Origin of the sequence: Hoylesella enoeca JCM 12259 (assembly GCF_000613405.1) — a bacterium.
Classification (GTDB): domain Bacteria; phylum Bacteroidota; class Bacteroidia; order Bacteroidales; family Bacteroidaceae; genus Prevotella; species Prevotella enoeca.
In genome coordinates, this window is sequence record NZ_BAIX01000010.1 from 1 (window position 1) to 57,671 (window position 57,671).

Genomic DNA, 57,671 nt, shown 5'->3' on the forward strand with positions numbered 1-57,671 from the left:
TTGGTGTTCTTTTGCATCGTGCTGCTGCTGTTTATATTTGCTTGTTTAATCATATTCTCGTTTGATCCTTTTGATCAGTCTCTCTTGTTCAGACCCCCATCCCCCTAACTTAGGGGGCGGAAGGAGGCGAAGGAGGCGACAGGAACTGTCAAAACTGGGGGCAAAGGTAAGTAATAATTTCTAAATGTGCAAGAGATGGATGAAAATAATTCTTTAATGAGCGATTAATCTGACTCTACACACAAGGAGTATTCTGCATGATGGGAAAGGAAAATAAATGGTTTTCTTTGTCGTTCATTCAGATTTCATTATCTTTGCATCTTGTAATCCATCAGCGGCAATGCAACGGAATATAGCATGCTGCTCGAATTGAAACTCAAAATAACATAATAGACATCGTGGCAGAAACAAAGTACATTTTCGTGACTGGCGGCGTGGTCTCCTCACTCGGAAAGGGAATCATTTCGTCGTCTATCGGTAAACTCTTGCAGGCAAGAGGCTACAACATTACGATTCAGAAATTCGATCCTTACATCAATATTGATCCGGGAACACTCAATCCTTATGAGCACGGAGAATGTTATGTCACCGTTGACGGTATGGAAACAGACCTTGACTTGGGGCATTACGAGCGCTTTACCGACATCCAGACCACCAAAGCTAACTCGCTTACGACGGGCCGTATCTATAAAGCCGTTATCGATAAAGAACGACGCGGCGACTATTTAGGAAAAACCATTCAGGTGGTTCCGCATATCACGGATGAGATTAAACGTAATGTTAAGCTCTTAGGAAAGAAGAATCATTATGATTTTGTTATCACCGAGATAGGCGGAACGGTAGGAGACATTGAGTCAACACCGTTTTTAGAAGCCATCAGACAGCTGAAATGGGAACTGGGTAAGGATGCTATCTGTGTGCATCTCACGTATGTGCCTTATCTGAAAGCGGCTCAGGAGCTGAAAACTAAGCCTACCCAGCACAGTGTGAAAGAGCTGCAAAGCATCGGAATACAGCCGGACATCTTGGTGTTGCGCACGGAGAAGCATCTCAATGATGGTATATTGAAGAAAGTTGCAGCGTTCTGTAATGTTGATTTCGATTGTGTTATTCAGAGCGAAGACCTACCCAGTATCTATGAAGTGCCCGTCAATATGCAGAATCAAGGGCTTGATGTGGCTATATTGAAGAAGATTGGTGAGCCCATCGACGCAAAACCAGGTCTTGGTCCGTGGAAAAACTTCTTGGAACGAAGAGCTAAAGCCACCGAGGAAGTGCGTATCGGGCTCGTGGGTAAATATGACTTGCAGGATGCCTATAAGAGTATCCGAGAGAGTCTTTCACAGGCGGGCACTTATAACGACCATAAAACGGTGTTGGTTTTTGTCAATTCAGAGAAGATTACGCGCGAAAATGTGGCCGAAAAGTTAGAGGGTTTAGACGGTGTTGTGATCTGTCCGGGGTTCGGGCAGCGCGGTATCGAAGGGAAAGTCATTGCTGCCCACTATACTCGTACGCACAATATTCCCACATTCGGCATTTGTTTGGGTATGCAGATGATGGTAGTCGAGTTTGCACGTAACGTCTTGGGCTATGATGATGCCAACAGTCGTGAAATAGATGAGACGACCGAACATAATGTCATCGATATTATGGAAGAACAGAAAAACATAACGAATATGGGCGGTACGATGCGTTTGGGTGCTTATGAGTGTATTTTGAAGCAAGGTTCACGCGTATTCGATATGTATAAGGAAAGTATTATTCAGGAGCGCCATCGTCACCGTTATGAGTTCAATAACGAATTTCAACAAGAGTATGAAAGAGCCGGAATGAAGTGTGTGGGTCGTAACCCCGAGAGCAATCTTGTGGAGATTGTAGAGATTCCCGGATTGAAATGGTATGTCGGGACACAGTTTCACCCGGAATACCAGAGTACTGTTTTGAAGCCCCATCCATTGTTTGTGGATTTCGTTAAAACAGCAATAGAAAACAAGAAAAAGTAAAATGGATAAGAATAATATCATTGGATTTGTATTGATAGCTGTGGTATTGATCGGTTTCAGTTGGTGGACTAAACCTTCGGCAGAACAGCAAGCGGCAGCTTTCAAGCAGGATTCCATTGCACAGGCAGTAAAACAACAACAGAAGGCAGCCGTAGAGAAGCGGGCGAAAACAGAACAGCAGTTGCCGAAAGACACTTCATCCCTGTTTTATACATCGCTGCAAGGCAAGGCAGCGAATGTCGTTCTGAAAAATAGTAAGGTAGAACTGACGCTGAATACCAAGGGAGCGACCGTAGAAAAAGCTGTTATTAAAGGATTCAAAGACAAGAACGGGAATCCAGACGTTACACTTTTTGACAGCAAAGATCAAAGTTTGAATTATACATTCGTGGCCAAAGAGGCTAATATCTCGACCCAAGACTTGTATTTTCAGCCCTCGTCCGTTACAGATTCGACCGTGGTTTTCACGGCACAGACTGCTGACAGGAAGGGCATCATATTGGCTTACACCTTGGGCAAGGACTATATGCTGCATTTAAAGATGTCCGTTCAAGGTATGGCCGGTCTCTTTTCGCCTGACAATACGACGTTAAATGTGGATTGGCAAGATAAATGTCGCCAGCAGGAAAAGGGGTTTACGTTTGAGAATCGGTATGCTTCGCTCACTTATCACGAGACAGAAGGTGGGACGGATTATCTGAACGAAAGTTCTGAAAAGATAGATGAGGAAGTCAAAGAAAAGATCGATTGGGTGGCATTTAAAAATCAGTTCTTCTCAGCTGTAATGATTTCGAGAACTGATTTCAGCCAGAATGCACTGATGACAAGTATTCCCCTGGAAAAAGGTTCGGGTTACTTGAAACAATACAGGGCTAAGATGAAGACGCTTTTCGACCCTTCCGGCAAGAGGCCTTCTGAATTTGATTTCTATTACGGACCTAATGACTTCCGGCTGTTACAGCGAGTTGAGAAAGAGTCTCACTTCGGTAAGGATTTAGAGATGCAGCGACTCGTTTATTTAGGTTGGCCGCTTTTCCGTATCATTAATCGCTGGTTTACCCTCTATGTCTTTGACTGGCTCACCGGTTTGAACATCAATATGGGGATTGTTTTGATTTTGATTACTCTGCTTCTCAAAGCAATCACCTATCCGCTTGTGAAAAAAAGCTATATGAGTTCGGCCAAGATGCGTGTGCTGAAACCTAAATTGGATGCGGCAACAGCTCAATATAACAAGCCTGAAGACCAAATGCAGAAACAGCAGGCGATGATGGCTGAGTACTCGAAATACGGTGTAAGTCCGTTATCGGGTTGTCTGCCGATGCTTATCCAGATGCCGATTTGGATCGCAATGTTCAACTTCGTACCCAATGCCATTCAACTCCGAGGAGAGAGTTTCTTGTGGATCAGTGATCTCTCTACTTATGATCCCATTATTGAATGGAATAAAAATATCTGGCTGATAGGTGATCACTTGTCACTTACGTGTATCTTGTTCTGTGCGGCTAACGTGCTTTATTCGATGATGACGATGCGGCAACAGCGGGATCAGATGGTGGGACAGCAGGCCGAACAAATGAAGATGATGCAGTGGATGATGTATTTAATGCCCGTGATGTTCTTCTTTATGTTCAATGATTACAGTTCAGGACTCAACTTCTATTATTTTGTCTCGTTGTTCTTCTCGGCAGCCATTATGTGGGCTTTACGTAAGACGACGGACGACCGGAAATTGCTCGGCATTCTCGAAGCACGTTATCAGGAGAATAAAAATAATCCGAAAAAGCTCGGCGGATTGGCTGCACGGCTTCAAGCAATGCAGGAACAGCAGATGGAATTGCAGAAGAAGCGCCAAGATTTGGAACGAAAACGGAAAAACTAAATAAATCTTATGAACAGAGCAATCGTACTGGTGGTAGCTGCATTGATGATGGGCATATCACAAATGAAGGCACAGACAATGATCGGTAAGAACAACATTACGCTGAAAAGCGATCTGATGACGCCTGAAGCCTTATGGGCAATGGGACGTGTAAGCAATCCGGCAGCATCGCCCGACGGTAAACGCATTGTTTATCAGGTGGGTTATTACAGCGTAAAACAGAACAAAGGACATCAGGTTTTGTATATAATCGATGCCAACGGTAAGAATCAGAAGTTGCTGACAACTTCTGATAAAAGCGAGACTGATGCCTCCTGGATGGAGAACGGGAAGCGTATCGCATTCCTGACAGGTGGTCAACTGTGGTCGATGAATCCCGATGGAACCGATCGCAGACAATTGACTAAGTCGGCAACAGAGATCGAAGGTTATAAGTTTTCACCCGACGGGAAGTACGTTATTCTGATAAAGTCTATCCCTTATACCGGAACAATCAAAGCCAATCCTGATGATTTGCCATTAGCTACGGGGATGTTGATCACGGATATGAACTATCGTCACTGGGACCATTACGTTCAGTCTATTGCTCATCCTTACTTGGCCGATGTTACGACCGATGGTATCGGTGAGGGAATTGATATCTTAGGCGGTGAGCCTTATGAATGTCCGATGGCCCCGTTTGGCGGTGTTGAGCAATTGGCTTGGAGTCCGGACTCGAAGATGATCGCCTATACCAGTCGTAAAAAAGAGGGGTTGCAATATGCTATCTCAACCGATGCAGATATCTATCTATATAATATAGATACGCGCAAAACGAAGAATCTCTGTAAGCCTGATGGTTATAAGGAGCCTGCTATCAATGCAACGAAAACAATGAAAGCACAGGCTGTGAATCATCAGAGCAGTGATATGAATGTGGGTTATGATGTTAATCCCAAGTTTTCTGCTGATGGTAAGTATGTGGCTTGGCAAAGTATGGCACGCAATGGGTATGAGTCTGATCGCAATCGACTGTGTATTTACACATTGGCCAACGGTAATAAGAAGTATGTAACAGAAAGTTTTGACTCGAATGTAGATGATTATTGCTGGGCTCCGGATGCTAAAACGCTTTATTTTATCGGTGTTTGGCACGCTTGTATCAATGTTTATCAAACCAATTTGAACGGTCAGGTAAAGCAGTTGACTGATGGATGGAACGATTATGGAAGTGTTCAAATGTTAGGAAATACGAATCGTTTGCTCACGACTCGGCACAGTATTTCGCATCCCGATGATCTTTTCCTGGTAACACCGACTAAAAAGGAGAAGCAATCGACCGTTATGCAGATCACAGATGAAAATAAACATATTTTTGATCAGTTGGCTATCGGCAAAGTAGAACAGCGTTGGGTCAAAACTACTGATGGTAAACAAGAACTGGTGTGGATCATTTTGCCGCCTCATTTCGATGCCAATAAAAAATATCCTACCTTGCTTTTTTGTGAGGGCGGACCGCAAAGTCCCGTCAGTCAGTTTTGGAGTTATCGCTGGAATTTCCAGATAATGGCAGCCAATGGATATGTTATCGTTGCACCGAATCGGCGCGGTTTACCGGGGTTCGGCGCAGAATGGCTTGAAGAAATATCGGGAGATTGGTCCGGTCAGTGTATGAAGGATTATCTTTCTGCTATCGATGATGCTACCAATAATTTGCCATTTGTGGATAAAGAACGGTTAGGTTGTGTCGGAGCATCTTTTGGTGGCTTCTCTGTTTATTATTTGGCAGGTCATCACGACAAACGTTTCAAGGCGTTTATTGCCCACGATGGTGCTTTCAATCTCGAATCGATGTACACCGATACAGAAGAGGTGTGGTTCTCCAATTGGGAATACGATGATGCGTTTTGGAATAAAGATATGAGTGTCAATGCTAAGAAGACATACGAAAATAGCCCTCATAAGTTTGTGGATAAGTGGGATACACCCATTCTTTGCATTCACGGTGAGAAAGATTATCGTATCAATGCCAACCAAGGTATGGGTGCTTTCAATGCTGCACGGATGCGAGGAATTCCGGCAGAACTGCTTCTCTTCCCGGATGAAAACCACTGGGTCTTGAAGCCGCAGAATGGAATCTTGTGGCAACGCACATTCTTTGGTTGGCTCGATCAGTGGCTCAAGAATTAAAACTAACCGATTCAGAAACTTATAAACTTAAAAACGAATAAACTCAAATGGTAGAAACATTTCAAACAAAACTCAGCGACTCAAAGTTATGGCGCTGGACTGCGTTAATCTTACTCGCTTCGGCGATGTTCTTTGCCTACATTTTCGTAGACATTCTTTCTCCGTTACAGGAATTCTTGCAGACACAACGTGGGTGGGATCCTGTTGCTTACGGTCATTATGCAGGTTCCGAACCTTTCCTCAATGTGTTTGTCTTCTTCCTGATTTTCGCCGGAATCATTCTCGATAAGATGGGCGTGCGCTTCACGGCAGTTCTTTCAGGAGCGGTGATGGTTCTCGGTGCGGGAATTAACTACTATGCCGTGAGCGACTTCTTTGTAGGAAGCAGCCTCGAAACATTCTTTACCAACACATTGAATTTGCCTCAAGCGTGGTGGAATGTTACTCCATTCTATGCCGGAATGCCGGCATCAGCCAAGTTGTCTGCCATCGGATTTATGATCTTCGGATGTGGAGCAGAGATGGCGGGCATCACTGTTTCGCGCGGTATTGTGAAATGGTTCAAAGGCAAAGAGATGGCTTTGGCTATGGGAATCGAGATGGCCATTGCCCGTGTCGGTGTTGCTGTTGTCGTCGTTGCATCTCCGGCGCTTGCTGCTATCAAACCGATCAGCGTGTCGCGCCCCGTTGCTTTCGAGCTGGTGTTGCTCTGTATCGGTCTGATTTGCTTCATCGTTTACGGTTTTATGGATAAGAAACTCGATGCACAAGGTGTTGAAGAAGAAAAAGATGATCCGTTCAAAGTAAGCGATATCGGTAAAATCCTTTCATTAAAAGTGTTTTGGCTCGTGGCCCTGCTATGTGTTTTGTATTATTCGGCGATATTCCCTTTCCAGAAATACGCCATCAATATGTTGCAATGCAACCTGCATTTCTCTGCGGCTGATGCTGGACTAGTGTTCTTTGTCTTCCCGCTTGGTGCTGCCGCTGTAACGCCGTTCCTCGGCAACTATCTCGATCATAAAGGTAAAGGAGCTTCCATGCTTATTCTGGGAGCAATCCTGATGATTATATGTCACCTCGTATTTGCTTTCGTTGTACCAGCAACACAGAGCGTCATGATCACCCTGACAGCTGTTATTGTGCTCGGAATCTCATTCTCGCTTGTGCCCGCAGCCCTTTGGCCTTCGGTTCCTAAGCTTATCGATGAAAAGCTCATCGGTTCGGCTTATGCCTTGATTTTCTGGATTCAAAACATCGGGCTATATGCTTTCCCGATGATTATCGGTTCGGTGTTAAGTGCATCCAATCCTGGCATAACCGATCCGTTACAATATAACTACACTGTTCCGATGTGCGTCTTTGCCTCCTTAGGCGTCATGGCTTTGCTCCTTGGCTTCGCGCTTAAAGCTTTGGACAAGAAGAAAGGTTATGGGCTTGAAGCACCCAATATAACAGCCGATTAAAAATCATCAAGCCGCTTCGGCGAATGCCAACAGCGTGGGCTGTGTTTCAATAGGCGAAAGAATTTTGAAGCACGGCCCACTTTTTCTTATACAATCTATACAGAAGTTTTTTCAGAAAACCAACACCCCCAGTCCTCAACTGTCAAAAAGAGACCTCCTACGATCCAAAAGCCGAAGACGAACTTTTCTGCCGATCCTGCATGGGGCGAAGTGATTTGGTAATCATAATCGTAGCCGATATAAGAAGTGCGATTTGGTAACGCATCAGTCATATAGTTAAACTGGATGTGGGAGCGCTCCCTAGTTTACGATTTTTTGCGTCCCAAGTTTGGGAAACGCTCCTTTCACCCGTTTTTTGTGTTCCCAAAGTTGGGAAACGTTGTTTTTATGGTTTTTGCGGCTTCCCAAAATTGGGAAACGCCATTTTCTTCATTTTCTGAGTATCCCAAAGTTGGGAAATGTTGTTTTTTTCATTTTTTAGCTTTCATCATCTGCTGAAATGCAGGAATTGTCTTTTTTTGCTCGTCATCACCTGCTGAAACGTCGTTTTTGCAGTTTTGAGACTTTCAGCACCCGCTGAAACGCAGAAATCGTCTTTTTTTGCTCGTCATCACCTGCTGAAACATTGTTTTTCCCGTTTTGAAGCTTTCAGCAGCTGTTGGAGAGAGCCGTCTCGTTATGGCCAGATGAAAATCATCTGAGAGCTCCTGTTCCATATTTTCGTCAAGATGAATACGCAATAATGAAGAACGTGACTCCATCTTGCTTGACGATAGAGAAGAATCGCTGGGTAAGACGAATTCGGCTAACTGAATCAGCTTAAATTATAGGTGTGGATGCTCGTTCCCTGTGCAGACGGCAGGTAATTGATGCCCCACCAGCACATTTGCAGTAAGATAAAGGAGACGAGAAGCATCCAGAGGGCGGGACGATAGCTGTGCCGCTGTCCTAACCGATAGTGGATATAAGCCAGATAGGCGAACCAAGTAACGGCTGCCCATGTCTCTTTCGGGTCCCACGCCCAATAGTGTCCCCATGCTTCTTTAGCCCAAAGTGCCCCGAAAAGCATGCCTATAGTCATGAATGAAAGACCGACATACACTAAATTATCGCATATTTCCATCTCGTGTTCGCCCATGGAACGTTTGGCAAAAAACAAGAGATAACCCGACATGACAGCAGCTGCGCCCAACATGGCGTAGGCAAACATATAGATGATGACATGAGGGGCAAACCACGGACTTTGAAGGGCGGGCATGAGAGTCTTGCTGTGTATCTCGGGCTTGAGAAGGTTGATACAAATGAAAACAAGTGCTAATACGGTGCTGAACGTGAGAATCCATTTGTAACGCCAGCGGCTGTAGACAATCAATCCGGCAAGAGGAAGGAAGAAAGAGTACCACAAACGGGTCTCGCCCATGGTGCGAAGCGGAGGACGTTCGAGTGCTATCCACATGCCGATGATGAAAGCGAAAAAGACCAAAAGACCGGCTATGGTACCTCCATAGGCAGCTGTTGTGCGGCCTTTCCATGCCGCTAATGCCCCGATAGCCCAGCACAGAACTGCCGGAAGGGCAAAAAAGATGAAGTCATTCCATGTCATTTCTCTGTTCCTCTCTTCTTTTGAGCAATGATAAACATGCACAACGCACCCGCCAACATCATATAAATGCCCGTATATACCAAAGGCAGCCACGGGTCAGAGACCAATTCGAGCACGCTGGTATCGCTCCAGCACCCCATCTGGCGGTTGTAATCGAGCTGATAAATCTTCCATCCCTCAAGTTCAAAAGGTTGGTTCACAAGGATGTCGGTCATGATGCGTTTGCCGCTTTTGGTGAGTATTTCCACGCGGGAGATAAAGCGTTCGGGTTCTCGCTCCGGCATAACGAGCGTTACTTTGTCGTCGAGTTTCAGCTCTTGATAGGGAAACAGATAGCTGCCACATGTGACCCATCCTTGCCGGAGGAGGGTTTGAGCATGCCCCTTGCTGTCTGTCTGGCGTTTGGTGGCTCTTACAAGAAGGGCGCAAGAGGCACCGGACGAAGGCCAAGAAACGTAGTTAGTCGTGTCGCGGGTCATGACCGGCGCAGCCCATTTGATGCGTTTCAATATGCGGAAATGCCACTTTAAGATGTCGCCCCCTTTGAAAGTGCTGTCTACAAGCAAAGTGTAGGGCTTTCGTTCGGGTATTTCGCGACCGGTCTTCGTGTTGATGAGCATGAGTTTCGGGGGGTATTCGTCGATGCGGAAGCGTTTGAGTTGTATAGCCAACGCCAACTCATGGACTTTTCCTTGGTCATCAACGGCACGCCATTCGGGTGTTTCCATGTTGATGTTGAGCTTGAGACGCTGCATGTCGGCACTGCCTAAAGTGGCAGAAACCATGACGATGAATAGGCCGAGGTGGTTCAGATAAAAAGGAATATCACGCCACGTAAACCGAAAAAGACGGTCTACGATGAGTTCACCCAGCTGGATGACCAACCAGAAATAGACCAAAACAAACGGCCATGAGCTGAGCATATCGGTAAAGCCAAGTACATCGACGGGGGCATGACCTGTGGGAACTTGACGCGTAATGCCCATGATGGCAGTCAGAAAGACAGCCCAGCAGAGGGCGGGAACGGCCGCAGCATAAGTGGAAAGGAAACGGAAGGCGTAGACTTTGCTGCGTAGCGCATAGACGACACCTATTATGAGAAGGAGAAAAACGAGTGCAAGGAGGTTGAGCGGAAAAGCAAATAATTTCCATTGAACAGGTCCTACGCTCCATTGCAGCATAAGGCCTGTGAGTACAAGTCCTAAGCCGATAGCGAAGCCCTCTTTGAGCTTCCATGGTTGCATCCACATCATATTGATTGGCTTTCTTACAAACAGATGCGGGAACAGTGTGTATGCTGTCCCCACATGCCGGTATTTCTTACTGAATTATAACGTGATAAAACGGCCTTTCTTTTTGGCTTCCTGTATCCACTTGGGAACTATCGTTTGAAGGAATTTCTTTTTGTCGGCCATCTTCTGCTTGCCATCAATGCCTAAGTAAGCCCATGCTTTCTCCTTGGTGGAGATGTCGGGCATCGGTACATCTCCATAGAATCCGTGATGTGCCAGCACTTTAGAGAGGCGAAGGCGTGCTTGATGCGCATAGTCGAGGCTGTGGCCAAGAATGCGCATCACCTCTTGCGGAGCATGGAAAGAGGCACCGTGGCTGGCTACAGCAAAGTCCCAACGCCACTGACTCTTGCGCAATAGCGAAAGGATGGGTTTCATCTCTGTTTCCGAGGCTCCCTTATCCCATGCGAATTTAGCTTCTATATGGGCGGTGGACAGTTCTTTCTCTACCCGATTACGTATCTCGTTGCACTTCCGTTGACGTTCGTAGACGTTCTGTCGGAGTGTCTCGGCATCTTCTCGGTGGCAGGTCTGACATGTGCGGTCGATATGGGCAAGCGGGCTCATGATATGATGGTCGGAGTATTTCACTCCTCCTTCAGAGATATAAGGCATGTGACAATCGGCACAGGAAACGCCCCTCTGACCATGAATACCCATCTTTGAAAGTTCATAACCCGGGTGTTGTGCTTTCAGAATGGGTGCCTTGCTCAGCTGATGAATATAGTCATAATAGCCTGTCTTGTCGTAATATGCCTCGATATTCTCAACCGTTAATCCACTGTCTTGTGGGAAAGTGAGATATTTTCCATCGCCTTTGAAGTAATATTCCGTGTGGCATTGTGCACAGACCAATGAGCGCATTTCCTGATGAGAGGCTTTGCTTACGTCTAAGCCCCTGCGTTTCCAGGCTTCATACAGTGCAGGACGTGACGGTCGCAGCTCCATTGTGCGGGCATCGTGGCAGTCGGAGCAGCCGATGGTATTCATGACTTCAGGTCCCCATTGGCTCCATTTTGCTTTGTAGAAGTTGGCTACACCTTTCTCTTTCATCAGTCTCGGCACATCGGGACCTTTGCAAGTCCAGCATGTTCCGGGCTGTGGCTCGTCGCCAGGGGTTACGCCCGGTGCTCCGGTACGCAGGATTTCGCGCATATCTTCTATGGCATGGTGGTGTCCGCGCGGAGACTTGTAATCCAAAGCGAAGGAATATCCACCCCAGAGAATGACCATTTCAGGGCGTTGTGCCAGAACGTCTTTATGCTGCGAGCCGTTGAACTCACTCTCGAAAGTGGTGTCTTCAGTTGCTTTCCATGTCTCGTATTCGCGTGGAAAGTCGCCTGCAAACTTCTCGTTCTGTGCAACAATGTCTTCTTTAAACATGTTTTTCCTGTTGTTGAAGATGCTTACTACCTCTGCGCGACGTTCCAAAAGGGAGGACGCTACGAGACCTAACAGGAATACGACGACCATCGAACCTCCGAACAACAGCCATCCTTGCCAACGTTTTAAATGCTTTTCCATCTTTATTTCCGGTATTTTCTTGTTCTTTATTTATGATTCATCATGTTTTGAAGCCACTGGGGCGTGGGTGATTCGGGTAGGGGAGTCTGCGAAGCGGCATCGGGTGTGGACGATAGAGAGTTCATCTTTTTATGGGGAACATCTCTGTGGCAGTCCCAGCAGGCCTTGCCTTCTCCGCGTTGCGCCATCATGTAATCGATGCGACCTGTTCTTACAAACTCGGTGTTCAGTTGCTGATGACATCTTATACAGTTATCCATGATGACTTCGGCACTTGCCTCTTCTGCGCGGATCGTTTGTCTTTCAGCGTGAGTAACGAACTTTGCCACGTGGTTCATACCGTCTTTTCCTTTGAAGAAATACTTCATGAAGATGTTTTGGTGGGGAACATGACAGTCATTACATGTGGCGTTGCGAGCATGGGAAGAATGTGCCCATGTATTATAATAAGGTGTCATGATATGACAATTGACACATGCCGAGGGATCGTCGGCAAGATATGTGTGCATGCGAAGCAAGTAAGCGGCGAGACCGCCCAAACCTACAACAACACCGGCCATCACTAATAGCGCTATTTTTTGCTTGTAAGTGAGGGCATCTTTGATAGATATAATTTGACGAATTTTCATCGGCTTTTGTGTTGGATGGTGTAAAGGTAGTTATAAAAAATGAAATGTCGTGTAAAAACTTCTCACTTTTTGCATTTACGGGTTGCATTTCCCTTTCGAAGTAGAGTTTTAACCGAAAGAATAGAATTAATCAAAAGCAGTGAAGAGACAAATTATGGGTGTATTGAGATAGAGTTTTTCCATGCGTATGAAGTTCATGGAGCATTCTGTAAATGTCTGTATGGCATGATTATATGAATCCACTATGGTGTCTATCTCCCTGTCTCCGAAATGCGTCCCATCATTTTCTGCGGGGCGCAGAACTATTCAACGCGGCGACTACTGTGGCCTGTTTGTCGCCCGTTATTGTGTCTCGATTTCTGAAGGTTGGAATGGTCGAATGTGCGATTATTTGTCTTTTTTCCAACATTTTTGCTCGAATAAAGTTTGGGGATCAAGTCTGCACGACCGATACGGCGGAGTTCTCGTTCGATATTTCGGCGTTCTTCTGCCTTATACCAAAAGAAAAATTGGCGCTGAGCCAGCTTTTCACGTGGTGTCTTGGCACTGAAAATAGGTTCGAGAGTGTAAGGATCATAACCTGTGTACCACGCTTCGGTACTGACTGTCATCGGTGTTGGTGTAAAGTCTTGTACCTGTTCGAGATGAAAGTCAAGTTTTTTAGTGATGATAGCAAGCTCTGCCATGTCTTCTTCTTTGCACGCGGGATGACTGCTAATGAAGTAAGGGATGAGTTGTTGACGTAGGTTTTCTTCGGCGTTAATCTTGTCAAAGAGTTGCTTGAAAGCGTAAAACTGTTTGAAAGAAGGTTTTCGCATCAAGCGGAGTACAGTGTCACTGGTATGTTCGGGGGCTACTTTGAGCCGACCACTCACGTGATTTCTGATCAATTCACGCGTATATCGGCGGGCCGATTCGTTAGCTTTTTCGTCTTTACTTTTGTGCAACAGCAGATCATAACGTACGCCGCTGCCGATAAAACTCTTCTTAATACCAGGCAATGCATCTACGGTTTTGTAGATGTCTAACAGCTTGGTGTGATCGGTGTCGAGGTTAGGACAAATCTCGGGATGAATGCACGAGGGACGTTTACAGTGCTCGCAAGCCTTGTGATTGCGACCTTTCATTCCATACATATTAGCGGATGGACCGCCAAGGTCAGACAAATAACCTTTGAAACCAGGCATCATCGTCACCTTTCTCACTTCGTTTACAATGCTCTCTTTGCTTCTGCAAACCACGAATTTGCCTTGATGTGCACTGATGGTACAGAATGCACAACCACCGAAACATCCTTGATGGATATTCACGGAAAACTTAATCATCTCGTAAGCAGGTATTGTCTTACCTCGATATTTGGGATGGGGGAGTCTTGTATAAGGCAAATCAAAATATGCATCGAGCTCGTTTGACGTGAGAGTGGGGTAGGGTGGATTGACAACAGCATAAACATCGCCTACCTTTTGCAAGAGTCTCTGAGCGTGAATCTTGTTCGATTCTTCTTCAATATGCTTGAAGTTCTCTGCCTCGAAACGCTTATTCTGCAAACAATCTTCGTGACTATGGAGCACAATGTCGGCTTCGGTAATTCCGTTGGGAATGTCTTTTTCACGAGCCAAATACACGGTTTGCGGGATGTCGTGAATCTCGTTGATTGATCGACCAGCAGCAATATCTTCGCAGAGTTGTAGTATCGACTTGGCGCCCATACCGTAAAGGATAAGATCGGCACCGGCATCGCAAAGGATGCATCGGCGCAATTTGTCTTGCCAATAATCGTAATGTGTGAGACGTCGCATCGAAGCTTCGATGCCACCGAGCACTACGGGAACGTCGGGAAACAGTTGTTTCAGAATACGGCTATACACGATTGTGGGATATTCCGGTCTGCAATCGTGTCGTCCGTTAGGGCTGTATGCATCCTCACTCCGTAATCTTTTGTTGGCCGTATATTTGTTGACCATCGAGTCCATACAGCCGGGCGAGATGCCGAAAAACAGTCGTGGGCGTCCCAGCTTCTTGAAATCTCGAAAGTCGCCGTGCCAATCGGGTTGCGGAACAATGGCCACGCGATAGCCCGCAGCTTCTAAACAGCGCCCAATAACTGCTGCTCCGAATGAGGGATGATCTACGTAGGCGTCGCCCGAGAACAAGATAATGTCTAACTGATCCCATCCTCTCAGCTCACATTCCTTCTTGGTTGTAGGCAAAAAATCGGTGAGTTTGACCGTGTCTTGTTTATTCTCCAACAGTCTTTTGCTTAGATTTCCAATCAATATAGAGTAAAACGAGTTGGTGAAGACCGAATGCTTTCATATTGCTGTTGTATATCACGTCAAGACAAAGGTCAAGAAGTGCCTTGTCTCTACCCTCATCCGACTCTAACAGCGATCGCAGATTAAACTTCAATTTGTCTAAAACGCTTCGTCGATAATACCGTTACTGTCGATGAGATTACGCAATAAGGCATATTTCTCGATACTTTCCAAATGTTCATCAGTCACTTCTATATTCCTTGTTCCGGATGTGTTGGCTTGAATTTTATAAATCATAATCGTATGAAATATTATTTTAGTAAATAAGTCAAGATACCTTTCATTATGTTGTTTCGCACTTTCGGCGATCGGATACACTCGAACGGGAAGGCCATTGTAAAGCATTTATAGTCTGAACCATCGTAAGCGACACCTGCACTCTGCTCGTTCTGGTAGCGCAAAGCGCAATAGGCGGGTGTCAATGGCTCTAAAATGTCGGGTGCAATGGCAGCATAATGCTTGTCATTGAGTGCCTGATAGATTTCAAACTCTTGTTCCATACCTTTTATATAAGGTAATGTGTCGAGCCGATTCGTACCCGAAAACTTTACTTTCAACACTTCTGCAAGAAAGCGTTCACCGTTCGTATTTGTCTGATCAGAGCCCAGATAAGCTCCACTCACCAGCAGTCGGCCGTGCTTCTGCGTGTAGGCACGCAGTATTTTTTGCATTTTGGGTGTGAAAGTTTTATAGAACCGCAATGCGCTTGGTGTGAATTTCTCTAATCCCAAGATCAGATCTACACAGGGATAGGTGCCAATCTGCACTTTACCTGATTCGATGGCTCGGCTCGAACAACTTACGACATTGTAGCGGGCAACACTCGCAATGGCCTCCGTATGTGTAGCAACGTAATCGAAAGTATTGCCCATCACGAATCGGCCGGCCATTTCGTCGCCACCGAATCCTAATCCGCCGGGCCCCTCAATACCCATACACGACTTGTCAAAGCATTGCTGTGCACCGGCCCAACCGGCTGTAAGACCCTCTGAAACGCCTGCATCTCGGTTAAGATCGAAACCTTGTTCGAACTCCGTATTGATAACGGTGGGACCTGAAAGACGATGAAATCCATTGACGACAAGGATTGTTTTTGCCGTATTCGACCGATAAACGGCAGACAAAACCTCTGTCGGGAAACTCTCGCCGCCGCGATTGACGGCCGTAACTTTAAATCGATAGTGTACACCGGGCTCCAATTCGAGTGTTAGCGACGGCCTTTTCGTTCGCCGACCGTTGTTAAAACCACCTGTTCCAGTGGCCATATAAACATTATAGGAAGTGGGGCTGGCTGTCGGTTCCAACGAGTCTTGTACGGCTGTCCAGCTCAATTTGATTTTGTTTTTGCCGACAAACGCGATGGCGAAGTCGGTCGGTGCCAGCGGTTCAACGGTGTAAGATTGACCGTGTTGGGTTGTGATAAACCGCAGAATGGTTTTATATATGGAGCGGGCTAATGTGAAACGGAAGTTCGGATCTTGCCCGCGCAGCATATCGGGAAAGTTCTGGTGCGACATTGTTTCTAATATGGCGGAAGGTATTTCAGGGTTGCGTGTCTCCGAATAGTTGCGGTCGAGCAAATCTCTTCGGGCCCAATCATGATAAGTTTGACGAATATCGCGGGTAACATTAGATAAAAGCGCGTCAGCGAAATCACGTGAAATCATACGCGAAATACCAGTATTCAGGCGTCCGTCGTTATAATCGGTCGTGCAGATTGCTAACGAGCCAACGAGTGAAGTGCCGTTTTCGGCAAAGCCGGCATCGCTATGTACGGCCAGAGATAGCTCTAACGGTACGCCTTTCCCCTCTAATGATGGCACGAAAACAGATCCGCCGGCCAACCAGTTCACCATATTCGATCGCGCGTTGATGTCGTCTCCATAGTCGTCTTCACCGCCTTTGGTATTATAGACGCTGTAAGGTGCGCCGGCCCATTGGGCGTAATAGCGGGCGCCTTCTAACGAACGAGGCAGACAGCTGATGTCGCCGCCTCGCTGAATGTTACCCATTCCGCCGCCAAATCTCACGGCATCAGCTGTTACTACGCCATGTTGAGACGATTTGTTGCTCAAAACCACTTGGTTATAAGGATTGCAGCCACGGTCGAAATCAAATGTTCCGAGATACACCCATGTGCCTCCGCCCATCTGTTGATTGACTTTGAAGACCGTCTTTTGGCCTTTGTGGAATATTGTGTATTGTGCGTCCGAAATGCTTCCGGCAACCGTTTGGTAGCTCACATACACGGCATAGCGGCCAGCTTCGGGTATCTGTGGGCGGTAAACGATTTCACTGGTGTTGCGTTCCTTGGTTGTCGTTTTCGTCATTCGTGCAGTTCCCGCCTCGAAAGGATTCTCTCCGTTGGCGTAAGCACCGCGTGTTGGGCAAAACCTCGTGTGTTTGTAGATCGCCAAATATCTTTTGCAGTTGTCTCGGTATAGACAGAAGCGTCTGTATTTCCATCATTATCGACGATGATTTCATTTTTCTGCCAGTCTCGTTCACGTGGTGTGAAAACCACGGCACCGGCATTTTGCAGCATTGGAATCAGATAAGGAACGACGATGGTTTGTGTAAACAGATCTTCATTAGTGCCGAACAAGTTAGGGCGTTGCCATTCCCACGCTCCGGTTTTGGCGTTGTAAAATCGGCCGTGACTGGCCCATAAAGCAATGTGTCGATTGTAGAGACCGTGCGTAATGGTGTTAGGACGGGAGACATTTCGCACCCACGGATCGCCCTTGTATTCTATGTCTCCCCACATCCTATATATACCCTGATTATCAGAAGCATCTTTTTGCACGGCAACTAACGGTTGGTTGCCTTGTGAAAAAGCATTCGTTGCAGAGCGTTTAACCGTTGGTTGCAACGCCCTTGCATACATATTGAGAATAAGGCTGTTACAAAGCAAGATGAAGACCAGTCCTTTTGTCCGCATCATTCGCCCTCCTTGCCGATTTCGCCAGTGGTGAAACGCTCTGGACGTTTGCCTTGAAAATCCTTGAAATAAAGTTTAATCTCTCGCATTTCGTTATCGATATCACCTGTCGGAATCAGTGTTCGGGTGCACTGAATGTGCTTTTTGCTGTAATCGACACCATATAGCAAAATGGGGATTCGAGCTTTTAGTGCAATGTAATAGAAGCCTTTTTTCCAATCGGGATTCAATGAACGGGTTCCCTCGGGCGTGACACAAAGATGAAAACGAGTGTTCTTCGCAGCCTCATCGGCCAGGTTGTCGGTCATACTTGTGTGTTTGCTGCGCCACACGGGGATGCCTCCCAAATGGCGGAAAATGGGGCCGAGCGGCCAAAAAAACCACTCTCTTTTCATCAGAAAGTTGCTTTCCAATCCTTCAGCCTGCGCATATAGCAGTCCGATTACAAAGTCCCAGTTGCTCGTATGAGGCGCAAGACAGATGATATATTTGTCGGGATGAGGCTGGTTGACGGTTTTTGACCAGCCCATACATTTATATAATAGCCAGCTACAAATCTTTTTCCACATGCGTTATCAATTCAAATTACCGATCTGATCAATGATTTCAGACACCTGTCCGTTGAATTCTGCGATCAGATTTTTGTAATATTGCCGTTGCGGCATCCCTGGTTCAGGATGTGAAATACGGCGGATAAAATCCGTATGTGTGCTAATGATAGAGGTGAGTAGGCTTTCGACGTTATCCTTTTCGGGTGTCCCATTATATAGAGAAGCCCCAACGCACTCTGCAAATAAGTCGCTGCAAATATAATTGATCGTGCGTTTTAAATCTCGTTTATTCGTCATAATCGTATTGTTTTAGTTGTTAAATCCCGTCCAAAGATAGGAAAAAAAATGATAAGTAACATCTTTTCGCATGAAAAAATACGCTTAAATGTCCGTTTTCTTACGGAAAGACTTCCTCGTCTCGCAGATTTATCGTATATTTGCAAGGCTTTACAGGAGAGCCGATTTGATAACAACAAAATAATTCTCTATAATAAACAAAAAGGTAAAATGAAAAAAAGTCTTTTGCAAAAAGAACGTTCCTCTTATCAGCCTAAGCTTCCTAAGGGACTTCAGGGTGCAGTAAAGGTGAAAGAAGGAGCGCCGACACAGAGTGTCTCCGACCGCGAAGAGATTCAGAAATTATTCCCGAACACATACGGAATGCCGTTGGTTGAGTTTGTTCCCGGTAATGAGGCAAACCACGAGGCGATGAATGTGGGTGTTATTTTGAGTGGAGGTCAGGCTCCCGGTGGACACAATGTGATTTGCGGAATATTCGATGAGGTGAAGAAACTTAATCCGAACAATCGCCTGTATGGCTTTTTGATGGGGCCTGGTGGACTGGTAGAGCATAACTATATAGAATTGACTTCCGAAATCATCGACGATTATCGCAACACCGGCGGATTTGATATGATCGGTAGCGGACGTACCAAATTGGAGGAAGAAGATCAGTTTGAGAAGGGATTAGAGATTATTCGTAAGCTCGATATACAGGCCATCGTTATTATCGGTGGTGATGACTCGAATACCAACGCCTGTGTTTTGGCCGAATATTATGCTGCCAAGAAGTGTGGTGTGCAAGTAATCGGCTGCCCGAAAACCATTGATGGCGATCTGAAAAACGATCAGATCGAAACCTCTTTCGGGTTTGATACAGCTACGAAGACTTACGCAGAGTTGATCGGTAATATCGAACGCGACTGTAATTCGGCTCGCAAGTATTGGCATTTCATCAAGTTGATGGGACGATCTGCATCTCACATCGCTTTGGAGTGTGCGCTGCAATGCCAGCCGAATGTCTGCATCGTCTCTGAGGAAGTGCAACAGAAAGATATGACACTCAACCAAATCGTTGAGCAAATTGCTGCGGCCGTGGCCGACAGAGCAAGTCGGGGAATGAACTTCGGCGTGGTTTTGATTCCCGAAGGATTGATAGAGTTTATCCCCTCTATTGGTAGACTGATTGGCGAACTCAATGATTTGCTGGCCGCTCACGGGGCCGATTACAAAGACCTTGACAAAGAAGCACAGCGCGCTTACATTCTTGCACATCTGAGTAAAGAGAATGCCGAGACTTTTGCAACACTTCCCGAAGGTGTAGCTCGTCAGCTTTCGCTCGATCGCGATCCACACGGCAATGTTCAGGTGTCGTTGATTGAAACCGAACGACTGCTCTCTGATATGGTGGAAGCAAAACTTGTAGCCTGGAAAAAGGATGGAAAGTTCGACGGAAAGTTTGCTCCGTTGCACCATTTCTTCGGTTATGAGGGACGCTGCGCAGCACCATCTAACTTCGATGCAGACTATTGTTATGCCTTAGGTGTAAGTGCCGCGCAACTCATTGCCAATGGAAAGACCGGCTATATGGCCATTGTTAAGAATACGACGGCGCCTACTGATGAGTGGAAAGCAGGCGGTGTACCTATTACGATGATGATGAATATGGAACGCCGAAGTGGCGAGATGAAACCCGTTATACGTAAGGCGCTTGTCGAATTAGATGGTGCACCTTTCCGTGAGTTTGCTCGTCTGCGCGACGAATGGGCTAAAGAAACCTGTTTTATTTATCCCGGTCCGATACAGTATTGGGGTCCTGCGGCAGTGTGCGACCGTACAACGCGCACGCTCGAACTCGAACAACAATAATGATTGCATTGTTTTGCCAAAGGTTCTGAGTGTTGAACCTTTGGCAAAACGCATTTATTAGGATGTCTTCTGCACGTCGAACGCCCCGGCGAACCTATCGCCGACACAAGCGATCAGCGCGTCATCGCTCCTCGTTTCTGCCTGCTTTTCTGCACCGTTATCCCCGTTGGGCTTGGTGGGTAGGCGGTATCGGCATTGTCGTCATTTATATATGGGCTTTTTATTCGTTCTTTGTCGGACCCACAGGGTTTCGTTGGCGCGCGCTATATGGCGATGCTCGCTATCCAGAAGGCTATGAAATTCACGGTATAGATATCTCTCATTATCAAGGTACCATTGATTGGGATGCTCTTCAACACGCACAAATCGAGGGTAATCCGCTACGTTTTATTATCGTGAAATCAACCGAAGGGGCCGGTCAATTGGATGAAAACTTCAACGATAACTTCTATCAAGCACGCGAGTATGGTTTCATTCGAGGAGCCTATCATTTTTGGAGTAACAAGTCATCGGCACGTTCACAGGCTTATTATTTCCTCAAACAGGTGCACTTGGAAGATGGGGATTTGCCACCGGTATTGGATATTGAACACAAGCCAAAGGCAGATCTGTTGAAGATTTTCAGCGAGATGTGCTCACGTGGCTGCACATTGTGGAAGACAAATATCACGCAAAGCCTATTATCTATACCTATTACAAGTTTAAGGAGAGTTATCTCAGTGCTCCCGTTTTTGATGATTACCCTTATTGGATAGCCCATTATTACGTCGATAAAGTGGAATATAAGGGGAAGTGGAAGTTTTGGCAACATACCGATGCGGGTCGTCTTCCGGGCATCAAAGGCTATGTTGATTTTAATATTTACAACGGTTCGTATTACGATTTACGCAAGCTCACCATCGGTTCACACGAACATAAAACTCCAAGTTTGTTGGATACGGAGGATAACTAACATCCTGATGTTATTTTAAACAGAACATGTACTAATCGAAAACAGAGCATGCACTAATTTAAAAGAGTGCACGCACTAATCGAAAAGAGTGCACGCACTAATCGAAAAGAGTGCATGCACTAATTCAAAACAGTGCATGCACTAATCGAAAAGAGTGCATGCACTAATTCAAAACAGTGCATGCACTAATTTATTATTGATGAATGCGCAAGAAATCTTCTGCACGTTGCAGATCGGCAGGCGTGTCAATACCGATGGTTTCTACCTCGGTCAACCCTACTTTAATCTTATATCCGTTCTGAAGCCACCGTAATTGTTCGAGACTTTCGGCCAACTCCAAAGATGATTGCGGCAGTTGGGTAATCTCGGTGAGCACGGAAGCACGGTAAGCATAAATGCCAATGTGTTTCAAGAATGGATACTGAGTAAGCCATCCGGTTTGATCCACACCGCGGATAAAGGGAATGACAGCGCGAGAAAAATACATGGCGTAGCTTTGTTGTCGAGAACAATCTTCGGTGAATTGACGTTCTGCACGGCATCAATGGTTGAAAATGGTTTACCAAGCGTGGCAATCTGCGTATCGGGATCGTCAAAACAGCGGCAGAGCGTCTTGATTTGCGAGGATTGGATAAACGGTTCGTCACCCTGAATATTGATGATGACATCATAATCTCCGCCAATCTTCTCAACGGCTTCTGCAATTCTATCGGTCCCGCTCTTGTGATGGGGCGACGTCATCACGGCTTGTCCACCAAAAGCCGTAACTGAGTTTAGGATTCGTTCGTCGTCTGTAGCTACACAAACATGTTCCAAAATTGCGGCCACTTGTTCGTAAACCCTTTGAATAACGATTTTTCCACCGAGTGAGGCCAATGGTTTTCCCGGAAAGCGCGATGATGCGTAACGAGCCGGAATGATGCCTATAAATTTCATATTTTATGCATTTATGCAAGCAAAGATACTAAATTTTACTAATACCTCTTGGCCTGTCGCAGATTTTTTATTACTTTTGGGCTGAATTAAAAACAGCGCAGAACAGTGAAAAATAAGATATTTCTTTTATTAATGTTGTTGTTTCCGACTGTTGTCCATGCCCAAAAGATCACCTTGGGATCATGTACGACGAAAGATGGAGGACAATATAAGGGCGAGATGATGAGCGGGAAGCCGGAGGGAAAAGGGAAAACGCTCTATAAAAATGGCGATGTCTATGAGGGCGAATACGTCAAGGGACGTCGTCAAGGATATGGGATCTACACATTCTCAGATGGCGAAAAATATGAAGGACAGTGGTTTCAGGATCAGCAACATGGTCGCGGCACGTTTTATTTTTCGAATAACAATAAGTATGTAGGCCTCTGGTTTCGTGACTATCAGCAAGGACACGGCATTATGTATTATTATAATGGCGATCGATACGAAGGAAACTGGCATCAGGATAAGCGTCAAGGAAAAGGAAAATACACTTATTCAAACGGTGCCTATTATCGAGGCGATTGGAAAGATGATCAGAAATCGGGACGCGGTTTCTTTGATTGGGGCGACGGAACGACGTACGACGGAATGTGGGCCAACAACCAACGCTCGGGAAAAGGAACAAATCGCTATGCCGATGGCGATGTTTATGTAGGCGAATGGCAGTCGGATATTCAGAATGGAAAAGGAATCTATAAGTTTCAAAACGGCGATGTCTATGAAGGCGACTATGTTCAGGGCGAACGAACGGGCGAAGGAATCTTCAAATTTGCCAATGGAGATCGCTATATCGGCCAGTTTAAAGATGGTGATAAAGACGGACAAGGAACCTTGGTCTTGAAAAATGGCGACGTCTACAAAGGTCAATGGAAAAACGATTTACAATCAGGTCTTGGTCTTTGGACATTGAAAAAGGGTGATGTTATCGAAGGAAACTTTGTTCGGGGAGCTATAGACGGTGAAACGATTATTCGTTATGCCGACGGCTCTAAATTCAAAGGACAATATAAAAAAGGTAAGCGCAATGGGCCGGCAATCGAAGAAGACAAAAACGGAAATCGCTTTGAAGGCTCTTATCTCAATGATCGACGTGACGGAAAGTTTGTGGAAAAAGACCGAAACGGAAAGATTACAGCACGCGGACATTATGATTCCGGCAGACGATTTATAGATTAAAAAACAATACGACTATGATTATTGACACATTAGACCATCTCGAAAAGTATTTCTCTCTAAATCCTTTGTTCAGAGATGTCATTGATTTTATTCATTCGAATGATGTAGAACGGATGCCGCTTGGCAAACATCTTATCAAGGGCGACGACCTCTTTGTCAATATCGCGAAGTTTAAAGGGAAAGCAAAGGCAGAAGCCGTGCTTGAATCTCACCGACGAATGATCGATATTGCCATCTGTTTTAATGCGGATGAGACGTTTGGTTACACGCCCGCGATTGCTCTTCCCGAGGCAGAATATCATTCCGAGGACGATTTCTCTATCTATCCCGGTATTCCCGCTCAAACTTATTTGTCAGCACGCCCCGGCATGTTCACGATCTTTTTCCCGAATGAAGGACACGCACCTTGCATTTCGCAAGAAAGCGATCTTCATAAAGCAATCTTTAAAATTAAAGCATAACCATGGCAACAAAGCAGAAACATATTGGACTGGTAATGAATGACGGTTATCTCGAACCGTTTGAAGATGCCATTCGTGGGCGTCATGATCATGCGCTGTGGAAGTTGAATCAACTCACGAGAAATGGTAAGAAAACGCTCAGTGATTTTGCTAATGGGCATGAATATTACGGACTTCATAAGACAGCTCGTGGTTGGGTGTTTCGTGAATGGGCACCAAATGCCACAGAGCTATATCTTGTCGGTGACTTCAATGATTGGAGTGAGACGGTGAAATATCGTGCAAAGCGCATTGAAGGAACTGGAAACTGGGAGTTGAAACTATCTGAGAAAGCGATGAAGCACGGCGATCTGTATAAGATGCGAGTGCATTGGAACGGAGGAGAAGGTGAGCGAATCCCGGCCTGGTGTCGTCGTGTGGTACAAGACGAGGCTACAAAGATTTTCTCGGCACAGGTTTGGAATCCCGAACCTTACAAATGGAGGAAGTCGCGTTTTAAGCCCGACGTTTCTCCATTGCTCATCTATGAATGCCATATCGGTATGGGACAAGATGCCGAGAAAGTCGGTTCCTACACAGAGTTTAAGGACAACATACTTCCGCGTATTGTGAAAGACGGCTATAATTGCATTCAGATTATGGCCATTCAGGAACATCCTTATTATGGCAGTTTCGGCTATCACGTCAGCTCCTTTTTTGCTGCCTCGTCTCGTTTTGGTACGCCCGAGGAGCTGAAAGCGCTCATTGACGCTGCCCATCAGCAAGGTGTTGCGGTTATCATGGATATCGTTCACTCGCATGCTGTTAAGAATGAGGTCGAAGGTTTAGGAAATCTTGCCGGTGATCCCAATCAATATTTCTATCCCGCGATCGCCACGAACATCCTGCTTGGGATAGTCTTTGCTTTGATTATGGTAAAGACGACGTCATTCATTTCCTGTTATCCAACTGTAAATACTGGCTCACAGAGTTTCATTTCGACGGATTTCGCTTCGACGGCGTCACCTCAATGCTTTATTATAGTCATGGACTCGGCGAGGCATTCTGTAACTACGGAGACTATTTTAATGGTCATCAGGATGATAACGCCATCTGTTATCTCACGTTGGCCAACCTCTTAATACATGAAGTCAACAAACATTCGATCACAATTGCCGAAGAAGTGAGCGGCATGCCGGGGCTTGCAGCCAAATTCGTCGATGGTGGAATGGGATTCGATTATCGGATGGCGATGAACATTCCTGATTTCTGGATCAAGACGATTAAAGAACTTCCGGACGAAGCGTGGAAGCCGAGTTCCATATTCTGGGAGGTAAAGAATCGGCGTGCCGACGAACGAACGATTTCTTATTGTGAGAGTCACGATCAGGCACTCGTGGGTGATAAAACCATCATTTTCCGTCTGATCGATGCCGATATGTATTGGCACTTTAAAACAGGCGACGAAAACGATCTCGTTCATCGAGGCATTGCCCTTCACAAAATGATCCGACTTGTCACGGCAGCAGCCATTAACGGTGGCTATCTCAACTTTATGGGTAATGAGTTTGGACATCCCGAATGGATCGATTTCCCACGCGAGGGCAACGGATGGAGTTATAAATATGCCCGAAGACAATGGAATTTGGTAGATAATCTCGAATTAGACTATCATTATCTCGGTGAATTCGATCGTGCAATGCTCGGCGTAATCAAGAGTGAAAAAGATTTTAACAAAACACCCGTACAAGAAGTTTGGCACAATGACGGCGACCAAATCCTCGCTTTCATGCGCGGCGATCTGATCTTTGTGTTTAATTTCAGTCCCACACATTCATATGCCGATTATGGATTCTTGGTACCGATCGGGGCATACGACGTGGTCTTGAACACCGATGCAAAAGTTTTCGGAGGCAACGGATTGGCTGATGATGCGGTTACGCATCTCACCAATTATGATCCGCTTTACTCAGATGTGCGCAAGGAGTGGCTCAAACTCTACATTCCGGCACGTTCGGCTGTTGTCTTAAAAAAGAATTGATCATGACAGATCCTACAATCAAAAATAGCGCCATTATCATTCGGGTGATGTGTGCTATTTTTTTCTTGGCATTCTCATTTGCCTACCTTTATTATTATCAGGCGGATGTTTTGGCCGTTGCACAACACATACTGTCGGGCGGACGAACCTGTTATAATCAAACGATCGGCGCTGTCTTGATTACATTCGTACTCTTTTTATTACATTGGGGTATGGCTACCTTGGTCCGTCTTCCGCGTTTGCTGTATGCACAAACCTATTTCTTTCCGTTGCTTCTGTTACTGTTTCTGACAGAACTCAGACCCGACTACAATAACCGTTTCGCATTCGGCATTTGGTTTTGGTTGCTTCCCCTGCTGTTGATTCTTCATGGCGGAATCTTGTGGATATTCCACCAAATGAAGTTATCTCAGGATGGATACACATCGAAAGGTTTCTTTTCGCGCACGCTGTGGGTGAATCTGCTCCAAATGATCATCATGTCTTTCTTAGTTGGGCAGATCGGAGCAGGCAACGATGTGTTTCATTATCGGGCGAAAGCAGAACGAGCATTGATGAAGAATGATTATACGACGGCAGTCAACATAGGCTCAAACGCCTTGTCAACAGATACAAGTCTCACGATGATTCGTATCTATTCGCTGTCCCGAAAAGGCTTATTGGCAGAGCGACTCTTCGAATACCCACTCGCGGGTGGTTCGTCGGCCCTTCTTCCTCATGGCAATCACGCACGACTACTGATGTATCCCGAGCACAAGATTTACACCTATCTTGGCCTGCGAATCCAACAACCGATGAAGCCGATGGACTACTTACGATTCCTCGAGCGGCATCATTTATTGAAGCGTCCCGCAGTCGACTATCTCCTATGCGGTTACCTGCTTGATCGCGATCTTGACTCTTTCGTTCATTCTCTTCCACGTTATTATGACGTGAAAGGATCGCTTCCCAAGCATTATCGTGAGGCCCTGACGCTCTACACGCATTTGCATTCAGCCCCATCTATCATCTATCACAACAATGTGATGGATGCAGACTTCCAGGATTATCAAGATATGGAGCGCGCCAATAGAGACAAAGTGATTCGTCGAACAAAGCTCCGCGATATTTACGGAAACACCTATTGGTATTATTATCAATACGGGCAAACCGACCGATAAATCCATTGCACAGAATATCCCATTTGAAGATTCCATTTAGAGTGTCCTCACACATTTTTTGCTTTTTCTTTGCTCGTTTCAAGAAGTTTCCTTGCCTTTGCCGCCGATTCTTCGCCTTCGCCTCTTTCGCCCCCTAAGTTAGGGGGATGGGGGTCTGAACAATTAAAGAGATGATTAAGCAAGCAAATATAACCAGCGGCAATAAGGGCATGCAAAAGAGCACCAATTCTCTTGCATCTTTTAACGCTTTATATTTGCATATCTCGGAAAAAGTCTTAACACACACATCGCACCTGGCGTAGACACCTTCACAGCTTTATCTTACGCGCGCGCGTAAGGCGTGGGCTAAATCCCAATAAACAAAGGGCTTCTCGGAGGTCCCTTTGTTCCTTTTTTCATGCCCTTTTGCCAACCCGGCAAGGGGGAAATTTTCATGAATTATTCACTCAAAACATAGCGATTATGAACAGAAAACAATTAGAGAGATGGGCTTACGCGAAGCCCGCAGTTGAGACCATCCGTTTGGAGGTTCACAATGAATTAATGGACACCTCGTTCCCCAGCCAACACAATCCTGGCCAACACGGCACAGGCCCGAGCAGTGCCAAGCAAGGATGGTTTGACGAGGAAGACGAGGACGAAAGCCTCGCAACCCCCGCGGGCGAGGGAAGCCTTTGGGATTAGAGAGAGTTATTAATTAAGTAAAACAGAAATGAAAGATTACATGAAGACAATCAAAACATGGACGCTGTTGGTGGCAGGATTGCTGCTGACAGCCAGCTGCGCCAACGACGACGTAACGCAGAAAGATACAGAAACGGATAACGGCACAGAAAAGAACTTGACCACGTTCGTAACCGGCACAGAACCTACCTCGCGCACTTCGATGGATTACACCGGTGGCAAATTCTATTGGGAGGCAGGCGACCATATCTACGTGCAAGACGACGACGGCGGCTGGCGGATAAGCAGTAATACTCCAACGGCCAAGACCGCCTATTTTAAATTTATGGTCCCCGGCAAGTTCAAGAATCACACGTCTTACAAGGTTTATTACCCCGGCAAGAATGGCAACAAGGATCAAGTAACGATTCCCGCCACACAGACGCAGACAGCCCCGAACACCACCGCTCATTTCGGCGTATCAGGCGATTGCGGTATAGCAGATGCAACAGGCACCAAAGGACGTGGACCATTCAACTTCACGCTCGACCATCAGGCAGCCATCCTCGTCTTCCAGCCTTACACAAGCAACACGATTCTGAAAAACTGTTATCTGACCAAGGTAGAGGTAAGCTCTGATAATGATATTGCCGCTACTTATACCCTCGATCCGACCAACGGACTGACAGGAACTGGCACAGGCAAGCAGATTGTGCTTACCACAAAAAGCTCAACCTATGGTAGTGCAAACTACAACGGTTTCCCTCTGAATACAACTTCCGCCAACGTAACTACCAATGGTGCCTATATGCTCATCAAGCCAGGCACGCATATCCTCAAAATACGTTACTGGGTAAAAGATGTTGCAACCAATGTTGAGGGAACGATCACCAAAAACCTGAGTTCTTTCAACTACGCCAAGAACACCTACTATGATATGGCAGCCAACCTTGACGTCAAGGACTACGATGGCGATCATTACTACATGTGGGACGCCAAGAAGCAATACTGGGATGGTTGGGAATGGACCAAGAACCTCCCGGACGGCCAGCCTACACTCAATACCAACAGTAGCAACAACTACCCCCAGAGTAACAGCGACCCACGTTATTATAACAATAGTTATTCTGGTTTCGGTGTAAGGAACGATGCACAGACAACTCTCTTCAAGACTCTTCCCAACGTCAACGAGATGGTATGGTATGCACAGAAAGGAAGTCCCCGTAAGGACGGAGACGAACTTTGGACGACCATGGGGCATTTGCATAAAGGCGGTATATGGTTCAAGAAAAAAGCATCTATCAGCGGCTTCGATACCAACCTGGCGCCGGATGGATACGACTGGCGAGTAAATGGAAATGGTAGCGGTTGGAGTGTATCGCAGACCCTCCCCTCTGCATCCGAAGCAAACCAGTTCTTTTACCTGCCTGCTTTGGGCCGCTACTACTTTGGGCAGCTGGACAATGTTGGTGACAACGGATACTTCTGGTCGTCAAGTGCTTATCCGTTTAGCCAAAGCAACGCGTTCGGACTGTCCTTCTTCGGTGGCAACGTCTATGTAGACCACTACGCCAGCCGCACATACGGTATAGAGCGCAGACGTTCAAGTGAATTTCACTCTCTTCCTCTTCCTTCTATTTGGGAGAGCGCCTGGCGGAAGCAGGTTGGACTGTGATGAGAAAGACTTGCGAAAATCGAGGAATGGGGGTGAAAGAAAATTTATATACGGTTTGCCGTAAATTTATATACGGTTAGAAATTTACGGGGAACCGTATATAAAAATATTTTTATCAAATAAAAATTTACGCGGAACCGTATATAAATTTCAAAAGATGCGGAAGACGCGAAATTATATCGGATATAACGATAAGGAAAACCTCAGGATGTAATAATTTATTTACTTAAAATAAACTTGTAATAGTATGAAAATTAGGTTAGTAGAACGTGGCGCTCTGCTAACTTTTTGTACGATCTCACGCCAGAGCGTCACGCTCTGTTCACTTTTTGAGCAAAAACAGTGCGGAGCGTGACGCTCCAGCAACTTTTTGCATGATTTCACGCCAGCGCGTCACGCTCTACTCACTTTTTGAGCAAAAATAGTGCGGAGCGTGACGCTCCAGCAACTTTTCGAGCAATTTCATGCCAGCGCGCCACGCTCTACTCACTTTTTGAGCAAAAAGTTGCTGGTGGTTATGTCTCTGCTGCAAGTAAAGCGTTGCTTTTGGGTATTATTTCTTACAAAACGTTTTGACTTTATCTATTTTTTACTAATTTTGCACGCGAATAAGAGAATTTTGAATTCATATTCATACGTATAAATTATGAAAGGTATTGTCTTAGCAGGAGGCTCCGGAACTCGCCTCTATCCTATTACGAAAGGTATCAGCAAGCAATTGATACCCATTTTTGATAAGCCGATGATATATTATCCCATCTCGGTTCTTATGCTTGCAGGTATTCGAGATATATTGATTATCTCGACCCCTTTTGATCTTCCCGGATTCCGTAAATTATTGGGTAGCGGTGAAGATTTGGGAGTGCACTTTGAATATGCCGAGCAACCCTCGCCAGACGGTTTAGCCCAGGCCTTTATCATCGGCGAGCAATTTATAGGGAATGATAGTGTCTGCCTCATTTTGGGAGATAATATCTTTTATGGTGCCGGCTTTACGCAGCTGTTGAAATGCAGTGTGGAAGAGGCAGAACAACGTAAGAAAGCCACTGTTTTCGGCTATTATGTGAACGACCCCGAGAGATATGGTGTGGCTGAGTTTGATCAAGCCGGCAATTGCATTAGCATCGAAGAGAAGCCGACACTACCTAAGAGCAATTATGCTGTGGTGGGCTTATATTTTTATCCGAATGATGTTGTGGAAATAGCCAAACAGATTAAGCCCAGTGCAAGAGGAGAACTGGAAATCACCACTGTGAACCAGGAGTTTCTGCATCGTCGACAATTAATGGTGCAGACCTTACAACGCGGTTTTGCTTGGTTGGACACAGGAACGCATGACAGTCTGAGCGAAGCCAGTACTTTCATCGAGGTCATCGAAAAAAGACAGGGATTGAAAGTTGCGTGTCTTGAAGAAATTGCCTTGGATAACGGTTGGATCACGAAAACACAAGTCAGGGAATTGGCAAAACCGATGCTGAAAAACAGCTACGGACAATATTTAATGTCCATCACGGAGAAGTGAGTCGCCATGCCCGATAATGATAATGATCAATAAACAAAAACGATAACAATGGAAGAAAATACGAAACAGGAATTAGAGAGGACAAAAGAGGGAAGATTCCTCTTTGATTTCCAAACAATTTATACGATATTGATTCTAAACTGGAAGTGGTTTATCTTATCACTGATCATCTGTTTAGGATTGGCTGCCGCGTATTTGCGATACACGATTCCGGTATTTCAGGTTACGGCTAAACTTCTCATTAAGGACGATGGAAACAGCAGTTCTCGCTATAGTCGCAATAGCATCCAGGGAATGGCAAACTTAGGCATTATATCCAATTCCACCGGTCTCGACAATGAGATGGAGATATTGAAGTCCCATTCGATCGCCACGCAGAGCGTCAGAGATCTTAAACTATATGTCAGCTATAAAGGACAGGGAAGAATCAAGGATATACCGATGTACAAAAACAATCCCATCAACGTGGATATCGACCCAGCTCATCTTGAACGAATCAATAGGCCGATCGAATTGAACATCACGCGCACCAGACAAGGCTATCATATTACGGGCGTTTATTATCAAGAAGGAGACTATAGCACCCCCATTGCGATAGATAAGACTCTCTCGCAATTGCCAGCCACAATAGGTTTGCGCTCGGGCATACTCAGCTTTACGAAAAACTCGAACATCTCCATGCCGATAGGCAGTTCTTTCGATGCAACCATCACAGCTCCCAGCAGCGTCGCTTATCGCTACACCGGAGGACTCAATGTCAGTCTACCTCAGAAGACATCGACCATTACCCTACTGACCTTGATGGATCCTATTCCCCAACGTGCCGTTGATTATTTAAAGCAACTGGTCATCTGCTACAACAGTCAAGCCAATGAGGATAAGAATGAGGTAGCTAGACGGACAGAGGAGTTTATCAACGGGCGACTTGAAAAGATCAATGCCGAATTAGGAAGCACAGAAGGACAACTCGAAAGCTATAAAAGAGCACACCACATCACAGAGCTGAAAGAGAATGCCGGACAGGCCATTGCCAATCAGAGCCAACTCGATCAGCAGCTGTCCGATGCCAACACGCAGGTGTCCTTGCTGAACAGTATCAGCAGCTACATGAATCAGCCCGACAATAAATATCAGACACTCCCATCCAATGTCGGACTGACCGATGCCTCCGCAACCCAATTGATCAATCGATACAATGAAATTGTGCTGGAACGAAAGCATCTGTTAAGAAGTGCTTCCGAGTCGAGTCCGGCCGTACAACCGCTCACCTCGCAACTTGATGACCTTTCTGCAAGCATCAAACGGGCCATGAATCAGGCTCGGCGCAATATGGAGATCCAACGGAGCAACGTTGCATCACAATACAACAAATATTCCGGACAGGTCTCGCAAACCCCCGAACAAGAACGTATTCTCACACAGATCGGTCGCCAACAGGATGTGAAATCCGGCCTGTATCTGATGCTTCTCCAAAAAAGAGAGGAAAACTCCATATCGCTGGCAGCGACAGCCGATAAGGGACGATTGATCGACGACCCACAATTTTCGGGTAAAGTAAGTCCCCAGAACACTTTGATCCTGCTTATAGCTATCGTCTTGGGCCTTGCCATTCCAATGCTGATCCTATTGGTGATCAGGTTCTTCCATTACAAGATTGAGAGTCACAGCGATGTGGCCAACCTGACCCGCCTACCCATCCTGGCTGATGTGGCAGTGGCCAGCGAAACAGCCAAGACCAAGGCCAGCATCGTTGTGCATGAAAATCAGAACAACCAAATGGAAGAAATCTTCCGTTCGATGCGAACCAACTTGCAGTTCATTCTTAAAGGAGACGAAAAGGTCATTATGTTCACCTCGACCACTTCCGGAGAAGGTAAGACGTTTAATGCAGCCAATCTGTCTATCAGTTTTGCGCTCTTAGGCAAGAAAGTCGTTCTTGTCGGCTTAGACATTCGTAAGCCAAGGCTCGCCGAACTGTTTGAGATTAATGACCGTCAGCATGGTATCACCTCATTACTCATACGTGAGAATCCGACAATGGATGATTTGAGAGCACAGATTCTTCCTTCGGGAATCAACAACAACTTAGATTTGCTGATGGCAGGAACCATTCCTCCTAACCCTGCGGAATTGGTGGCCCGCAAGTCTTTGGACCATATTATCGACTTGCTCAAAGAAAACTATGACTACATCATCATAGACACAGCACCGGTTGGACTCGTCACCGATACCCTGCAAATCGGTCGTGTAGCCGACGTCACGGTATATCTCTGCCGTGCTGATTACACTCCCAAGGAGAGTTTCGATCTGATCAATGAGCTGAACGAAGAAAAGAAGTTGCCCAAGATGTGCGTTGTTATTAACGGTATCGATATGTCTAAGAAGAAGCACCGCTATTATTACGGTTATGGGAACTATGGCAAATACGGTCGATACGGTCATTACGGCAAATACGGAAGCTATGCCTCTTATGGTTACGGTTCCTACGGCAGTAAGCACAACACTTATTACGGAGACAAAAACGATACTTCCATCAAGCATTAATTGTGCTTGATTGGGGTATTGCAACACAAGCAGACAAAACATGATCATAGCAGTAGATTTCGACGGCACTATTGTCGAGCACAGATACCCGCAGATCGGGAATGAGATCCCCTTTGCAACGGAAACATTGAAGATGCTAATCCACGACCATCACCAACTGATCCTGTGGAGTGTGCGCGAAGGGAAGCTATTAGAGGATGCCGTAAATTGGTGTCGCGAGCGTGGCGTGGAGTTTTATGCCATTAATCGTGATTACCCCGAAGAGGAAGCTGAGAAGAACAACCACTTCTCTAGAAAGATCAAAGCCGACATCTTTATCGATGATCGCAACATCGGAGGGCTGATGGATTGGGGTATGATGTATCAGATGATCAACGAGCATAAGACATTCCAAAGCATCTTGCAAGAATCTTTTCACAGAATAGAACAGACAGAGAACCTACCCAAGAGAAAATCCTGGTGGCCATTCTGAGACAAACCGAGCTTTCCATACCGTCTTCGTTCGGCTTCTATGCAGACCGAATGAGAAGTATGATAGTGGATACCCACTGGTCCTATACTTGTCGCGCACAAGTATAGGACTTCTCATTTTCCCCCATAGGGAGTCGTCGAACCGGCTCTGTGTCGCAACACATACGCCGAGAGGAGTGAACTGATCACGGTCGACAATGCACCACAAATCCAATACGCCCACCCCTCAGTCCATAAGACGACAGCATAGGTGCCGATCAGGCAAGGAAGCTGCACCCAAACACTCTTCCGGACATGGCGAGACAAACCGAATTGATAGCGATGCCTTGCGTAAAAGGCAACGATCCCGAAGTCGGCCAATTCTGCCAGCATGACCGCTATGCCCGCCCCCGTGAGTCCACCTTGTTCATAACCGACGGCCACAAGGGGCACGAGCAAGATATAAGAAATACTTTCTAAAAGCAGATAAGCCTTTGCCTCGCCCTTGGCCAAGGCAGGTAGGCGATTGGGAGTTTTGCCGCCCTAATCCAAAAGGCAGCTGTCAGCACCTGCATCATTCCCAGGACCGGCATAAATCGGCCGCTATACAATAGAGGTAGCATCACGGGCAATGAGATGAGAAGTCCCAGCAACATCGGAGAAATCACCAGCAGTGAGACTTCGATTTGTCGGTTCACTGTCCGGTTGAGTTCTTGTCTGATAGTCGTCACGGCCGACAAGCGTGGAAAATAATCTGTCTCCATCGTCGTCAATACGATACCCGCATAAGTCGTCATCATCATCATACCTGCATGATAAAGGCCGACTGCTTCCAGCGAACCGGATCGATTCAGATAAGAACGTATCAGGAAATCGGCTCCGCTGCCCAACATCCCGGCGATCACAAAGGCTCCTCCCAATCTGATCATGTTCGCACCTTCGGTCAGGAGATGCCTCATTCCCGACAAGCGCAAGGGATAGAGGCGATAAGAATAGTTCACGGTCAAAGCCAGTTGCAACAACGCCATGACACACAACGACGGCACGATAGCCGACTCGCCCCAGACGTAATACAGCGGGATTGTGGTCAGCAGTGCGCCCACCACGTTATAGACCGATAGCAAAGCCAATCGGCGCAATTGTCGCACGCCTTTGAGCACGGCTAACTCGCAGGTCGCAAGGGTCATCAATCCGACTGCGGGTGCTAAGAAAATGAAATGAATTGTATGGTTGCCCCAAGTGAATGTGAATCTGTCCAGCAACGGACTCAATAAGAGACAGATCAGCATCCCCAAGATGGCCGTGAGCAGTCCCCAGACGCGCAGCATGCGGATAGAATGGTCGAGGCGTTCCTCATCGCCGGATGCATAAGCCTCAGACACCTCTCTCACGGCGCTCATTGACAGACCGAGATTCGTGGCATTGGCAAGGAAGGTGATCGTGGCGTTGAAAAGTGAGATCAGCCCCATACCTTGCGGTCCGAGAAGCAGTGCCACGAGTTTGTTTCGGATGACACCCAACAATATGCACACGCCTTGTGCACCACCGAAGACACCGGTGTATTTCAAGATATGCACATAGCCGTTCTCTGTCTGTTTCACGGAATAAAAACGACGAATTGCTTGCTTTATTGCCTTTTTGCCGTAACTTTGTCTGCGGAACGATGGAACTCAGTATTATCATACCTGTTTATAATGCCGAACAAACCCTGCGCAGGTGCGTGGAGAGTGTGCTCGAACAGTCGTATACAGATGATGAAATCATACTTGTCGACGATGGGTCGACGGATGGCAGTGCCGTGCTTTGCGATGAGTTGTCACGGAGTGACAATCGTGTCCGCGTGATTCACCAGGCAAACGGTGGGCTCAGTTCGGCCCGGAATACAGGATTGGATAGTATCAAGGGCCGATTCGTCACGTTTGTTGATGCCGACGATTACATCGGTTCCGATACGTTGCGAGCAGTGATGGATGCTGTCAAGCAGCATTCCTCGTGCGACATTTTTGAATATCCCATGCTTGTGCACTACGGTGGCACCCGACAGCACTTGCTGACCTTTCAAGACGAGGAAGTACACGACATGGCTCGCTATTGGTTTGCACATCGAGGCTATCTCCACAGCTATGTCTGCAACAAGGTCTTCCGGCCGAACTGTTTAGGGGTATCCGCTTCCCTGTGGATCAGGTCTTCGAAGATCTCATCACAACAGCCCGCCTGCTTAGCTTATCACGAGGTATAGCCACAATAGGACAGGGGCTCTATTATTATGTTGCAACGCCCAATAGCATCACGGCCAGTGCCGGCGTCCGAGAACTGGAACAGTTGCTCACTGCCAACCTTGATGCCATACGGCGCTACATTCCGACAACGATATCGTCCAAGGACCGAGCCATTCATTACCTGCATTTAGTCAATATCCGATTGGATCTCTACCGCAGAGGCAAGACCGACATCTCGCTGCCGCGGGTTCACATCCCTATCGGTGTGTTTCTGGACAGAAGCGTCTCGCTATCCACCAAACTCAAAGCATTCATCATCAAAACCATAGGAGAAACCGCATTATGCAAGCTCTATCCACGAAGAAAATAAGTTTTATCATTCCTTTCTACAATATCCCGATCGAGATGCTCCGCACATGTATTGACAGTATCTTAGCCTTGTCCTTGCGCAGTGCAGAGCGGGAAATCATCATTGTCGACGATGGTTCTGATGTTTGTCCGATGAATGAGCTGACCCTCTATCATGACCATATTATATATATACGTCAAAGCAACGCCGGCTTGAGTGCCGCCCGGAACATCGGCATCCGTGCATCCACTGGCGAATATCTACAATTTGTCGATGCCGACGACTATCTGATTCAAGCCCCCTATGAACATTGTCTCGACATCGTGCGTTATCACGATCCAGACGTTGTGCTATTTGATTCGACCGACTGCAATACGAATGAAGTACCTTACGCTTTTGAGGGGCCGATTGAAGGTAACCTCTATATGCGGCGCAACAATATCAAGTCGGCGGTGTGGCACTACATCATCCGTCGAAAAACATTGGCCACACTGAGGTTTCGCGAGGGGATCGTTCACGAAGACGAAGAATTCACCCCACAACTTCTGCTACGCACAGAACGTTTGTTCATTACCGATGCCAAAGCTTACTTCTATCGCAAGCGAGCAGGTTCGATCATTCGGGATCGTGACACGCACCGCACTGATCAGCGACTCAACGACAAGGAGAGCGTGATCCTGCGCCTCCGCGAATTAGCCTCGACTGGTCCGGAAGCCGATCGCGAGGCTTTGCAGCGTCGCGTAGCCCAGCTCACAATGGACTATCTCTATGACGTCATCACACAGACTCGCTCGGCCAAAGAAGTGAGAGCCTGCGTCAATCGATTGTATCAGCATGGGCTATTCCCGCTACCCGATCGCAACTATACGCAAAAATACAAGTGGTTTCGCCGTCTCTCCATGCTTTTGAGGCCTTTTATCCGATAAAGGAATCAAATAAAAGTAACCATCAACGATCAATTGTCAATAATCGACAGTCCCAAGCTCCGATAAAGAGATGAAGTAAAAAGTTGCTTTTCTCGTATTTTATCCCTAACTTTGCGGGAAATAAAAGGACTATGGGTATTTTCGGACTTTTTAATAAGAGCAAAAAAGAAACACTCGACCGCGGCTTGGAGAAAACCAAGCAAAGCGTTTTCGATAAACTGAGCCGTGCGATTGTCGGTAAATCCAAAGTGGATGACAGCGTGCTGGACGATTTGGAGGAAGTGCTGATCACAAGCGATGTGGGGGTGGAGACCACGCTGAAAGTCATCGGTCGGATCGAGGAGCGCGTGGCCCGTGACAAATATGTCTCCACAGGAGAGCTGAACGGCATCCTGCGCGACGAGATTGCAGCACTGCTAGCCGAAAACCATAGCGAAGACAACGAGAATTGGGATCTCCCCACAGATCACAAACCCTATGTGATTCTTGTCGTGGGTGTGAATGGCGTGGGGAAGACCACCACGATCGGCAAATTGGCCTATCAATTTAAGAAAGCCGGAAAGAAAGTATTCTTAGGAGCGGCCGACACGTTTAGGGCCGCAGCCGTGGAGCAAATCAGCATCTGGGGTGAGCGCGTGGGAGTACCCGTAGTAAAGCAACAGATGGGTAGCGATCCGGCCTCAGTGGCTTTCGATACGCTAAGCTCAGCCAAGGCCAACGGCGCTGATGTGGTGTTGATCGACACAGCAGGACGGTTGCACAATAAGATCGGTCTGATGAACGAGTTGAAGAAGATCAAAGACGTGATGAAAAAGGTGTTGCCCGAAGCTCCCGACGAGATTATGCTCGTGTTGGACGGATCAACAGGTCAGAACGCATTTGAGCAGGCCAAACAATTTGCCGCTGTGACACAGGTCACGTCACTGGCCATTACGAAACTCGATGGTACGGCCAAAGGCGGCGTGGTGATCGGGATCAGCGACCAGCTAAAAGTGCCAGTGAAATACATTGGATTGGGCGAGGGAATGGAAGACCTTCAGCTCTTCAACAAACGGCAGTTCGTAGACTCGCTTTTCAACGTTAGATGAGAAAGAATCAGGTAGATATCATCACGATGGGGTGTTCAAAAAACCTTGTCGACAGTGAACTTCTGATGCGCCAGTTCGAAGCCAATGGCTATCGGTGTACACACGACAGCAAGTCGCCGCAGGGCGAGATCGCAGTGATCAATACATGCGGATTCATTGAGAGTGCGAAAGAAGAAAGCATCAACACCATCTTGGAATTTGCGAAAGCCAAAGAAGAAGGCCGGCTGAATCGACTCTATGTAATGGGCTGTTTGTCGCAGCGCTACCAAAAGGAGTTAGAGCAAGAGATTCCGCAAGTGGATAAATTCTATGGAAAATTCAACTATAAATTATTGCTTCAAGAGCTGGGCAAGGCCGATGTAGCTGTGTGTGACGGTCGACGAAGCCTCACGACACCGCGGCATTATGCTTATCTGAAAATCAGCGAGGGTTGCGATCGGCATTGTGCTTATTGCGCAATCCCGTTGATTGTGGGTAAACATCACAGCAGGCCCAAAGAAGAAATACTGCAAGAAGTGCGCGAGTTGGTGGCTATTGGCGTGAAAGAGTTTCAGGTGATCGCGCAGGAATTGACTTACTACGGTGCCGACATTGATGGCAAACGCCATATTGCCGATCTTGTCAATAGTATCGCAGACATTCAGGGCGTGAAGTGGATTCGGTTGCATTATGCTTATCCCAATCAGTTTCCCATAGAGCTGCTGAATGTGATACGTGAGCGACCGAATGTCTGCAAGTATTTAGACATCGCTTTCCAACACATCTCGGATCACGTCTTACAGCGGATGCAACGGCATGTGAGCAAGGCAGAGACAGTGTCGCTTATTGAAAAGATCCGTGAGGCTGTGCCCGGTATTCATCTGCGCACAACACTCTTGGTGGGATTTCCTGGTGAGACAGAAGCCGACTTCGAAGAGTTGATGGACTTCGTGCGTTGGGCGCGGTTCGAACGGATGGGAGCTTTTACCTATTCCGAAGAAGAGGGGACATACAGTGCTCAACATTTCGAAGACGATATTCCCGAAGCCGTGAAGCAACAGCGCTTGGATCGCCTGATGGCCTTGCAGCAGGATATCAGTGCAGAGATCGAGGCCGATAAAGTGGGACAAGTGATGAAAACGATCATCGACCGCAAAGAGGGCGACTATTATATCGGACGAACTGAGTTCTGCTCACCGGAAGTAGACCCCGAAGTTTTGATTCCTGCAACTCGCGCACTGCGTCGGGGATGCTTCTATGATGTGAGGATCACGGCAAGCGAAGAGTTCGATTTATATGGGGAGGTGGTATGAACAACAAAGACTTTATTACAGAACTGGCACAGCGCTGCGGTTACACACAGGCCGACACGCAGAAATTAATGCGCACGCTCATCGACAAGATGGGCGAGACCTTCGGCGAGGGAGACAATCTTTTGGTATCGGGCTTTGGCACGTTCGAAGTGAAGAAACGCTTAGAGCGTGTGGCTGTCAATCCTGCAACCCAACAACGCATGTTGGTCCCTCCTAAATTGGTGCTGTGTTTCAAGCCGGTTCCTTCGGTTAAGGCTCGATTAAAGAATGGAGGAGACACGAATGAGTAGGCGGAATATCCTCGATTTGGCAGCAAGTCTCGCTGAGAAGCATGGTCTTTCGGCAGATGATGCCACGCAGTTCATCAACCAGATCTTCGATGTGCTGTCAGATGGTTTGCAGTCTGACAAGCAAGTGAAGATCAAAGGTCTTGGCACTTTTAAGGTGACAACCATCAATTCGCGTGAGAGCGTTGATGTAAATACGGGCGAGCGAATCCTCATCAATGAACGAGACAGAATCTCGTTCACCCCCGACACATCTATGCGCGATTTGGTAAACCGTCCGTTTTCACAATTCGAGACCGTGCCTTTGCGTGACGATGTGGAATTTACCGAGCCGGAAGCACAGGCCGAGCCGATCGAAACAACATCGTATCAAGAGACACCGATTCCAAATCAGTTATCGAAGAGCGAATTGACCTTGTTAGACACGGCATCCGAATTGGTCATTCCGGAGCCTGACACAGAAGAGTCGGCTCCCGTAATCATCGAGCAGCCGCAACCTGTGATCGAAGAACCGATTCCCGTAACAACGCCCGAACCCACAACTGAAATCATCGAAAACACGCCCGAACCAGATCGGCAGATAGACGAATTAATGTCACAATTGCGTCGCAGCCATCGCTTGATCTATACATTGGTGGCGTGTCTTTTCGTGCTTGTGATCGGGGGCGCCGCCACCATCTTCTACGTGATAAATCAAGTGAATGAAAGCAGTCAGTCCTCCATCGTCGCCCCCTCCACACCAAAAGCGGTCAGCCATCGACCTGCACCGAAAGTCGTGGTAAGTCCCCCCTCCGCTCCGTCTCAAAAGATTCAGAAACCGACACCGGAGCCAGAACAGCCGCAACCCGAACCCGAAGATCCGATGCTTGTCCAATACAATCGAGACATCCGAATCCGCACCGGCGCCTATCGCATCACCGGCATAGCCACCACCGTTAAAGCTCGTTCGGGTCAGACGCTGAGCGAAATCAGTCGCACCCATTTAGGGCCGGGAATGGATTGTTATATCGAGGCCGTCAACCCCGGCGTTACAAATCTCCAAATGGGACAAAAGATAAACATTCCGAAGTTGGAACGGAAGCGCAAGCGCAGTCTTTCTCCCCGCTAACTTTTGAGGTTTCGGCCGCGGCCGAAACGTCATTTTTCTAATTTTTTGCTCGTCGGGCCCCCCCGACGCTTCATTTTTCCATTTTTTGGGGTTTCGGGACATCCCGACAGCCAATTTTTCTTCCGAGCGGCCCGTCGGGGCATCCCGAAACGTTGTTTTTCTAATTTTTTGCTCGTCGGGACTCCCCGACAGCCCATTTTCCTTCCGGGCGGCCTGTCGGGATCCCCCGATGCCTCATTTTTCCAAATTTTTGCCCGTCGGAACTCACCGACGGACTATTTTTTGCTGGGTACTCCTTTGGCAACTTCGCAGATTTGTGCTACCTTTGCAGACAATCAATTGTGCATCGTCTATGATCAGAAATATACTTATAGCAGTGTTTTGTGTTGCATTATGGGTTGGAACTCCTGCCATGACAATGGCAGGGCTGGGTTCTGAATGGACAGAGAATTCGGTTCAGGAGCTGACTATTTCTGTCAGTGAATCGACTTTACATATTACCGGAGCCAACGGCGAAGTGCTTAACATCTATAATTTGGCAGGTGTCTGCGTGTTGAGTTTTAAGATTGACGGGGCCGACAAGCATTATGAACTCAATCTTCCGCGGGGTTGCTATATCGTGAAAGTGGGTAAAGTGGTTCGTAAAATATCAATCCGATAGCTTGTTTTGAAGATTTTCCGATGTCTGCTTGTTTTCGGGGTTGCATTATTTGTTTCATGTCACGAAAAGCAACCGAATCCCAATCGTGACTTATCCTTAGCGGCTTACGAGGGATTGCAAACCGAGAGATTCGAGATGAATCCGCAACTTATTCGGGCGGCTATCGGCAGGCTGTCCGCTGCCGACAGAGATTCGATGACGGCTGATTTCAAAATCAAGAGTTATTACTTACGCCATCTTCCTTTTCTCTGGATCGATCGCCATGGAGTGGATCACAAGGCAGATACGTTGCTTGCTTATCTCCGTGAGGTCGATAAAATGGGATTCAACGGGGAAAAGTTTCGTGTGCGAGAGATCGCAGAAGATCTCGACAGATTGCGAACATTGCAGGTTGGGCAATCGATTAATAGGGTTTTGGCGCGTCTTGAATACAATCTCACCAAGGCTTATTTGCGTTATGTGATGGGGCAACGCTTTGGTTTTGTTAATCCACAGTATGTTTTCAACAGACTTGATGTTTACAAGCAAGATTCGTTGGGTGTCACTTATCGTGGGCTCTTCGACATTGGAATGGATCGTCCCGGGCAGAGGTTTTATCGCACGGCGCTACGCAAAATTATTGCAGACAGTGTGGGGCAATATCTGAGAGAAATACAACCACACAATGAGTTGTATCATCGGTTGATCGCCGTGCTCAACAACAAAAAGCTGTCGCGTGTAAACAAAGAAAAACTCTTGTGTAATATCGAGCGAAGTCGATGGCGACTGCATGACATGCCCGAACGTCACACAAAATATGTCATAGTCAACATTCCATCGTTTCATCTCTTGGCAATAGATGGTGACAGCACACTGTCTATGCGCATCGGATGCGGTACTTGGGATACGAAAACGCCTTTGTTGACCAGCTCTATTCATCGGATGGATGTCAACCCACAATGGATTATACCGCGGAGCATCATCGAACGCGACATTATTCGGCACACTGGTGATAAGAGATATTTTGAAGAGCGGCGCTTTTTTGTTCGTGAGCGTCGCACAGGAAAACGTATTGATATATCCCGAGTGACACCGGCCATGCTTCAAAGCAGGGACTATTTGGTGATTCAAGAGGGTGGCGAAGGCAATTCGTTGGGGCGCATCATCTTTCGTTTCAACAATAATTTCTCTGTTTTCTTACACGACACTTCGTCCAAAGACGTGTTTCGGCAGAATGATCGCGGCGTTTCTCACGGTTGCATTCGTGTAGAGAAACCGTTTGAGTTGGCTGTCTTTTTGTTGGGACATCAAGACACAAAGATTATTGATAAGATTCGTTATTCGATGGAAGCAGACGTCAGTGGCATCGGACATAAGTCGGCAAAAGGTGTTGGAGAAGAGTCCGAAACGCTTCTGGATCGCTCTCGACTAATTAGCAATATACCGCTGAAAAGGCCTGTACCGCTGTTTATAACTTATTACACGATCTATCCGTCGCCGCAAGGTGAACTCCAAGAATTTCATGATGTGTATGGATTTGATCGTGTGATCTATGATCATTTGCGCAATTATAGATAGTGAATACAATGGCGTCAGAGGAAAATAGATTGCTTAAACGGCTGTCAGATCCAGCTACCCGACGACAGACTTTTGCTGAATTGGTGCAGCGATATAGTGAACCGCTATATTGGAAAATCCGCCATATCGTCATTCGGCACGAAGATGCAAATGATGTTTTGCAGAATACTTTTGTCAAAGCCTGGAATAATCTGAATGCGTTTCAGGGTAAATCCCAGTTCTCTACATGGCTTTATCGCATTGCCATCAACGAGTCTTTGGATTTTCTTCGGCGACAAAAGACGATCGTTTTGTTACGTTCTCATGCAGATTTGAGTTTGGCCGACCGATTGATGGCTGACGAATATTTTGATGGAGATGCAATGCAAGCACGATTGCAAGAGGCAATTGCCAGTTTGCCCGATGTGCAACGGACGGTGTTTAACCTGCGATATTATGATGAAATGAAATATAGCGAGATGAGTCAACTGCTCGGAACGAGTGAGGGAAGCCTGAAAGCGAGTTATCATTTGGCTGTCAAAAAGATTACGGCATATTTTAAACGAACCGATTAAACCTTGGCTCCCCAGTCTACGTCTCAATAAAAAAGAAAAACAAAATGGATAGAATTGATGATAAGCTTGAACTGAAATTCGGTAGGAAATCACCTTTTCGTGTGCCTGATGATTATTTCGATCATTTCGCTTCAGATTGATAGAGCATCTACCGGAACCACAAGCACATATCATACCAATACGAACGAAGCCCTCAAAGCATACTCGCCGATTGTTTATTGCAGCTGCAAGCGTGTGTGCGGTGTTATTCGGTGTAGGTGTTTATTGGCGCATGTTGCCGCAGAAGAATCCAGAAAAGCAGTCGGTATCTGAAATTCAGAGAATATCGGATGACAACTATATGGATGCAGCAGCCGATTATACCATGCTTGACAACGAGCAGATTTATGCTTATGTGGCAGGTGATTAACCAAGATTTATACAACAATAGATATGAAAAGACTTCTGATATTCATTCTTTTATATATGGGATTGATGCCCATTTATGCTCAAAAAGGTAAGTTCGACCCCATCAAATTCCAAGCTGATTTAGAACAATTCATCACCACACAAGCGGCTCTTACACCGCAAGAAGCCGCAGCCTTCTTTCCCATCTATCGAGAAATGGCGACCAAGCAGCGGGCGCTTTTCGATCAAATGCGCCGCTATCATCATGTCGACACGTCTGATGATAAGGCTTGCCAAGAAGCTATACGTGTGATGGACAAAAATGATATAGAGATCAAACAACTACAACAAGTTTATCACGCGAAGTTCTTAACATTTCTTCCGGCTGGCAAAGTGATGCGGGTTATCAAAGCAGAAAACAAATTTCATCGAATGGCTTTTAAGCGAATGGCACCCAAATAACCCTATCGCAGATCCCAAACCAAGCAAATAAAGGAGCAACGGCATCATCAAAATCTATTTTGGAAAACTTGCTTTTCTCATATTAATTACCTAAATTTGCGAAGACAGTTTATGTTTCACTAAAATCTTTATGGCTATGGATAGAAATGAAAACTTCGTGATTACGATTAATCGGCAGTTCGGAACGGGCGGACATGCAATTGGTGCCGCTTTAGCAGAACGATTAGGTGTGAAACTCATTGACAAACAAGTTTTGAAAGCTGTGGCCGAAAAGTTCAACCTGACAGAACGTGAGGCCGAAGATTTAGAGGCACGTCGTCCCTCATGGTGGGAAGATTTCTCACACTTTTATCAAAGTTTTGTCGTGATGAATGAATATCAGGCAATTGGTCGCGATATCACTTCCCGCCAATTATTTTATGCACAGGCAGAGGCCATGAAACGAATCGCGCACGAGGAATCATGTGTTGTTATCGGGCGTTGTGGCTTCAATGTGTTCTCGGAGCATCCCAATCGTCTCAGCATCTTTCTGCATTCCCCCATCCGTCGACGTGTCATCCGCATTATGGACCGCTATCATGTGGATGAGGAAAAAGCGCGACTGATGATCGAGGACAATGATTACACCCGTGAAATCTATACGAAAACTTTCACGGGAAAAGATTGGTATGACACTCGCAACTATGATTTGGCTTTGGATGTGACCAAATTCGGTATAAATGGAGCCGTTGATTTCCTTTTAAAATTTATCGACGAGTAAGATAGATTTGAGGCCGTATTGTCATTCACCTTGCATTATCACGGTCATGTCAATACGGCTTATTTTTTACATTTTCTTTTAAAACCTTTGCACAGTTAAGAAACTTTCCTTACCTTTGCCCCCGACTTCGCCTCCTTCCGCCCCCTAAGTTAGGGGGATGGGGGTCTGAACAAGAGAGAGGCCGATCAAAAAGAACAAAAAAGAGATGATAAAACAAGCAAATATAAACAGCCGTAACGCGATGCAAAAGAACACCAATTCTCTTGCATCTTTTAACGCTTTATATTTGCATATCTCGGAAAAAGTCTTAACACACACACACACACACACACACACACACACACACACATCGCACCTGGCGTAGACACCTTCACGGCTTCACCCTACGCGCGCGCGTAAGGCGTGGGCTAAACACCAATAAACAAAGGGCTTCTCGGAGTTCCCTTTGTTCTCTTTTTCATGCCCTTTTGCCAACCGGCAAGGGGGAAATTTTCACGAATTATTCACTCAAAACATAGTGATTATGAATCAAAAACAATTAGAGAGATGGGCTTATGCGAAGCCAACGATTGAGGCGATCCGCTTGGAGCCGCACAGTGAGTTGATGGAAACCTCATTCCCCAGCCAGCACAATCCCGGCCAACACGGCACAGGTCCTGCCGGTGCCAAGCAAGGATGGTTTGACGAGGAAGATGAGGACGAAAGCCTCACCACCTCCACGGGCGAAGAGAGCCTTTGGGATTAGAGAGAGTTATTAATTAAGTAAAACAGAAATGAAAGATTACATGAAGACAATCAAGACATGGACGCTGTTGGTGGCAGGATTGCTGCTGACAGCCAGCTGCGCCAACGACGACGTAACGCAGAAAGACGCAGAAAAGGATAACGGCACAGAAAAGAACTTGACCACGTTCGTAACCGGTGCAGAGCCGACCTCGCGCACCTCGATGGACTATGTCAGTGGTAATTTCTATTGGGAGGCAGACGACTATATCTACGTGCAGGACGACAACGGCGCATGGCAGAAGAGCAGCAACGCACCAACAAGCAAGACCAGCTACTTCAAGTTCAAAGTATCTGGTAAGTTCAACAACCATGCCACCTACAAGGTTTATTACCCAGGTAAGAATGGCAGTAACAACCAACTGACAATCCCCGCTGCACAAACACAGACAACTCCTAGCACTACTGACCACTTCGGTACATCAGGCGATTGTGGTACAGCAGACGCAACAGGTACAGTAGGTGGCAAGTCCTTTTCCTTCCAACTCGAACACCAAGCAGCTATCCTCGTCTTCGAACCCTTCACAAAGAATGCCGTGTTTAAGAACTGCTATCTAACCAAAGTAGAGGTTACCGCCGATAATAACATCGCAGGCAATTACACCCTCGATCCTAGCAACGGCGAGATTACAGGCTCAGGTAGCGACAAGCAAATCATCCTCACCACTAAAGGTAGCGGTGTATACGCTGATGGTTTCAAGTTGGACAACTCTACCAGCAGCACCACCGCTGACAAGATCTATATGTTTATCAAACCAGGCACACACAAGCTAAAGATTCGTTATTGGTTGAAAGACCTCGTCACTGGTACAGAGGGCACCATCACCAAGGCTCCCGGTTCATTCGCTTACGATAAGAATACCTACTATGACATGACTGCTGATCTTGATACCCGCGCCTACAGTGGGCACGACTATTATATGTGGGATGCACAGCAGCAATACTGGTATGGTTACGAGTGGACAAAGAACTTGCCAGGAAACACAGGCCAGCCGACTGTCAGACTAGGTCTTCCAGGCGCAACAACTTCCAGCAACTACGCCCAGAACAGCAGTGATGCTAACCATCGTTGGTATAACGAGGGCGGCGGTTCAGGTCTCTTCGATGCAACTCATAGTTGCGCAGGTCTTCCTAACGTGAACGAGATGACGTGGTACGCCGCAAGTGGTGAGCCCCGTTGGGACGCAGACGAATTATGGACAACTATGGGTCATTTATATAAAGGTGGTATGTGGTTTAAGAAGAAGTCACAGATAAGCGGTTACAACAGCAACACGGCTTACGACGGCACAGATTGGCGTACAACAGGAAAAACTTACAGCTGGACCCCATCTAATACTCTTCCTTCCGCAGCCGATGCAAACAATTACTTCTACCTGCCGCCTCGGGTTTCTACAACTCTGGCCAGCTGTACCTCGTTGGCTACTTCGGCCACTATTGGTCGTCAAGTGCTGACCCGGGGAGCAGCGGCAACGCGTGCTACCTGAACTTCGGCAGTGGTTTCGTCGTCGTGACCACCGGCGACCGCACCTGGGGGTACAGTGTCGGCGCGTTCGAGTAGTCCTTGCGATTGTCTTTTACCGGTGTCGCCCTCGAAATAAACATGTAATATATGAGAAAAAAAGTGAGCAGAGTGCCACGCTCCAGCAACTTTTCGAGCAATTTCACGCTAGAGCGTCACGCTCTGCTCACTTTTTACGCAAAAACAACGCAGCGCGTCACGCTCCGGCAACTTTTCGAGCAATTTCACGCCAGAGCGCCACGCTCTGCTCACTTTTTACGCAAATACAGCGCGGAGCGTCACGCTCCAGCAACTTTTTGCCCGCTGACCAAGCGGAGCGCCACAAAATAAGAACTTATTAACAAAAAACTAAGAAAAATGAAACAGATCCAGAAATTTGACATCGGGCACCTGGCCAACGGCGCCCATTTCCTGTTTATCACCGACGTGACGGAGTGCGCCGAGAAAGACGCGAAGTTGAAAACGAAGGCGGCGGGCGAAATCGCGACGCTGCGAAAGGCGCTCACGGCAGAAGACGCGGCGCTGAAACTGGCGCAGAAAAATTTGCTTTCGGACGAGATCAAACGGGCCGACGAACGCCGCGACACGTTGTATAGAACGTTTAAGAAATTTGTCGAGGCGGCGGTGGATTTCCCCGTGAAAGCCTCGGCCGAAGCCGCTGTCCGACTGCGTCAGTTGCTGAAAGAATACAACATCAACCCGCAGATGCAGCTCGACCGCGAAACGGGTATGCTGCTGAATTTGATCACCGATCTGTCGGGCAAATTCAACAACGATGTGATGCGGCTGGGGCTGACGCCGCTGTTGGTGGAACTGAAAACGGTGAACCAGCAACTGCGCACGGCCACAAACAAGCGGACCAATGACCGGATGCTCAAAATCATTGGTCAGCTCAAACTGCTCGCGCCGCCTCTGACGAGGCCTATCGCACGTTGGTGCTCAAAGCCAATGCCTTGGCCGTGATCGAGGGCGAGGCCGATTACGAGCCGTTTATCGCCTATGTGAACGAGGAGGTGAAGCACTATAAGGAGGAGGCGATGGCGCGTCCGAAGAAGCAGGACGGCGAGAAGAAACCTTCAACCAGCAAGAAGACGGTGGAAAAATTGCTCCCAGCTTTTGAAGAGGAGAATGGCTTCGCCCCCGGCACGCTTTCGCTCACCGGCAAAACGGCGAAAGACGAAGATGGCGCCAAACTCTACGAACTCGTTTCATTAAGCGGCGAATCCGTTTGGGTGAAAGTCGAGGATGGGAAGCTGGTGAAGGTGGAGAAGGCGAGTTAAAGGTGAAAAGGTAATTTGAACTGGAAAGGGTGAAAAGATGGCTGGCGAGCTTCTTTTCACCCTTTTGCTTTGTTGTTGGGTGGTGGTGGACTTATGATTACGTGACAGTGCAAATAATTTCATATTCTATATCTTTTATTCTTCACTCCGTATGGCGGTTTGGGCATGTGAATCCGAATGGTTGAGATGACGATTTGCATGAAAAAGGTTGAGTGGTGTTTGGCCTTTTGTATTGATTTGGCTATATTTGCAGGCATTTAAATAACAATGAAGACATTAACAATGAGAAACTTCCTATTACTGGTCTGTTACCTGCTGGCCGTGTGTCAAGCGCAGGCTCAAAAGAAGCCTTTGGATCATTCTGTCTATGACAGTTGGCAAAGTATCACAGCGCCACAAATCTCTGACCGCGGTCAGGTGTTGACTTATCTGATCAGTCCGCAGCAAGGCGACACCACGCTTGTGATTCGATGGAATCGAAATGGGCGTGAGTTGCGTATTCCGCGCGGTTGCAAGGCTCGTATTTCGAGGGATGAACGATTTGTGATTTGCACGATCAAACCCTTGTTTGACGTTGTGAGACAAGCTCGAATCAAGAAGACCAAAGCCGAAAAGATGCCCAAGGATTCGCTGGCTATCGTCAGTTTGCCGAGCGGGAAGATCAAGAAATTCAGCGATGTCACGTCGTTTGGTTTTGCGCCAAGAGGCGGGTCGGCTGTGGCTTTTCTGTCATCCGACACCACCTTGATCCCCAAGAAACTCCGCAGCAATAAGGATGTGGGTAAACCTTTGCTCGTTTATCATTTGCAGACGGGAGTCATTGATACGATTCGATATGTCAAGTCTTACGCTTTCAATCGGTTGGGCGATTGGCTGACCTATACGCTTCAGCCCAAGAAAAAGAAGACCTTGGTGGGCGTTTACGATGTGTCCACGCGTGAGCAAAGTGTTGTTTCTGACACGTGTGTTTATCATTCGCTTCCGAAATATGCTTTTTCGGGCGACAAAATGTTGTTTCTTGCATCGCAAGATACGGCTTCCAGCGGTTCAAAGAAGTGTTACTTGTGGCAGCTGAAACGTGGAGAGCGAAAAGCCCAACAATTATTGGCCCCCACAGATGTGCAGAATATGCCTGCGGGGTGGGGGATCAGTGAGCACAGCGCGCCCTATTTCAGTCGTGATGGGAAGCGTATTTTCGTGGGTATCTCACCATACATTGCGCCCAACGACACCACGATCGTGTCGTTTGAAAGTCCTTCGCTCGATATTTGGAACTATGATGCTGCCGAGCTTCCACCGATGCAAAAAGCCAATAAAAGCATGATTGCCCGCCGCACTTGCCTCGGAGTCTATGACGAATCAACGCGTCGGTTGGTGCCGCTGACCCATTCGTTGCTCGACAAGATATATATGGTGCAGAGAGGTGATGCGCCGATCGCTTATTCCAAAGATATTACGCGCACCATCGTTTCCACGCAATGGGATATTCAAGCACCCGAAGATATCAGTTTGATCGACCTCAGTAACGGCATCCGAAAGCGGATTGCGTCGGCGTCATGCAGCGGATTGACGATCTCTCCAAGCGGTAAATATCTGGCGTGGTTTGATCTCAAAGCGCGTCATTGGATGCTTTACGACGTTGCGACAGCGCAAACACGCAACATAACTCAGCAGCTGAAAGTGAACTTCTGGAATGAACAGGCAGACACGCCGAGTTTTCCCGAAGAATATGGGATGGCTGGTTGGACACGCAATGACAATGATCTGCTCATCTATGATCGCTATGATATCTGGCGAATTTCCACCAATGGGAAGACTGCTGCCGTGAATCTCACGGGCGGCGAGGGCCGAAAGACGCTGCGGACATTTCGTTATCTCAACACCAAAGATCCGGATGACGACCAGAGTATTGCGCCGAATGAACGTTTGTTGTTGAGCGTTTTTGATACAAAAACCAAGAAGCACGGTTTTGCTTCGGCATCTGCAAGCGGCCATGCAGCACCTTCGATCGCCGTGCTTGACGGCTATTCTTATTCTTATCCGCTCAAAGCGAGGGAAGCAGAAGCCTATATCTATATGCGCGGCAATTTCCAAAAGCCGATGGATGTGTATCTCACCGACAATCGATGGCGCACACAACAGCAATTGAGTCATATCAACCCGCAGCAGAAAGACTATAATTGGGGTAGCGTGGAATTGGTTCATTGGACTGCCTACGACGGCACGCCGCAGGAAGGTATGCTGTATAAACCCGAAAACTTTGATGCAAAGAAGAAATATCCCGTATTGATTTACTTTTACGAACGTAACTCAGATAATCTTTACAATTATATAACACCGCAACCGAGTTGGTCGATTATCAACATCACTTTTTATGTCAGCAGAGGTTATCTCGTGTTTGTTCCTGACATCACTTACAAAGCTGGAATCCCCGGCGAATGTGCTTTCAACAGCATTTGCAGCGGAGCTGAAGCGCTGGCAACAAACAGTTGGGTGGACAAAGACAAGATGGCAATTCAAGGACAGAGTTGGGGTGGTTATCAAGTGGCTTATCTGATCACGCGCACCAATATGTTTAAAGCTGCCGGAGCAGGTGCACCCGTGGCCAATATGACCAGTGCTTATGGCGGAATCAGATGGCAAACGGGGATGAGCAGACAATTCCAATACGAGCAAACACAGAGTCGCATCGGTCGAACGCTATGGGAGTCGCCCGAGAGTTACATCGCCAACTCGCCGCTTTTCAAGTTGCCGAACGTCACAACGCCTGTTCTCATCATGCACAACGATGCCGACGGAGCTGTGCCTTGGTATCAAGGTATCGAACTCTTTATGGGTCTTCGCCGGCTGGGTAAGCCCGCTTGGCTACTGGAATACAACGATGAAGCCCATAACCTGAAGCAACGCCGCAACCGAAAGGATTTGAGTATTCGTCTGCAACAGTTCTTCGACCATTATCTGAAAGGTGCGCCCGAACCGTCGTGGATGAAAAACCAATTCTCGATTCTGCGTAAAGGACAAGAGTTCGGGTATTGACGACGAGCATTGAGTCATTCTTTTTCGCACGAAAACGATCACATGTTGACATCGTTTTCGTGACAGATCAATTGATAAAGAAATGTAAGATGTAGGCAGGCTATATTGAGTTGTATTTTCATTATTGATCTATTGTGCGCCGTTTAACGTTTAGTGGTCTTGCAATTTATGCTTTTTCATAAGACAATTAAGCGTTAAACGGCGCGCAATTAACAGTTAATTGCAACACTGCTTACAACAAATAGCTCATTCACTGCTATATATTTTCGAGAAACACAAGAGTAGATTATTCACAAATAAATTACACAAAACGGAAAAGAAAGATTGCTCTTATTTTTCAAAAGTTATCCATTTTAAAATTATAATATACAGTATATCATCAGATTGACATTATTTAACTCGCTGAAAGTTATCCAAAAGGTTCGCCGTATCAATAAAAACACTATCTTTGCAAACGCAATTCGATGCACACATGATTTGAAAATAAAATTCATCTAACATATAATCACCAATCAATCATGATACAAACAGTAGTCAAACGCGACGGTCGAATCGTGGGTTTCAATGAAGAAAAGATTGTAGCCGCTATCCGTAAGGCGATGCTTCACACCGATAAAGGCGAGGACATTCATCTTATTCAACAGATCACAGACCACGTCAGCTTCCACGGCAAACCGCAAATGACGGTGGAAAACATTCAGAATGCCGTAGAAATCGAGCTGATGAAGAGTAAGCGGAAAGATGTAGCCAAGGCCTATATTGCTTATCGCAACCAGCGAAGTATTGCCCGAAAGGCGAAGACAAGAGATATGTTCTTGGAGATTATCAATGTAAAATCCAATGACATTACACGTGAAAACGCCAATATGAATGCGGATACGCCGGCAGGAATGATGATGAAATTTGCCAGCGAAACTACTAAACCGTTTGTCGACGACTATCTGTTGAGCGAGGAAAGTCGTGAAGCTGTGAAGAACAATTACTTGCATATTCACGACAAAGACTACTATCCCACCAAATCGCTTACTTGCTGTCAGCACCCACTCGACAATATTCTGAATCACGGTTTCACGGCCGGTCACGGCTCATCGCGCCCCGCCAAGCGAATAGAAACAGCCAGTGTGTTGGCTTGTATATCGTTGGAGACGGCGCAAAACGAGATGCACGGCGGTCAGGCTATCCCTGCTTTCGATTTCTATTTGGCGCCTTACGTGCGCTTATCGTTCATTGAAGAAGTGAAAGCTTTGGAAGATTTGAATGGCGAAAACTATGCACATCTATATAATAAGGTATTTGATGATTATCTGCCGAAGCCGCTCGACAGTCTTAAAGGAGAAACACGTGTGGTGCAACACGCCATCAACAAAACTGTAGCTCGCGTGCATCAAGCGATGGAAGCGTTTATACATAATATGAATACGATACACTCTCGCGGTGGCAATCAGGTAGTTTTCTCATCTGTGAATTATGGAACTGACACCTCGGCAGAGGGGCGTTGCGTGATGAGAGAGCTTTTGAAGAGTACCTATAACGGGGTTGGTAACGGCGAAACGGCCATCTTCCCCATTCAAATTTGGAAAAAGAAGCGCGGCGTAAACTATCTGCCCGACGACCGAAATTACGATCTTTATGAGTTTGCTTGCCAAGTAACGGCACGCCGTTTCTTCCCCAATTTTCTCAATCTTGATGCCACTTTTAACCAGAGTGATGACTGGTGTGTCGACGATCCGAAGCGTTATCTGCACGAAGTAGCTACGATGGGCTGCCGAACACGTGTTTTTGAGAATCGATTCGGGCCCAAGACATCGGTGGGTCGCGGTAATCTGTCGTTCTCAACGATTAATATCGTGCGCTTAGCAATCGAATGTATGGATGTCAAAAATAAGGAAGAACGTATCAACAAGTTCTTTGCTAAGCTTGATTATATGCTCGATGTCACAGCCAATCAGCTCAATGAACGCTATGATTTTCAGAAAGCCGCCTATGCAAAGCAGTTCCCCCTTTTGATGCGTAGCTTGTGGTTGGGGGCCGATAAGCTCAATCCCGATGACACAATAGAGTCGATCATCAATCAGGGAACATTGGGAATAGGCTTCATCGGACTTGCAGAGTGTCTCAAAGCACTTATCGGTCAGCATCACGGTGAGAGTGGAGAGGCTCAGGAATTGGGGCTGAAGATTGTATCGTATATGCGCAATCGCGTGAACGAATACTCGGAGAAGTTCCACCATAATTACAGTCTTCTGGCCACACCAGCCGAAGGACTGTCGGGGAAATTCACCAAAATAGACCGCAAAGCTTTTGGAGTCATCGAAGGGGTAACCGATCGCGATTATTACACGAACTCCAATCACGTGCCCGTTTACTATAAATGCAGTGCGCGACATAAGGCCGAAATCGAGGCACCTTATCACGAAATGACGCGCGGCGGACACATTTTCTATGTGGAAATAGACGGTGATGCCACTCACAATCCGCAAGTAATAATGAACGTTGTGGATATGATGGACCACTATAATATGGGCTATGGCAGCGTGAATCATAACCGAAATCGCTGTATGGAATGCGGATATGAGAATGCGGATGCCCATCTTGAAGAGTGTCCTAAGTGTCACAGCCATCATATCGATAGGCTGCAACGCATTACAGGTTACCTTGTCGGTACAACGGATAGATGGAACAGCGGTAAGCTCGCGGAGTTAAACGACCGCGTAACACATATCGAAGGACGGGAGAATAACGAATGATTTCTGTGCTCGACATTGTAGAAGACACAATGGTCGATGGTCCGGGGTTCCGTACATCGGTGTATTGTGCAGGCTGTCCGAATGCTTGTCCGGGCTGCCATAACCCGCAGTCGTGGGACATTCGCAACGGAACGATGATGTCGACAGCTGATATTATGCGCGTAATTACGGCCGATCCGTTTGCCAATGTCACCTTCAGCGGCGGCGACCCGATGTTTCAAGCTGAAGGGTTTACCGAACTTGCGCGGGCTATTCGCCGCGAAACGCACAAGACAATATGGTGTTTCACGGGCTTCACATTTGAGTATCTCCTACGTCAAAAGACTCAACGAGCACTTTTAGAACTGTTGGATGTCTTGGTAGACGGTCCTTTTATCAAGTCACTTCGTGACGAATCGCTCGTTTTCCGAGGTAGTTCCAACCAACGATTGATCGATGTTCAGGCATCGTTGAGAGGTGGAAAGGTCATCCATTTATCCCCGACGCGTCTTCAAGGAGAAGGAAGTTATCTCCGCACGACGGCTTAATGATTGAATAAGTACAGTCAAATCGCCCTTTCTTTCAAATGAAAGAAAGGGCGATTCTGTATATTAGCTACGAGACATTTTTCCCCTTTGGGGAGCTTGACAGAGGTTTCAGGCAATGATGTCATTGCCCAACTTCTTAGCCAATGCATTGCGAATCTGCTGCATATCCTTGTATTCCGCCATCAAAGTCATCATCTCTTCGGGTCGATCGGTTGCTTGGGCAATCTTATTTTGCAACTCTTTGAGATGTCGCTCTATGTAATCCATCCTGAAATCGAGAATCAGATGCAGCGTTTGTTGGCGTAAAGTCTCCATTGCATTGATGTGAGCGATACGTAGATCTTCTTCTGCCTGCGGCCCGTCAGGTTCTTTTTGGGGCAGAATCAACTGGTATTTATCGACGCTAATGTCCGTAGCAAAGCGACTGATTGCAATATCCGCGTGATGAATGAAGTAAGTTTCGGCTTTGAAATCGGTATCGGCGTTGTGCTCGACAGCTTCGGTTAAGATGCGGTTGAACATCTCGTTGCGGAACGAAAGATTATCGGCTGCGAGATTATACTGCACATATTGTGCTACGGAAAGATTGCAAATCTGCCCCGATTCGTCTTCAACATTCTCGAAGATAGTCTTTTCCCCGTGCCGAATCACCAGCTGGATAAGCATTGTTTCTACCTCGCTGGTCTGTTGGCTGACCGTAGTCGGTATCGTCTGAACAGGCGACGCGGCCGCCGATTGGGCACGTTCTTCTTCTCGACGAGCTTCTCGTGCCTGCTGTTCGCGCCTCTCAATGATGCGCTTATTCATCTCATTGATGAGCGTAGCCTCGTTTATTCCGAGACGTTGAACGCATTCGTGAAGATACGTGTCACGTAGAATCTGATCGGGAATGACCGAAATACTTGTGACGATTGAGCCGATTGCTTCCGACCGCTTGACGGGATCGGTCACCCCATCGAGCATTAATCCGATTTTAAACTGGATAAAATCGGTTTGGTGTTCATCGATATACGCGCGGAAATCAGCTGCTGTATGCTTGCGTGCAAAGCTGTCTGGATCGTCGCCGTCGGGCAAAAGCAGCACCTTGATATTCATTCCTTCGGCCAGTAACATATCCGTTCCGCGTAGTGCTGCGTGAATTCCGGCAGCATCACCATCATACAACAGCGTGATATTCGACGTGAAACGGTGGAGCGTGTGAATTTGATGTACGCTGAGTGCAGTACCCGAATTGGCCACGACATTCTCTATTCCGCATTGGTGCATAGATATAACGTCGGTGTAACCTTCTACTAAATACACGCGATTTTCCTTTGCAACGGCCTTCTTTGCTTGAAAGATGCCATACAACTCGTGGTCCTTGTGATAGATTTCAGATTCTGGTGAGTTGACGTATTTTTGGTTAACGCCTTTCGTCCGGGCATCGAGCAGTCGGCCGCCGAAGCCTACTACCTTTCCGTTTACACCAATCCAGGGAAACATTACGCGCCCGGCGTAACGATCGATAAGGTCGCCTTGCTCGGTCTTATAGCAAATGCCGGTTTTCAAAAGAAACTCTTCACGATAACCTTTGCTGATTGCCGTGCGGGCTAAAGCAGCCCGATCGGTAAGGTCGTAGCCTAATTGAAACTTCTGAATAATATCGTCTCTGAAGCCGCGCGACCGAAAATAAGCCAGTCCATAAGTTGTTCCGTCAGTGCTGTTGTGTAGCAAATCCTGAAAGTATTGTGCCGCCCAGTCGTTCACGATGAACATACTCTCGCGCTCGCTCTGCTCTTGTCGCTCAGCGTCTGTCAGTTCGCGCTCGTGTATTTCGATATGATATTTATTGGCAAGCCAGCGCAATGCCTCGGGATAAGTCATCTGTTCGTGCTCCATAATGAAGCCCACGGCATTGCCGCCACGGCCGCATCCGAAGCAGTGACACGTACCACGGGCGGGCGAGACGTAGAAAGATGGTGTCTTTTCATTATGAAACGGGCACAGCCCTTTATAATTG

Annotated in this window: 43 protein-coding genes and 5 pseudogenes (1 of these 48 running past the window's edge); 34 read left to right on the forward strand and 14 right to left on the reverse strand. The window is 46.8% G+C overall.

Annotation, left to right across the window (positions count from 1 at the left end; all coding sequences use genetic code 11):
- Window positions 1-398 precede the first annotated feature (398 nt).
- The 4 genes from pyrG to JCM12259_RS04835 are packed head-to-tail and all read left to right on the forward strand — an operon-like array spanning window position 399 to window position 7,523.
- Window positions 399-2,006, forward strand: a complete 1,608-nt coding sequence (gene pyrG, locus JCM12259_RS04820) for a CTP synthase (RefSeq protein ID WP_025065616.1) — start codon at window positions 399-401, stop codon at window positions 2,004-2,006.
- A gap of 1 nt (window position 2,007) precedes the next feature.
- On the forward strand, window positions 2,008-3,888 hold the full coding sequence (gene yidC / locus JCM12259_RS04825) for a membrane protein insertase YidC (protein ID WP_025065617.1): 1,881 nt from the start codon (window positions 2,008-2,010) through the stop codon (window positions 3,886-3,888).
- A gap of 9 nt (window positions 3,889-3,897) precedes the next feature.
- Window positions 3,898-6,057, forward strand: coding sequence for a dipeptidyl-peptidase Dpp5 (dpp5, locus tag JCM12259_RS04830; RefSeq protein ID WP_025065618.1), 2,160 nt, complete (start codon window positions 3,898-3,900; stop codon window positions 6,055-6,057).
- Between the two features lie 47 nt (window positions 6,058-6,104).
- The gene (locus tag JCM12259_RS04835; protein ID WP_025065619.1) at window positions 6,105-7,523 is read left to right on the forward strand and encodes an MFS transporter; all 1,419 of its coding nucleotides are present in this window, start codon (window positions 6,105-6,107) and stop codon (window positions 7,521-7,523) included.
- Between the two features lie 814 nt (window positions 7,524-8,337).
- On the opposite strand, the gene ccsA is transcribed toward JCM12259_RS04835, so the two are convergent.
- The 10 genes and pseudogenes from ccsA to JCM12259_RS04880 form a co-directional block, all read right to left on the reverse strand.
- Entirely contained in the window at window positions 8,338-9,126 is a 789-nt protein-coding gene (ccsA, locus tag JCM12259_RS04840) for a cytochrome c biogenesis protein CcsA (RefSeq protein WP_025065620.1), read from the reverse strand.
- On the reverse strand, window positions 9,123-10,376 hold the full coding sequence (locus JCM12259_RS04845; RefSeq protein ID WP_025065621.1) for a cytochrome c biogenesis protein ResB: 1,254 nt from the start codon (window positions 10,374-10,376) through the stop codon (window positions 9,123-9,125). Before JCM12259_RS04845 ends, ccsA begins: the two co-directional genes overlap by 4 nt.
- 78 nt (window positions 10,377-10,454) lie before the next feature.
- A complete protein-coding gene (gene nrfA / locus JCM12259_RS04850) occupies window positions 10,455-11,942 on the reverse strand; it encodes an ammonia-forming cytochrome c nitrite reductase (RefSeq protein WP_025065622.1) in 1,488 nt (495 codons plus the stop codon).
- A gap of 26 nt (window positions 11,943-11,968) precedes the next feature.
- A complete protein-coding gene (gene nrfH / locus JCM12259_RS04855) occupies window positions 11,969-12,571 on the reverse strand; it encodes a cytochrome c nitrite reductase small subunit (RefSeq protein WP_025065623.1) in 603 nt (200 codons plus the stop codon).
- 302 nt (window positions 12,572-12,873) lie between these two features.
- On the reverse strand, window positions 12,874-14,820 hold the full coding sequence (locus tag JCM12259_RS04860) for a YgiQ family radical SAM protein (protein WP_025065624.1): 1,947 nt from the start codon (window positions 14,818-14,820) through the stop codon (window positions 12,874-12,876).
- Window positions 14,810-15,120: pseudogene (locus JCM12259_RS13880) on the reverse strand (DUF8442 family protein). The gene JCM12259_RS04860 and the pseudogene JCM12259_RS13880 overlap by 11 nt, the downstream one beginning before the upstream one ends.
- Window positions 15,121-15,137: 17 nt before the next feature.
- Complete coding sequence (locus JCM12259_RS13885; protein ID WP_309546402.1) at window positions 15,138-17,216, reverse strand: golvesin C-terminal-like domain-containing protein; 2,079 nt, start codon at window positions 17,214-17,216, stop codon at window positions 15,138-15,140.
- A complete protein-coding gene (locus JCM12259_RS17605; RefSeq protein WP_309546403.1) occupies window positions 17,213-17,830 on the reverse strand; it encodes a hypothetical protein in 618 nt (205 codons plus the stop codon). The genes JCM12259_RS13885 and JCM12259_RS17605 overlap by 4 nt, the downstream gene beginning before the upstream one ends.
- Window positions 17,827-18,396, reverse strand: a complete 570-nt coding sequence (locus JCM12259_RS04875) for a 1-acyl-sn-glycerol-3-phosphate acyltransferase (RefSeq protein WP_025065625.1) — start codon at window positions 18,394-18,396, stop codon at window positions 17,827-17,829. Before JCM12259_RS04875 ends, JCM12259_RS17605 begins: the two co-directional genes overlap by 4 nt.
- Before the next feature lie 6 nt (window positions 18,397-18,402).
- The gene (locus JCM12259_RS04880; protein ID WP_025065626.1) at window positions 18,403-18,675 is read right to left on the reverse strand and encodes a hypothetical protein; all 273 of its coding nucleotides are present in this window, start codon (window positions 18,673-18,675) and stop codon (window positions 18,403-18,405) included.
- A 210-nt stretch (window positions 18,676-18,885) separates the two neighbouring features.
- On the opposite strand from JCM12259_RS04880, the gene JCM12259_RS04885 reads away from it, so the two are divergent.
- The gene (locus tag JCM12259_RS04885; protein WP_025065627.1) at window positions 18,886-20,526 is read left to right on the forward strand and encodes a diphosphate--fructose-6-phosphate 1-phosphotransferase; all 1,641 of its coding nucleotides are present in this window, start codon (window positions 18,886-18,888) and stop codon (window positions 20,524-20,526) included.
- A 62-nt stretch (window positions 20,527-20,588) separates the two neighbouring features.
- Window positions 20,589-21,478, forward strand: a pseudogene (locus JCM12259_RS13890) (glycoside hydrolase family 25 protein).
- Window positions 21,479-21,671: 193 nt separating this feature from the next.
- On the opposite strand, the pseudogene kdsB reads toward JCM12259_RS13890, so the two are convergent.
- Window positions 21,672-22,414, reverse strand: a pseudogene (gene kdsB, locus JCM12259_RS13895) (3-deoxy-manno-octulosonate cytidylyltransferase).
- A gap of 132 nt (window positions 22,415-22,546) precedes the next feature.
- Here kdsB and JCM12259_RS04900 point away from each other — a divergent pair.
- The 9 genes and pseudogenes from JCM12259_RS04900 (at window position 22,547) to JCM12259_RS04945 (ending at window position 34,149) form a co-directional block, all read left to right on the forward strand.
- On the forward strand, window positions 22,547-23,632 hold the full coding sequence (locus JCM12259_RS04900) for a phosphatidylinositol-4-phosphate 5-kinase (protein WP_148299577.1): 1,086 nt from the start codon (window positions 22,547-22,549) through the stop codon (window positions 23,630-23,632).
- Between the two features lie 14 nt (window positions 23,633-23,646).
- A complete protein-coding gene (locus tag JCM12259_RS04905; RefSeq protein WP_025065629.1) occupies window positions 23,647-24,093 on the forward strand; it encodes a NanQ anomerase/TabA/YiaL family protein in 447 nt (148 codons plus the stop codon).
- Between the two features lie 2 nt (window positions 24,094-24,095).
- Window positions 24,096-26,113 (forward strand): annotated as a pseudogene (locus JCM12259_RS13900) (alpha amylase C-terminal domain-containing protein).
- Window positions 26,114-26,115: 2 nt separating this feature from the next.
- Window positions 26,116-27,273, forward strand: a complete 1,158-nt coding sequence (locus JCM12259_RS04915; RefSeq protein WP_025065630.1) for a DUF6057 family protein — start codon at window positions 26,116-26,118, stop codon at window positions 27,271-27,273.
- Between the two features lie 462 nt (window positions 27,274-27,735).
- Window positions 27,736-27,957, forward strand: coding sequence for a hypothetical protein (locus JCM12259_RS04925; RefSeq protein WP_025065631.1), 222 nt, complete (start codon window positions 27,736-27,738; stop codon window positions 27,955-27,957).
- 40 nt (window positions 27,958-27,997) lie between these two features.
- On the forward strand, window positions 27,998-29,611 hold the full coding sequence (locus JCM12259_RS04930; RefSeq protein WP_234396550.1) for an Lcl C-terminal domain-containing protein: 1,614 nt from the start codon (window positions 27,998-28,000) through the stop codon (window positions 29,609-29,611).
- Window positions 29,612-30,257: 646 nt separating this feature from the next.
- Window positions 30,258-31,133, forward strand: coding sequence for a glucose-1-phosphate thymidylyltransferase RfbA (gene rfbA, locus JCM12259_RS04935; RefSeq protein ID WP_025065633.1), 876 nt, complete (start codon window positions 30,258-30,260; stop codon window positions 31,131-31,133).
- A 48-nt stretch (window positions 31,134-31,181) separates the two neighbouring features.
- Window positions 31,182-33,677, forward strand: coding sequence for a GumC family protein (locus JCM12259_RS04940; RefSeq protein ID WP_025065634.1), 2,496 nt, complete (start codon window positions 31,182-31,184; stop codon window positions 33,675-33,677).
- A gap of 40 nt (window positions 33,678-33,717) precedes the next feature.
- Complete coding sequence (locus JCM12259_RS04945; protein WP_025065635.1) at window positions 33,718-34,149, forward strand: BT0820 family HAD-type phosphatase; 432 nt, start codon at window positions 33,718-33,720, stop codon at window positions 34,147-34,149.
- Between the two features lie 113 nt (window positions 34,150-34,262).
- Here JCM12259_RS04945 and JCM12259_RS17610 read toward each other — a convergent pair whose 3' ends face one another.
- Window positions 34,263-34,640, reverse strand: coding sequence for a hypothetical protein (locus JCM12259_RS17610; RefSeq protein WP_309546404.1), 378 nt, complete (start codon window positions 34,638-34,640; stop codon window positions 34,263-34,265).
- Complete coding sequence (locus JCM12259_RS13905) at window positions 34,604-35,728, reverse strand: oligosaccharide flippase family protein (protein WP_309546405.1); 1,125 nt, start codon at window positions 35,726-35,728, stop codon at window positions 34,604-34,606. The genes JCM12259_RS17610 and JCM12259_RS13905 overlap by 37 nt, the downstream gene beginning before the upstream one ends.
- 62 nt (window positions 35,729-35,790) lie before the next feature.
- Here JCM12259_RS13905 and JCM12259_RS15770 point away from each other — a divergent pair, with 62 nt between their 5' ends.
- The 19 genes and pseudogenes from JCM12259_RS15770 to nrdG all read left to right on the forward strand — a co-directional run bounded on the left by JCM12259_RS15770 (window position 35,791) and on the right by nrdG (window position 55,672).
- Window positions 35,791-36,366, forward strand: a complete 576-nt coding sequence (locus JCM12259_RS15770; RefSeq protein ID WP_051559169.1) for a glycosyltransferase family 2 protein — start codon at window positions 35,791-35,793, stop codon at window positions 36,364-36,366.
- Window positions 36,303-36,716 carry a hypothetical protein gene (locus JCM12259_RS15775; RefSeq protein WP_051559172.1) on the forward strand — a complete coding sequence of 138 codons (414 nt, stop codon included), beginning with the start codon at window positions 36,303-36,305 and terminating at the stop codon, window positions 36,714-36,716. Before JCM12259_RS15770 ends, JCM12259_RS15775 begins: the two co-directional genes overlap by 64 nt.
- On the forward strand, window positions 36,689-37,621 hold the full coding sequence (locus JCM12259_RS04960) for a glycosyltransferase (RefSeq protein WP_036888554.1): 933 nt from the start codon (window positions 36,689-36,691) through the stop codon (window positions 37,619-37,621). The genes JCM12259_RS15775 and JCM12259_RS04960 overlap by 28 nt, the downstream gene beginning before the upstream one ends.
- 131 nt (window positions 37,622-37,752) lie before the next feature.
- Window positions 37,753-38,709 carry a signal recognition particle-docking protein FtsY gene (gene ftsY / locus JCM12259_RS04965; protein WP_025065637.1) on the forward strand — a complete coding sequence of 319 codons (957 nt, stop codon included), beginning with the start codon at window positions 37,753-37,755 and terminating at the stop codon, window positions 38,707-38,709.
- Window positions 38,706-40,001 (forward strand): 30S ribosomal protein S12 methylthiotransferase RimO, encoded by a 1,296-nt coding sequence (rimO, locus tag JCM12259_RS04970; RefSeq protein ID WP_025065638.1) that lies wholly within the window; start codon window positions 38,706-38,708, stop codon window positions 39,999-40,001. Before ftsY ends, rimO begins: the two co-directional genes overlap by 4 nt.
- Window positions 39,998-40,291 carry an HU family DNA-binding protein gene (locus JCM12259_RS04975; protein ID WP_025065639.1) on the forward strand — a complete coding sequence of 98 codons (294 nt, stop codon included), beginning with the start codon at window positions 39,998-40,000 and terminating at the stop codon, window positions 40,289-40,291. Before rimO ends, JCM12259_RS04975 begins: the two co-directional genes overlap by 4 nt.
- Window positions 40,269-41,396: an HU family DNA-binding protein gene (locus tag JCM12259_RS04980; RefSeq protein ID WP_025065640.1), complete on the forward strand. Its 1,128-nt coding sequence runs from the start codon at window positions 40,269-40,271 to the stop codon at window positions 41,394-41,396. The genes JCM12259_RS04975 and JCM12259_RS04980 overlap by 23 nt, the downstream gene beginning before the upstream one ends.
- Before the next feature lie 418 nt (window positions 41,397-41,814).
- Window positions 41,815-42,057 (forward strand): T9SS type A sorting domain-containing protein, encoded by a 243-nt coding sequence (locus JCM12259_RS04985; protein WP_309546406.1) that lies wholly within the window; start codon window positions 41,815-41,817, stop codon window positions 42,055-42,057.
- A 135-nt stretch (window positions 42,058-42,192) separates the two neighbouring features.
- Entirely contained in the window at window positions 42,193-43,614 is a 1,422-nt protein-coding gene (locus JCM12259_RS04990) for a L,D-transpeptidase family protein (RefSeq protein WP_025065642.1), read from the forward strand.
- 8 nt (window positions 43,615-43,622) lie between these two features.
- Window positions 43,623-44,168 carry an RNA polymerase sigma factor gene (locus JCM12259_RS04995; protein WP_025065643.1) on the forward strand — a complete coding sequence of 182 codons (546 nt, stop codon included), beginning with the start codon at window positions 43,623-43,625 and terminating at the stop codon, window positions 44,166-44,168.
- A 211-nt stretch (window positions 44,169-44,379) separates the two neighbouring features.
- Window positions 44,380-44,577 carry a hypothetical protein gene (locus JCM12259_RS16480; RefSeq protein WP_148299574.1) on the forward strand — a complete coding sequence of 66 codons (198 nt, stop codon included), beginning with the start codon at window positions 44,380-44,382 and terminating at the stop codon, window positions 44,575-44,577.
- Between the two features lie 23 nt (window positions 44,578-44,600).
- Entirely contained in the window at window positions 44,601-45,017 is a 417-nt protein-coding gene (locus JCM12259_RS05005; RefSeq protein WP_025065644.1) for a hypothetical protein, read from the forward strand.
- 136 nt (window positions 45,018-45,153) lie between these two features.
- Window positions 45,154-45,777, forward strand: a complete 624-nt coding sequence (locus tag JCM12259_RS05010; protein ID WP_025065645.1) for a cytidylate kinase-like family protein — start codon at window positions 45,154-45,156, stop codon at window positions 45,775-45,777.
- Between the two features lie 523 nt (window positions 45,778-46,300).
- Window positions 46,301-46,522 (forward strand): hypothetical protein, encoded by a 222-nt coding sequence (locus JCM12259_RS05015; RefSeq protein ID WP_025065646.1) that lies wholly within the window; start codon window positions 46,301-46,303, stop codon window positions 46,520-46,522.
- Window positions 46,523-46,550: 28 nt separating this feature from the next.
- Window positions 46,551-48,047, forward strand: coding sequence for a hypothetical protein (locus tag JCM12259_RS13915; protein ID WP_374188307.1), 1,497 nt, complete (start codon window positions 46,551-46,553; stop codon window positions 48,045-48,047).
- 392 nt (window positions 48,048-48,439) lie between these two features.
- A pseudogene (locus JCM12259_RS13920) lies at window positions 48,440-49,362 on the forward strand (DUF6261 family protein).
- Between the two features lie 267 nt (window positions 49,363-49,629).
- Window positions 49,630-52,398 (forward strand): S9 family peptidase, encoded by a 2,769-nt coding sequence (locus JCM12259_RS05030; RefSeq protein WP_081784156.1) that lies wholly within the window; start codon window positions 49,630-49,632, stop codon window positions 52,396-52,398.
- Window positions 52,399-52,916: 518 nt separating this feature from the next.
- On the forward strand, window positions 52,917-55,145 hold the full coding sequence (locus JCM12259_RS05035; RefSeq protein ID WP_025065648.1) for an anaerobic ribonucleoside triphosphate reductase: 2,229 nt from the start codon (window positions 52,917-52,919) through the stop codon (window positions 55,143-55,145).
- Window positions 55,142-55,672, forward strand: coding sequence for an anaerobic ribonucleoside-triphosphate reductase activating protein (gene nrdG / locus JCM12259_RS05040; RefSeq protein WP_025065649.1), 531 nt, complete (start codon window positions 55,142-55,144; stop codon window positions 55,670-55,672). Before JCM12259_RS05035 ends, nrdG begins: the two co-directional genes overlap by 4 nt.
- A gap of 108 nt (window positions 55,673-55,780) precedes the next feature.
- On the opposite strand, the gene dnaG is transcribed toward nrdG, so the two are convergent.
- Window positions 55,781-57,671, reverse strand: partial view of a DNA primase gene (gene dnaG, locus JCM12259_RS05045; protein WP_025065650.1) — the 3' portion only. 92 nt of this gene lie beyond the right edge of the window; only the last 1,891 of its 1,983 coding nucleotides appear in the window; the start codon falls outside the window, past its right edge; its stop codon occupies window positions 55,781-55,783.

Bases quoted from the DNA above. Each gene is read 5' to 3' on its own strand.
- yidC (WP_025065617.1), top strand. From the start codon at position 2,008: ATGGATAAGAATAATATCATTGGATTTGTATTGATAGCTGTGGTATTG.
- dpp5 (WP_025065618.1), top strand. From the start codon at position 3,898: ATGAACAGAGCAATCGTACTGGTGGTAGCTGCATTGATGATGGGCATA.
- JCM12259_RS04835 (WP_025065619.1), top strand. From the start codon at position 6,105: ATGGTAGAAACATTTCAAACAAAACTCAGCGACTCAAAGTTATGGCGC.
- ccsA (WP_025065620.1), bottom strand. From the start codon at position 9,126: ATGACATGGAATGACTTCATCTTTTTTGCCCTTCCGGCAGTTCTGTGC.
- JCM12259_RS04845 (WP_025065621.1), bottom strand. From the start codon at position 10,376: ATGTGGATGCAACCATGGAAGCTCAAAGAGGGCTTCGCTATCGGCTTA.
- nrfA (WP_025065622.1), bottom strand. From the start codon at position 11,942: ATGGAAAAGCATTTAAAACGTTGGCAAGGATGGCTGTTGTTCGGAGGT.
- nrfH (WP_025065623.1), bottom strand. From the start codon at position 12,571: ATGAAAATTCGTCAAATTATATCTATCAAAGATGCCCTCACTTACAAG.
- JCM12259_RS13885 (WP_309546402.1), bottom strand. From the start codon at position 17,216: ATGACGAAAACGACAACCAAGGAACGCAACACCAGTGAAATCGTTTAC.
- JCM12259_RS17605 (WP_309546403.1), bottom strand. From the start codon at position 17,830: ATGATGCGGACAAAAGGACTGGTCTTCATCTTGCTTTGTAACAGCCTT.
- JCM12259_RS04875 (WP_025065625.1), bottom strand. From the start codon at position 18,396: ATGTGGAAAAAGATTTGTAGCTGGCTATTATATAAATGTATGGGCTGG.
- JCM12259_RS04880 (WP_025065626.1), bottom strand. From the start codon at position 18,675: ATGACGAATAAACGAGATTTAAAACGCACGATCAATTATATTTGCAGC.
- JCM12259_RS04885 (WP_025065627.1), top strand. From the start codon at position 18,886: ATGAAAAAAAGTCTTTTGCAAAAAGAACGTTCCTCTTATCAGCCTAAG.
- JCM12259_RS04900 (WP_148299577.1), top strand. From the start codon at position 22,547: ATGTTGTTGTTTCCGACTGTTGTCCATGCCCAAAAGATCACCTTGGGA.
- JCM12259_RS04905 (WP_025065629.1), top strand. From the start codon at position 23,647: ATGATTATTGACACATTAGACCATCTCGAAAAGTATTTCTCTCTAAAT.
- JCM12259_RS04915 (WP_025065630.1), top strand. From the start codon at position 26,116: ATGACAGATCCTACAATCAAAAATAGCGCCATTATCATTCGGGTGATG.
- JCM12259_RS04925 (WP_025065631.1), top strand. From the start codon at position 27,736: ATGAACAGAAAACAATTAGAGAGATGGGCTTACGCGAAGCCCGCAGTT.
- JCM12259_RS04930 (WP_234396550.1), top strand. From the start codon at position 27,998: ATGAAGACAATCAAAACATGGACGCTGTTGGTGGCAGGATTGCTGCTG.
- rfbA (WP_025065633.1), top strand. From the start codon at position 30,258: ATGAAAGGTATTGTCTTAGCAGGAGGCTCCGGAACTCGCCTCTATCCT.
- JCM12259_RS04940 (WP_025065634.1), top strand. From the start codon at position 31,182: ATGGAAGAAAATACGAAACAGGAATTAGAGAGGACAAAAGAGGGAAGA.
- JCM12259_RS04945 (WP_025065635.1), top strand. From the start codon at position 33,718: ATGATCATAGCAGTAGATTTCGACGGCACTATTGTCGAGCACAGATAC.
- JCM12259_RS15770 (WP_051559169.1), top strand. From the start codon at position 35,791: ATGGAACTCAGTATTATCATACCTGTTTATAATGCCGAACAAACCCTG.
- JCM12259_RS04960 (WP_036888554.1), top strand. From the start codon at position 36,689: ATGCAAGCTCTATCCACGAAGAAAATAAGTTTTATCATTCCTTTCTAC.
- ftsY (WP_025065637.1), top strand. From the start codon at position 37,753: ATGGGTATTTTCGGACTTTTTAATAAGAGCAAAAAAGAAACACTCGAC.
- rimO (WP_025065638.1), top strand. From the start codon at position 38,706: ATGAGAAAGAATCAGGTAGATATCATCACGATGGGGTGTTCAAAAAAC.
- JCM12259_RS04975 (WP_025065639.1), top strand. From the start codon at position 39,998: ATGAACAACAAAGACTTTATTACAGAACTGGCACAGCGCTGCGGTTAC.
- JCM12259_RS04980 (WP_025065640.1), top strand. From the start codon at position 40,269: ATGGAGGAGACACGAATGAGTAGGCGGAATATCCTCGATTTGGCAGCA.
- JCM12259_RS04985 (WP_309546406.1), top strand. From the start codon at position 41,815: ATGGCAGGGCTGGGTTCTGAATGGACAGAGAATTCGGTTCAGGAGCTG.
- JCM12259_RS04990 (WP_025065642.1), top strand. From the start codon at position 42,193: ATGAATCCGCAACTTATTCGGGCGGCTATCGGCAGGCTGTCCGCTGCC.
- JCM12259_RS04995 (WP_025065643.1), top strand. From the start codon at position 43,623: ATGGCGTCAGAGGAAAATAGATTGCTTAAACGGCTGTCAGATCCAGCT.
- JCM12259_RS05005 (WP_025065644.1), top strand. From the start codon at position 44,601: ATGAAAAGACTTCTGATATTCATTCTTTTATATATGGGATTGATGCCC.
- JCM12259_RS05010 (WP_025065645.1), top strand. From the start codon at position 45,154: ATGGATAGAAATGAAAACTTCGTGATTACGATTAATCGGCAGTTCGGA.
- JCM12259_RS05015 (WP_025065646.1), top strand. From the start codon at position 46,301: ATGAATCAAAAACAATTAGAGAGATGGGCTTATGCGAAGCCAACGATT.
- JCM12259_RS13915 (WP_374188307.1), top strand. From the start codon at position 46,551: ATGAAAGATTACATGAAGACAATCAAGACATGGACGCTGTTGGTGGCA.
- JCM12259_RS05030 (WP_081784156.1), top strand. From the start codon at position 49,630: ATGAAGACATTAACAATGAGAAACTTCCTATTACTGGTCTGTTACCTG.
- JCM12259_RS05035 (WP_025065648.1), top strand. From the start codon at position 52,917: ATGATACAAACAGTAGTCAAACGCGACGGTCGAATCGTGGGTTTCAAT.
- nrdG (WP_025065649.1), top strand. From the start codon at position 55,142: ATGATTTCTGTGCTCGACATTGTAGAAGACACAATGGTCGATGGTCCG.